At 56.8% G+C, this 44,333-nt stretch carries 38 protein-coding genes and 4 tRNA genes; 11 read left to right on the top strand and 31 right to left on the bottom strand.

Annotation, left to right across the window (positions count from 1 at the left end; all coding sequences use genetic code 11):
- Positions 1-356 precede the first annotated feature (356 nt).
- From QC816_RS13660 to QC816_RS13645, 4 genes are all read right to left on the bottom strand, one after another.
- Positions 357-2,162 carry an acyl-CoA dehydrogenase C-terminal domain-containing protein gene (locus QC816_RS13660; protein WP_268900775.1) on the bottom strand — a complete coding sequence of 602 codons (1,806 nt, stop codon included), beginning with the start codon at positions 2,160-2,162 and terminating at the stop codon, positions 357-359.
- 235 nt (positions 2,163-2,397) lie between these two features.
- On the bottom strand, positions 2,398-3,165 hold the full coding sequence (locus tag QC816_RS13655; protein WP_309782828.1) for an SDR family NAD(P)-dependent oxidoreductase: 768 nt from the start codon (positions 3,163-3,165) through the stop codon (positions 2,398-2,400).
- A gap of 27 nt (positions 3,166-3,192) precedes the next feature.
- Complete coding sequence (locus tag QC816_RS13650; protein ID WP_085917511.1) at positions 3,193-4,857, bottom strand: AMP-binding protein; 1,665 nt, start codon at positions 4,855-4,857, stop codon at positions 3,193-3,195.
- 156 nt (positions 4,858-5,013) lie between these two features.
- Complete coding sequence (locus QC816_RS13645; protein WP_309782826.1) at positions 5,014-5,613, bottom strand: TetR/AcrR family transcriptional regulator; 600 nt, start codon at positions 5,611-5,613, stop codon at positions 5,014-5,016.
- Positions 5,614-5,738: 125 nt separating this feature from the next.
- Here QC816_RS13645 and QC816_RS13640 point away from each other — a divergent pair, with 125 nt between their 5' ends.
- Positions 5,739-6,926, top strand: a complete 1,188-nt coding sequence (locus QC816_RS13640; protein WP_309782825.1) for an acetyl-CoA C-acyltransferase — start codon at positions 5,739-5,741, stop codon at positions 6,924-6,926.
- Between the two features lie 93 nt (positions 6,927-7,019).
- Here the strand turns inward: QC816_RS13640 and QC816_RS13635 are convergent, their stop codons facing one another.
- Together QC816_RS13635 and QC816_RS13630 are read right to left on the bottom strand one after the other, a co-directional pair.
- The gene (locus tag QC816_RS13635; RefSeq protein WP_309782823.1) at positions 7,020-8,717 is read right to left on the bottom strand and encodes a methyl-accepting chemotaxis protein; all 1,698 of its coding nucleotides are present in this window, start codon (positions 8,715-8,717) and stop codon (positions 7,020-7,022) included.
- A gap of 24 nt (positions 8,718-8,741) precedes the next feature.
- Positions 8,742-9,155 carry an arsenate reductase ArsC gene (locus QC816_RS13630; protein ID WP_309782821.1) on the bottom strand — a complete coding sequence of 138 codons (414 nt, stop codon included), beginning with the start codon at positions 9,153-9,155 and terminating at the stop codon, positions 8,742-8,744.
- Positions 9,156-9,310: 155 nt separating this feature from the next.
- On the opposite strand from QC816_RS13630, the gene arsH reads away from it, so the two are divergent.
- Positions 9,311-10,030, top strand: a complete 720-nt coding sequence (arsH, locus tag QC816_RS13625; protein ID WP_309782819.1) for an arsenical resistance protein ArsH — start codon at positions 9,311-9,313, stop codon at positions 10,028-10,030.
- A gap of 13 nt (positions 10,031-10,043) precedes the next feature.
- Complete coding sequence (gene arsB / locus QC816_RS13620; protein WP_309782817.1) at positions 10,044-11,114, top strand: ACR3 family arsenite efflux transporter; 1,071 nt, start codon at positions 10,044-10,046, stop codon at positions 11,112-11,114.
- Positions 11,115-11,137: 23 nt separating this feature from the next.
- Here the strand turns inward: arsB and arsJ are convergent, their stop codons facing one another.
- From arsJ to QC816_RS13540, 16 genes are all read right to left on the bottom strand, one after another.
- Positions 11,138-12,349, bottom strand: coding sequence for an organoarsenical effux MFS transporter ArsJ (gene arsJ / locus QC816_RS13615; RefSeq protein ID WP_085917529.1), 1,212 nt, complete (start codon positions 12,347-12,349; stop codon positions 11,138-11,140).
- A gap of 16 nt (positions 12,350-12,365) precedes the next feature.
- Positions 12,366-13,397: an ArsJ-associated glyceraldehyde-3-phosphate dehydrogenase gene (locus tag QC816_RS13610; RefSeq protein ID WP_309782815.1), complete on the bottom strand. Its 1,032-nt coding sequence runs from the start codon at positions 13,395-13,397 to the stop codon at positions 12,366-12,368.
- 132 nt (positions 13,398-13,529) lie between these two features.
- A complete protein-coding gene (pstB, locus tag QC816_RS13605) occupies positions 13,530-14,369 on the bottom strand; it encodes a phosphate ABC transporter ATP-binding protein PstB (protein WP_085917503.1) in 840 nt (279 codons plus the stop codon).
- A gap of 26 nt (positions 14,370-14,395) precedes the next feature.
- Entirely contained in the window at positions 14,396-15,562 is a 1,167-nt protein-coding gene (gene pstA, locus QC816_RS13600) for a phosphate ABC transporter permease PstA (protein ID WP_264826285.1), read from the bottom strand.
- 18 nt (positions 15,563-15,580) lie between these two features.
- Positions 15,581-16,831 (bottom strand): phosphate ABC transporter permease subunit PstC, encoded by a 1,251-nt coding sequence (pstC, locus tag QC816_RS13595; protein ID WP_199285089.1) that lies wholly within the window; start codon positions 16,829-16,831, stop codon positions 15,581-15,583.
- A 172-nt stretch (positions 16,832-17,003) separates the two neighbouring features.
- The gene (locus QC816_RS13590; RefSeq protein ID WP_264826286.1) at positions 17,004-18,014 is read right to left on the bottom strand and encodes a PstS family phosphate ABC transporter substrate-binding protein; all 1,011 of its coding nucleotides are present in this window, start codon (positions 18,012-18,014) and stop codon (positions 17,004-17,006) included.
- A 140-nt stretch (positions 18,015-18,154) separates the two neighbouring features.
- Positions 18,155-18,889, bottom strand: coding sequence for a TSUP family transporter (locus QC816_RS13585; protein WP_309782813.1), 735 nt, complete (start codon positions 18,887-18,889; stop codon positions 18,155-18,157).
- Positions 18,886-20,079, bottom strand: coding sequence for a multidrug effflux MFS transporter (locus QC816_RS13580; protein ID WP_085917498.1), 1,194 nt, complete (start codon positions 20,077-20,079; stop codon positions 18,886-18,888). Before QC816_RS13580 ends, QC816_RS13585 begins: the two co-directional genes overlap by 4 nt.
- 157 nt (positions 20,080-20,236) lie before the next feature.
- Positions 20,237-20,752, bottom strand: a complete 516-nt coding sequence (locus QC816_RS13575; protein WP_085917497.1) for an STAS domain-containing protein — start codon at positions 20,750-20,752, stop codon at positions 20,237-20,239.
- Complete coding sequence (locus QC816_RS13570) at positions 20,742-21,932, bottom strand: PP2C family protein-serine/threonine phosphatase (protein WP_085917496.1); 1,191 nt, start codon at positions 21,930-21,932, stop codon at positions 20,742-20,744. The genes QC816_RS13575 and QC816_RS13570 overlap by 11 nt, the downstream gene beginning before the upstream one ends.
- An 8-nt stretch (positions 21,933-21,940) precedes the next feature.
- On the bottom strand, positions 21,941-22,696 hold the full coding sequence (locus tag QC816_RS13565) for an MlaA family lipoprotein (RefSeq protein WP_199285429.1): 756 nt from the start codon (positions 22,694-22,696) through the stop codon (positions 21,941-21,943).
- 67 nt (positions 22,697-22,763) lie between these two features.
- On the bottom strand, positions 22,764-23,885 hold the full coding sequence (locus QC816_RS13560; RefSeq protein ID WP_264826290.1) for a beta-ketoacyl-ACP synthase III: 1,122 nt from the start codon (positions 23,883-23,885) through the stop codon (positions 22,764-22,766).
- A 96-nt stretch (positions 23,886-23,981) separates the two neighbouring features.
- Positions 23,982-27,893: an ATP-dependent RNA helicase HrpA gene (hrpA, locus tag QC816_RS13555; RefSeq protein WP_422823748.1), complete on the bottom strand. Its 3,912-nt coding sequence runs from the start codon at positions 27,891-27,893 to the stop codon at positions 23,982-23,984.
- Between the two features lie 196 nt (positions 27,894-28,089).
- A complete protein-coding gene (locus tag QC816_RS13550; RefSeq protein WP_085917493.1) occupies positions 28,090-29,769 on the bottom strand; it encodes an AMP-binding protein in 1,680 nt (559 codons plus the stop codon).
- 140 nt (positions 29,770-29,909) lie between these two features.
- Positions 29,910-30,695, bottom strand: a complete 786-nt coding sequence (locus QC816_RS13545) for a class II glutamine amidotransferase (protein WP_309782810.1) — start codon at positions 30,693-30,695, stop codon at positions 29,910-29,912.
- Positions 30,696-30,714: 19 nt separating this feature from the next.
- Positions 30,715-31,140, bottom strand: coding sequence for a hypothetical protein (locus tag QC816_RS13540; RefSeq protein WP_085917491.1), 426 nt, complete (start codon positions 31,138-31,140; stop codon positions 30,715-30,717).
- Positions 31,141-31,202: 62 nt separating this feature from the next.
- On the opposite strand from QC816_RS13540, the gene QC816_RS13535 reads away from it, so the two are divergent.
- Entirely contained in the window at positions 31,203-33,284 is a 2,082-nt protein-coding gene (locus tag QC816_RS13535; protein ID WP_309782806.1) for a S9 family peptidase, read from the top strand.
- Between the two features lie 26 nt (positions 33,285-33,310).
- On the opposite strand, the gene QC816_RS13530 is transcribed toward QC816_RS13535, so the two are convergent.
- The 8 genes from QC816_RS13530 to grxD all read right to left on the bottom strand — a co-directional run bounded on the left by QC816_RS13530 (position 33,311) and on the right by grxD (position 39,103).
- Positions 33,311-33,766, bottom strand: a complete 456-nt coding sequence (locus QC816_RS13530; protein ID WP_309782804.1) for a YcgN family cysteine cluster protein — start codon at positions 33,764-33,766, stop codon at positions 33,311-33,313.
- A 10-nt stretch (positions 33,767-33,776) separates the two neighbouring features.
- The gene (locus tag QC816_RS13525; RefSeq protein ID WP_264826295.1) at positions 33,777-34,370 is read right to left on the bottom strand and encodes an acyl carrier protein phosphodiesterase; all 594 of its coding nucleotides are present in this window, start codon (positions 34,368-34,370) and stop codon (positions 33,777-33,779) included.
- Positions 34,367-34,672: a YcgL domain-containing protein gene (locus QC816_RS13520; protein WP_264826296.1), complete on the bottom strand. Its 306-nt coding sequence runs from the start codon at positions 34,670-34,672 to the stop codon at positions 34,367-34,369. The genes QC816_RS13525 and QC816_RS13520 overlap by 4 nt, the downstream gene beginning before the upstream one ends.
- Complete coding sequence (rnd, locus tag QC816_RS13515) at positions 34,669-35,802, bottom strand: ribonuclease D (RefSeq protein ID WP_199285087.1); 1,134 nt, start codon at positions 35,800-35,802, stop codon at positions 34,669-34,671. The genes QC816_RS13520 and rnd overlap by 4 nt, the downstream gene beginning before the upstream one ends.
- Positions 35,803-35,851: 49 nt before the next feature.
- The gene (gene recR / locus QC816_RS13510; RefSeq protein ID WP_085917527.1) at positions 35,852-36,457 is read right to left on the bottom strand and encodes a recombination mediator RecR; all 606 of its coding nucleotides are present in this window, start codon (positions 36,455-36,457) and stop codon (positions 35,852-35,854) included.
- 3 nt (positions 36,458-36,460) lie between these two features.
- Entirely contained in the window at positions 36,461-36,787 is a 327-nt protein-coding gene (locus tag QC816_RS13505; protein ID WP_085917485.1) for a YbaB/EbfC family nucleoid-associated protein, read from the bottom strand.
- Positions 36,788-36,823: 36 nt separating this feature from the next.
- On the bottom strand, positions 36,824-38,644 hold the full coding sequence (dnaX, locus tag QC816_RS13500) for a DNA polymerase III subunit gamma/tau (protein WP_309782800.1): 1,821 nt from the start codon (positions 38,642-38,644) through the stop codon (positions 36,824-36,826).
- 108 nt (positions 38,645-38,752) lie between these two features.
- Complete coding sequence (gene grxD / locus QC816_RS13495) at positions 38,753-39,103, bottom strand: Grx4 family monothiol glutaredoxin (RefSeq protein ID WP_199285085.1); 351 nt, start codon at positions 39,101-39,103, stop codon at positions 38,753-38,755.
- A 222-nt stretch (positions 39,104-39,325) separates the two neighbouring features.
- Between grxD and argF the strand changes: the two genes are divergently transcribed.
- The gene (argF, locus tag QC816_RS13490) at positions 39,326-40,246 is read left to right on the top strand and encodes an ornithine carbamoyltransferase (protein ID WP_268900788.1); all 921 of its coding nucleotides are present in this window, start codon (positions 39,326-39,328) and stop codon (positions 40,244-40,246) included.
- A gap of 81 nt (positions 40,247-40,327) precedes the next feature.
- On the opposite strand, the gene QC816_RS13485 is transcribed toward argF, so the two are convergent.
- Positions 40,328-40,403: transfer RNA gene (locus QC816_RS13485), tRNA-Ala, on the bottom strand.
- 243 nt (positions 40,404-40,646) lie between these two features.
- Here QC816_RS13485 and uvrY point away from each other — a divergent pair.
- The 6 genes from uvrY (at position 40,647) to QC816_RS13455 (ending at position 44,237) form a co-directional block, all read left to right on the top strand.
- Positions 40,647-41,297, top strand: coding sequence for a UvrY/SirA/GacA family response regulator transcription factor (gene uvrY, locus QC816_RS13480; protein ID WP_085917481.1), 651 nt, complete (start codon positions 40,647-40,649; stop codon positions 41,295-41,297).
- A 47-nt stretch (positions 41,298-41,344) separates the two neighbouring features.
- A complete protein-coding gene (uvrC, locus tag QC816_RS13475; RefSeq protein WP_309782797.1) occupies positions 41,345-43,159 on the top strand; it encodes an excinuclease ABC subunit UvrC in 1,815 nt (604 codons plus the stop codon).
- A gap of 96 nt (positions 43,160-43,255) precedes the next feature.
- Positions 43,256-43,804: a CDP-diacylglycerol--glycerol-3-phosphate 3-phosphatidyltransferase gene (gene pgsA, locus QC816_RS13470; protein WP_085917479.1), complete on the top strand. Its 549-nt coding sequence runs from the start codon at positions 43,256-43,258 to the stop codon at positions 43,802-43,804.
- Between the two features lie 76 nt (positions 43,805-43,880).
- Positions 43,881-43,955: transfer RNA gene (locus QC816_RS13465), tRNA-Gly, on the top strand.
- A gap of 88 nt (positions 43,956-44,043) precedes the next feature.
- A tRNA-Cys gene (locus QC816_RS13460) sits at positions 44,044-44,117 on the top strand.
- Positions 44,118-44,150: 33 nt separating this feature from the next.
- A tRNA-Leu gene (locus tag QC816_RS13455) sits at positions 44,151-44,237 on the top strand.
- The last annotated feature ends 96 nt before the right edge of the window (positions 44,238-44,333 follow it).

Here is a 44,333-nt window from a genome sequence, read left to right as displayed (position 1 = left end):
CCTCAAAACCTGACGTGGCCGCTGCTAAGCGAGGAAGGCGTATTCTACGCACTTTCCAATGTTTGTCAACGGCTGTTTGGCAGAAGCGAAGAAAATGTTTAACTCAACTTCCCTTCCTGCTATTTGCCTAACCTACTGACAAACCGAGGTTTTTACACCTCATTCACCGCTGGCAACGCCTGGCGTCCCCGGCAGCGGATGCGTACTTTACGGCTTTGCTGACGAGTTGGCAAGAGGTATTAAAAATAAAAAAAGCGACAGGTCTGATTCAAAGAACCAGGCCTGCCGCAAACCACCGATCAGAACGCCTGACCAGAGAGTGCCCGTTCGCGGCCTACGGCCGCGCTAACCGTTAATCAGATTTCAAACCCCAGACCAAAGTCCTCACTGGACATTGCCATCAGGCTACCCGCACCCGACTGGATCATTTGCGCGTGCGCCTTGGTGCGCGGTAACAACCGCTGGTAATAGAAACGCGCAGTGTTCAACTTCGCGGCATAGAAAGCTTTGTCTTCGCCCGTCAGAGACAACGACGCCTGCTTGGCAGCTCGAGCAAACAGGTACGCGAGCGTGACATAGCCGGAATACATGAGGTAATCAACGCTTGCCGCCCCAACTTCTTCGCGGTCCTGCATGGCTTTCATGCCAACGCCCATGGTCAGCTCGCCCCATTCGGCATTCAGCTTGGAAAGCGGCTCGACAAACTCTTTGAGGTCGGCATTGTCGGCTTCTGCCTTGCAGAACTTGTGAATTTCCTTGGTAAACACCTTCAACGACTCACCCTGGCTCATGAGCACTTTACGGCCCAGCAGGTCGAGCGCCTGAATACCGGTCGTGCCTTCATAGAGGCGGGTAATTCGCGCATCACGGACCAGTTGCTCCATTCCCCACTCTTTGATGAAGCCATGACCACCGTAGATCTGTACGCCCTCATTAGTGCTTTCAAAACCGACTTCGGTCAGGAAGGCTTTAACAATAGGTGTTAGCAAGCCCAGCAGGGTTTCAGCATGATCCCGGTCTTCACCCGGCTCACCATGCTCCACCACATCGAGCATTTGTGCGGTATAAAGCACCAGCATACGGCCACCTTCAGCAAAGGCTTTTTGCGTTAGCAGCATGCGGCGCACATCGGGATGGACGATAATCGGGTCAGCAGGCTTTTCGGGAGCCTGTTTGCCGGACAAGCCACGCATCTGCAAACGGTCACGAGCATAGCTCAGTGAGTTCTGAAAACTCGCTTCAATCAGACCCAGCCCCTGAATCCCGACCCCAAGACGTGCCGCATTCATCATGGTGAACATGCACGCCAACCCCTTGTTGGGCGGTCCCACGAGGTAACCGGTTGCGCCATCGAAGTTCATCACGCAGGTGGCGTTACCATGAATACCCATCTTGTGCTCCAGCGAACCACAGGTGACGCCATTGCGTTCGCCGGGATTGCCTTCTGCATTCGGCAGAAATTTGGGGACAACAAACAGCGAAATGCCCTTGGAGCCTTCAGGCGCATCGGGCAGCTTTGCCAGCACCAAATGCACGATATTCTCGGCAAGGTTGTGCTCACCCGCCGAGATAAAAATCTTGGTGCCGGTAATCGCGTACGCATTGTCCGCAACGGGTACCGCACGCGTCTTGATCAAACCGAGATCAGTACCGCAATGCGGCTCGGTCAGGCACATGGTTCCTGTCCAAACACCCTCAACCAACTTGGTGAGATAGGTGGCTTTTTGCTCGTCGGTGCCATGGTGCCTTAGCGCATCGGCTGCGCCATGGGAAAGCCCTGGGTACATCCCCCACGCCAGGTTAGTTGCGCAAATCATTTCTGACAGCATCATCGCCAATGAAGGCGGCAGCCCCTGGCCACCTTGCTCGGGGTCTGCAGCCAGACTGGGCCACCCACCTTCTACATACTGCTGATAAGCCTCTTTAAAGCCTTTGGGTGCTTTAACTTCTCCGCCTTCCAGCAAGCAGCCTTCTGCATCGCCGCTTTGATTGATGGGCAGCAGTACGTCACGGGCAAAGCGCGCTCCCTCTTCCAGAATGGCGCTCACCACGTCAGGAGAAGCGTCCTCACCGTTGGGCAGAGAGGCATAATGGGCGGGATAGTCAAACATTTCGTCCATGACGAAACGCATGTCACGCAAGGGGGCCTGGTAACTGGGCATGGCACTTCTCCTAAACAGGGGGCTGAAAGCAACGAGCATCTTCAGAAAACGGCTTTCAAACGCATGTTTGAAAATTAGCGCGAGCCCGCCCAGTAGTCAAGCAGTCGTTTTAATTTAGCCGTCCAAATCGCTACCACTTTGGTCGCCCAACGGGTCAGTCATGCCTCAGAAAAAAATAAAGCCTGCCGACGAGAACACCAGCAGGCTATCTAATAGCGGATGAATAGGACATTTATTACTGCATTCGAATACCACCGTCCAGCCGGATCACTTCTCCGTTCAACATCGAGTTGGTAATAATCTGCTCTGCCAACTGGGCGAATTCTTCTGGCTTGCCCAACCGTTTAGGGAATGGAACGGCGGCGGCCAGCGCCTGGGCGGCTTCGTCAGGTATTTCACTCATCATGGGAGTTTCAAACACGCCGGGGGCAATGGCCATGACGCGAACGGCATGACGCGAAAGCTCCCTGGCAGCAGGCAGGCTCATACCCACAACACCCGCTTTGGAGGCACTGTATGCACACTGCCCCACCTGCCCATCAAATGCCGCTATGGACGCCGTATTGATGATTACCCCACGCTCGCCGGTCTCATTCGGCGTGTTTTTGGCCATTGCGGCCGCCGCCAGGCGCATGACATTGAAAGTACCGACGAGATTGATATTGATCGTTTTGGTATAGCTTTCCAGGTCAGCAGGATTGCCTTCGCGGTCAACCAGCTTGGCAACACTGACAACGCCTGCGCAGTGAATGACACCCGAAAGCCCGTGTTCGCCGCCCAATGCTACGGCGGTATCAACTGCCTGCTGCATCTGTTCTTGAGACGTGATATCCGCCAGGCATGCACGCGCGTCTTCCCCCAACTGCTCTGCATGGGACTTGACACTGTCGCTGAGGTCGCACAAGACGACGCGAGCACCAGCAGCCACGAGACGCTCTGCTGTCGCAGCCCCTAAGCCTGAAGCGGCGCCGGTGATTAAAAATGTATGACCCTTCACCTGCATAGTCGTGTTTCCCTGTCATGAAAGTCGTTATTGGCTCAAGTTGACGTCTTCTGCTGCTTGAGCGCGTAACTTGAAGCGCTGAATTTTGCCGCTTGGCGTCTTGGGGAGTTCGTCGACAAATTCGATGACCCGGGGAAATGCATGGGCCGACAAACGCTCGCGTACCTGCTGACGAATTTCATCCGCCAGGGCTTCGCTTGCCGCGTAGCCGTCACGCAACACAATGTACGACTTGATCACTTCGCCCCGAATATCATCCGGCTGACCAACCGCTGCCGACTCTGCCACAGCGGGGTGTGCCATAACGCTGTTTTCGACATCGGTCGGGCCCACACGGTACCCGGACGTCGTGATGATATCGTCATCACGGCCAGCAAACTGAAACGACCCATCCTCGTTGCGAATCACTACATCGCCAGTCAGGTAATACCCCTGCACAAAGGGATCTTTTTCCTGCCAGGTATAACCCTGAAAAAAGTGCGCGGGCGACTGTTCAATATCCACGGCCAGAACCCCCGGCTCGCCGGGCGGCAACTCATTGTACTCAGCATCCAGAATCGCCAGGCGGTACCCGGGCATGGGCACTCCCATGCCACCGACATGTTTGGGGTGATCAAGGGCATGGTGGTTGTTACACGTCATCCCGGTTTCGGTTTGTCCATAGTGGTCCATCACCGAACAGCCCAACGATGCCTCCACCCATGAAACCACTTCGGTATTCAAGGGCTCACCCGCTGAACTGGCGGCACGCAACTCAAGCGTTTGATGAGCGTCATCGAAAAGGCCTGATGCCTTCATTAGCCGATAGGCCGTTGGCGCTGCGGCAAAGTTGGTAATGCGGTGGCGCTTCATGAACTCAAGCGCTCCTTCGGCACTGAACCCTGCTTCGCAAAAGTGGGTCGTGACCCCCAGAAGCAACGGGCCTGCAATCGCATAGTAAAGCCCGTACGCCCAGCCGGGGTCCGCCATGTTCCAGAAGCGATCCTCCTCGCGAAGGTCAACCGCCAACTCCATGTAGAGAGCGAATGCCGTCATACCGGAAAGCGGCACGGCAACGCCCTTTGGCTTGCCCACCGTCCCCGAAGTAAACATCTGCAGGAAAGGCTTATCCGCTGACAGGCGGGGCGGCTCACCGCTCATTGACGTATGCGTCAACGCTGTTTGCCAATCATGGTCGTCAGAATGCTCTCGGGTCGGCCCACCGACTGCCAAGACGGGTGGGCATTGGCCCAGACCATCAAACTTGTACCGGTTTGCATGGTCGGTTATGACAAGCCTGGAGTCAGCCCGCCCCAACCGATAATCCACTGCATCGGGTCCAAAGGCAGTGAACAACGGTTGGTAAACCGCGCCAATACGCCAGGTCGCCACCACAGCTACCAAAAGCGCCAGCGAACGGGGGAGCATACACGCAATGCGGTCACCCTCGCCAAGTCCTTGAGCTTGAAACCAGCCCGCCAGCTTAGCGCTCTGCTGGTCGAGTTCCTTGTAGCTCAACGTGTGCGTCGCACCTTCCAGGTCCTCCTGCACCAGAGCCAACACCTCGCCCCTGCCGGCACGGACATGGCGCCCACAACATGCTTCGAAGGCGTTTAACTGACCGTCCTGATGATCATCAAGTTTGGCGATGACTTCTCCGATGGAAAACGAATCAAGGTAATCCGAATAATTGGGGCGTGATGTCGCTGTCATGATGGCTCTCTTGGGTATTGTTGGTAGTGAGCATCGGGTTACGCAGGCGTCGGCATTGTTTTTATCAGTTTACGTTAACGGAACCCTTTGAATAAAACTACGCTAAAAGCAAACACGAAGAAGCGCAAGCGAGTCGTGGCGTTTACTGGTTATACGTTAGTCGCGCAAAGCCAGAGAGTCACTCTGTTCATCCTGACGGGCCATGATCATTGCGACCAGTTCATCGGCCAGATCATCCGGTGTTCTAGGGCCATCCGGGTCGTACCAGCGCACCGTCCAGTTCAAAGCACCCAGTACAAAGCGTGAGACCAGGAAGCGATCCCCATGAATCAGCCCTGCTGCCAAGGCATCATCGATCACCGCCACCCACAGCGCTTCGTACGCATCACGCAGATGGCTCAGATGAGCGCTGGCATCAGGTGTTAACCGTCGCCACTCAAACAACGCCACCACGTGGGCATTGCGATCGGTAAACAGTGTTTCGAGGTGCGCTCGCGCCATTGCGCGAAGACGCATCTCGGGGTGATCTTCGCAGCTATCGAGCGCACGACGCGCAATCAACAGCGCATTGTGAGTGCCTTCTTCAATCACAGCCGCCAGGATTTCCTGCTTATCTTTAAAATGGTGGAACAAGCTACCGGACTTGATACCCATTTCCTGCGCCAGCATGCGCACCGTGGTACGGTCGAAGCCTTCCTGAACAAAGAGCTGAGCCGCGAGGCGTGTTAATTCCTTGCGACGAGGAGATGCATTCATTACATTCATGTCGTTCACACTAGCGCTTGCTTGGTTACCTCGGAGAAGACCACAGCACCGACAACGGGTCAACGCATAGCGCACCTCTCAGTGAGATAATCACAATATCCTTTATGGAGAACACCATGAGTAACGCTAAAGACATCGTGTTTCTGTCGGCAACACGCACCCCGATGGGCGGCATGATGGGTAGCCTGTCGAGCATGAGTGCTACCGAGCTGGGCGCGATTGCCATCCGTGCCGCCATTGAGCGCGCCAGTATCGACCCCACGACGATCGAAGAAGGCATTATGGGCTGTGTACTGCCGGCGGGCGTTAAACAGGGCCCGGCACGGCAAGCCATGCGCCAGGCAGGCATCCCCGATGCCAACGGCGCCACCACCATTAACAAGCTGTGTGGCTCGGGAATGAAAGCCACCATGCTGGCTCACGACCTGATCAAGGCAGGCAGTGGCAATGTCATCCTGGCTGGCGGCATGGAGTCCATGTCCAACGCTCCCCACGTTCTCACCAAGGCGCGCAGCGGTTATCGGTTAGGTCACGGGGAACTGAAAGATCACATGTTCCTGGATGGTCTGGAAGATGCCGAGACCGGCAAGTTGATGGGCGTCTTCGCGCAGGATGTCGCGTCTCAGCGTGGTTACACCCGCGAGCGGCTTGACGATTTCGCCATCGCCTCGCTCGAACGCGCCATGGCGGCCACCAATGCAGGGCATTTAGATGCCGAAATGGCCGCCGTCACCGTTACCTCGCGCCATGGCGAGGCTCTTGTTGAACATGACGAGCAGCCCTTTCAGGCCAAACTGGACAAAATCCGCCAACTGCGCCCCGCCTTTGCCAAGGAGGGCACCATTACTGCTGCCAACTCAAGCTCGATATCTGACGGCGCATCGGCACTTATCCTGGCCAGCCAGGCAGCGGCGGATCAGCACGGCCTTAAACCGATGGCGCGCATGCTGGGGCACACAACCCACTCACGCCACCCGAGTGAGTTCACGATCGCGCCCGTGGGCGCGATTGAAAAGTTGATGAAGAAACTGGATTGGAACGTTAGTGACGTTGACCTCTTTGAAATCAACGAAGCCTTTGCCGTGGTAACCCTGATGGCAATGGATGACTTGGGCCTCCCCCACGACAAGGTCAATGTCTTTGGTGGTGCCTGCGCCCAGGGTCACCCGATCGGCTCTACCGGCTCACGCATCATTGCGACATTAATCCACGCGCTGCGCACCAAAGGCGGCAAGCGTGGTATTGCAAGCCTGTGCATCGGCGGCGGCGAAGCCACGGCCGTCGCGGTTGAGTTGATGGAGTAGCCAACGATTTCCCGGGTAAAAACAATATTGACTCACGCCCTGGCAACCTTTCAGCCAGGGCGACTCGACTACTTAGCGAGGCCATGAGTATTGCTATGAAGCGGCCAGCCAACGAACATCAGGGCCCTTCTTGCCGGGGCGGGCTGTGGCACTACCATCTTGGCTAAGCTGCTCCCATTCGGGATACTCGATGCCCTCTTCATTGGTGCGGTCATGACCTTCGTCTGCGACCTCCCCATCGACACTGAACTGACCGGCATATTCCCGCATTTGCAATGCTTCGCGGGATAGCACCTCCGCGCTATGGGCAGCCTGATTGACCAGGCTCATGGTTCCCTGGGTAGTCGTGTCGATCTGCACGACGGCCTGATTGACCTCCTCTATACCCCGCCGCTGCTCCTCCGACGCATGGGCCATCTGGATCATCAAGGTATCCACATGACGAGCCGCCTGCATGATAGATCTGGTGTGTTCACCCGCCTGCTGCGAAAGCTCACTGCCTTGTTCCACACTATCCCGGGATGCCTCGATACGCTTCCGAATGTCGCTAGCGGCATTGGCGCTGCGCGTCGCCAACGCACGTACCTCGTTGGCGACGACCGCAAAACCACGGCCATGCTCACCGGCACGGGCCGCTTCCACCGAGGCATTAAGCGCGAGGATATTGGTCTGAAACGCAATACTTTCAATCATTCTGATAATGCTTTGAATTTCTTCGGAGTGACGATTGATCGCTTCCATTGTCATAATGAACTGAGAGATCACCTCATCACCCTGCTGCGCCTTGTGCGACACATCCGCAGTTGACTGACTGACATGCGACGCGCTCTCCGCGTTTTGATTCACCGTGGCGGTCAATTGCTCCAGACTCGCCGCCATCTGTTGCAAGGCGGACACCTGAGTATCTGTCTGCCTCGCCAAACGCTGGTTCTGTTCGGTCATTTCCTGGCTATTACTGTGCACCTGCTCGCTACTTACAGTCAGTCGATTCACCGTCGTACGCAGTGATTGCTGCATATAGGCAAGCTCACTGAACAGTTGACCAATCTCGTTATCTGCGTGCGACTCAACCGGAACAGAGAGATCACCTTTGGCGATGCGCTGGAAATGCTTAGTAATGGCTCTTAGAGGGCGAAGCACATTTTTAAAGACGCCCCACACGACCACTGACACGACCATCAGCGAGGCGACCAGCGCTGCGATCACCCCCCAAAAGAGTAGTGATGACACTTCCTCGAAACGTGCAAAAAGCGCATTACCGCGCTGCGCTGAGGCATCAAAGAATGCGTCGGCACTGTCAATAAAGCGCTGACTGCTTTCGTCCACTCGCGACTCCCCCGAGAAGAAACCCGTTATATCGCGATCTTGAAGCATCATCATCTGCAGACTGAGGTTATTGTTAACAAATGATTGAAAGTCAGATGCTAACTGATCGACGATCGCCTGCTGTTCTTGATCAAAATGACTTGCCTCGAAGCGGGTAAAATCCTCTGCTGCCGAGGCAAGCAGTTGCTCCGCCTCATCTATCAGGGGATCGGGGCGATCAAACGACGGCGTCCGAATCAGTTCCGCTGCCCGGTTCATTTGGATACGTGCGCGCAATAGCTGATTGTAAGCACTGTTGAGCTGGCTTATCTGTGTCATGTCGCGTTGATGCAACGAGGTAAATGCCTCACGACCAAAATGATTGGCGAACAACCCAAGCCCGCCAATCACGACTACCAGGCCGCTGAACATTACCAGCACCAACGTCCAGCTTGCTTTAACACTTAACGCATTGAGCCATTTCATCCCGCCCCTCCCTTTGACTGTGATTTACTCAGACGTATGCAGTGGCAGCCACAACTGCAAGCGAAGACGAATTTCCTGCAGCGCCTGCTGATAAGCATCTGGCTTGTTGATCAGTCTGGGATCACGGATATCCCAATAAAGAGTCTCTCCGGCCTTCCCCTGCCAATCGCGACAGGCCTGAAGATCCTTGTCACAAAGCACAATCACGTAGTCGAAGGCTTCGCTTTCAAACGCATCAAGCGACTTGCTGTGCAACCCTTCTGTGGAAAGTCCTTGCTTGTTAAGGGCATCGAGGGTCAGCGCATGAGGTTCATCCGGCTCGGTGCCCGCGCTGAACGCCTCGAATCGGTCACCGGCCATATGACGAAGCAGCACCTCACCCATCAATGAACGTGCAGAATTGGCGTTGCAAAGAAATAACACACGACGTTTGGACATAAATAAACAACCTCTTATCTAAAGATTGAACATCACATTACGCAGCAATCATGACGGCATTGTTGCAGCGATAACGATGCCGCTAGAAATATATGGAAAAACATATATCATGAAGACAGTGCGTTTCGACGTGAATCAAAAAGGAAGCCGCTCATATGACCACGCTGGACGATTTACCCAATCTGGACGCGAACCTCTTTGAAATACCCAACCTAGAGCGACTGGGTTTAACGGCAGGCAATACACAAGCACCGAAAATTCTGCTGCTTTATGGCTCCCTGCGTGAACGTTCGTTTAGCCGTTTAGCAACGGAAGAAGCCGCCCGCTTGCTCAACGCCATGGGCGCTGAAACAAGAATTTTTGACCCTAGAGAGTTGCCGTTGCCGGATACAGAAGATGCCAGCCACCCCAAGGTTGAAGAGCTGCGCCAATTGGCCCAATGGTCAGAAGGCATGGTGTGGTGTTCTCCCGAACGCCACGGCGCGATGACCGGAATCATGAAAGCGCAGATTGACTGGATACCGCTTGCGTTAGGTGGCGTGCGTCCAACCCAGGGCAAGACATTGGCGGTAATGCAGGTATGCGGCGGTTCCCAGTCATTCAACACCGTCAACCAACTGCGTATTTTGGGCCGCTGGATGCGCATGCTGACGATCCCCAACCAATCATCAGTGCCCAAAGCGTTTAAGGAATTCGACGATAACGACCGCATGAAAGCATCCCCTTTCTACGACCGCATCGTGGATGTCATGGAAGAACTGGTGAAGTTTACGCTACTTGTGCGGGACCGCAGCTCGCTGCTCACCGACCGTTATTCAGAGCGCAAGGAAAGCGCCGAAGAACTCTCCAAGCGGGTTAACCAGCGGGCCATTTGATCAGGAGCTTTTCATGTCATCCAAACAGGATACGTCATCCCCCTCCACGGCTGAGGGCATGGGGCTATTCGAGCGCTTTCTCTCGGTATGGGTCGCTCTTGCCATTGTGGCAGGCATCTTGCTCGGGCAGCTCGCCCCGGCGATACCGGAAGCGCTTTCACGCCTTGAGGTAGCCCAGGTCTCCATCCCTATCGCGGTACTCATCTGGGCCATGATTTTTCCCATGATGGCGCAAATTGACTTCAACTCCATCGCTGGGGTTCGCCGCCAACCCAAAGGGCTAACCATCACCACAGCTGTCAATTGGCTGATCAAGCCCTTCACCATGTTTGCCATTGCCTGGCTTTTTTTAATGGTGATCTTTCGGCCCTTTATCCCTGAAGCGCTTGCCAGCCAGTATCTCGCGGGGGCTATCCTACTTGGTGCCGCGCCGTGTACCGCCATGGTGTTTGTATGGAGCTATCTCACGCGAGGGGACGCGGCTTATACCCTGGTGCAGGTGGCTCTCAATGATCTGATCATGCTGTTCGCGTTTGCCCCCATCGTGGTCTTCCTGCTGGGGATCTCCAACATTCAGGTGCCCTGGGACACCGTCGCCCTGTCGGTCGTGTTGTATATCGTGATTCCCCTGGCAGCAGGCTACATCACGCGGCAAAGCTTGATTAAAAAACGCGGCGCCGAGTGGTACGACAATGTGTTCATGAAGCGCGTTGGCCCGATCACCCCGATTGGCTTGATCATTACCCTGGTGCTGCTGTTTGCCTTCCAGGGCGAGGTCATTCTGAATAATCCACTGCATATTGTGCTCATTGCCATTCCGCTGATTATTCAAACCTTTCTGATCTTTTTTATCGCCTACGGCTGGGCGAAAGCCTGGTGTGTTCCTCACAACATTGCCGCTCCCGGCGCGATGATTGGCGCGAGCAACTTTTTTGAACTCGCCGTCGCAGCCGCCATTGCGCTGTTTGGCATGCAGTCAGGCGCGGCACTGGCAACGGTCGTCGGCGTATTGGTCGAAGTGCCGCTGATGCTGGCACTGGTAAGCATCGCCAACAAGACGCGCCACCGCTTTAAAACGCCATAAAGCGAGAAAGAATGATATCAGCGCTAAGCTGGTTGCCTGGGCAACGCCAGCGCCATCACCGCGCTGGAAGCAACCAGCGCAGCGGCAACCCACAGGCAAGCACTCAGGCCGAAGGCCATATATAGCCAGCCCGATAGCAGTGTGCCCACTAATCGCCCCATGGCATTGGCCATATAGTAAAAACCGACGTCCATGGAAACACCGTCGGCGCGGGCATAATGCACAATCAGATAGCTGTGCCAGCTGGAATTGATCGCAAACAGAACGCCAAACGCCAGTAAGCCAACGACCAGCCAACCGACCTGCGCCAAGGGCAGCATCGCCAACACAATCGCCAGCACTGCCAGTGCCGCTGCCCAGCCTGCGGTAAGGGCGCGCGCATCGCCCTTGATCAACCGCGTGAGCTTGGGGGCCTGAGTCTGCACACCGCCATAGCCAATAACCCATATCGCCAGCAAACCGCCCACGGTCCAGTGGGTCCAACCGTGTTGGTCATATAAAAACACCGGCAGCGCCACCACGAACCAAACATCCCGCGAGGCGAACAGGCAAAACCGCGCCGCTGACAACACATTAATGGCACGTGATTTCGAGAAGACTTCTGAAAACCTGGGTTTTACCTTTTGCCGACCCAGGTCAGCCCTCAAGCGCCATAGCGATAACAGCAATACCACGCCCAGCATCACGGCCATGACCACCACGGCACCGCGAAAGCCAATCAGTGTCAGCAGCAGTCCGCCGACGAAAAAACCCAAGCCTTTCAGCGCATTCTTAGAGCCGGTCAACATGGCCACCCAGCGGTAGAGCGAGCTGTTGGCGTTGGCGCTCTCTTTAGGCACCAGCACTTTCACGGCACTTTTGGCGCTCATCTTGTTGAGGTCCTTGGCGATGCCCGACAGCGCCTGGGCGGCCATGACCCAGGCGACGGTCAGCAATCCGGCAGGCACCATCAGCATGGCCAGGGCAATTATCTGTAGCCCAAGTCCGACGTTCATGGTGCGGTTGAGACCCAGGCGAGCGCCCAGCCAACCACCGACCAGATTCGTCACTACGCCAAAGGCTTCATAGAACAGAAACAACATGGCGATGGCCAACGGCGAGTAGCCCAACTGGTGGAAGTGCATCACCACCAGCATGCGCAGCGCGCCATCGGTAATCGTGAAGGCCCAGTAATTGCCCGTTATCAGCATGTACTGGCGGACTTCAAACGGCAGTGCCTTTACACGTGCCCGCATTTTCAACAACGCCGATTCAGCCACGCTCCACCTGCTCGCCACCTACCTGCAGGGCCAGCTCGGCGGTACGGTTGGCATAGCCCCACTCGTTGTCATACCAGGCGTAGAGTTTCAACTGAGTGCCGTTGATCACCATGGTGGAGAGCGCATCGATAACCGAGCTGCGCGGATCGGTGCGGTAATCGATCGACACCAGCGGACGCTCTTCATAGCCTAAAATCCCCGCCAGCGAGCCATCGGCGGCGGCTTTGAGCGCCTGGTTGACCTCATCCACTGTGACCGAGCGCTCCAGCTCAAACACCATATCGGTCAGCGACGCATTGGCCAGCGGCACGCGCACGGCATGACCATTAAGCTTGCCTTCCAGCTCAGGAAAGATCGCAGTAATGGCTTTCGCCGAGCCGGTCGTGGTGGGAATCAGGCTCATGCCGCAAGCACGGGCACGGCGTAGATCCTTATGCGGGGCGTCGAGAATCGTCTGTGTATTAGTGATGTCGTGTACCGTGGTCATTGAGCCATGGCGAATACTGAAGCCTTCCTGAATAACCTTGACCACCGGTGCCAGGCAGTTGGTGGTACAACTGGCGGCAGTGACAATCTTGTGCTGAATGGGATCAAAGAGATGGTCGTTGACGCCAACAACCACGTTCAACGCGTCCTCATCTTTCAGAGGCGCACTTACCACCACCCGGGCAACGTCCTGATCAAGATACGGCTGAAGCTGAGCGGTGTTTTTCACCATGCCCGAACATTCGATGACCACCTCGCAACCGGACCAGTCGCTATCCACGATCTGCTTGTTGGCGCTGAATGGGATCGAATCGCCGTCGATCACAATGGCGTCCTGATCAGCGGCTATACCGGCACCCGGTGACCACTGCCCATGCACGGAGTCAAACTCAAGCAGGTGCGCGAAGGTCGCCGCATCACCACCAGGGTCGTTAATGTGAGCCAGCTCCACTTCACCCGCTTCTACCCGCGGCCACAAACTTCGCAGTGTCAGTCGACCAATACGGCCGAATCCGTTGATACCGATACGTAGTGCCATGGAAGCCTCCTAAGCTATTTGCCGCATATAAAGCTTAATGCTCATATACGAAAAATCATATATGAAGGGGTAAAAAAACACGTCCTTCGTCAGGCCCACCGTGCAACGGTGGGCCTGACTGGCGAGGGCTATTTAGCCATAACGTCCGGAAATGTAATCTTCGGTTTTTTTCTTGGCCGGGGTTGAGAACATCACTTTCGTGTCGTTGTACTCAATGATTTCCCCCAGATGGAAAAACGCCGTGTAGTCAGCCACCCGCGCCGCCTGCTGCATATTGTGCGTTACCGTCACAATGGTGAATTTCTCTTTCAGGCGGTCCATCAGATCCTCGATGGTCGCCGTGGAAATCGGATCAAGGGCCGATGTCGGCTCATCCATCAAGATGACGTCAGGTTGCACGGCAATTGCCCGGGCAATGCACAACCGCTGCTGCTGACCACCGGAGAGCGACGTACCCGGCTCCTGAAGCTTGTCTTTCACCTCTTCCCAGAGACCTGCATCACGCAACGCTTTTTCAACCAGTTCGTCCTGCTCGGCTTTACGGCTGACCATATCGTGCATACGTGGCGCATAGGCGACATTTTCAAAAATTGACTTGGGAAATGGATTGGGTTTCTGGAACACCATGCCCACGCGCCGACGCAGCGCCACTTCGTCCATTTTGGACTCGTTGACGTCGTGGCCGTCCATCTCCACCAGCCCTTCGGTGCGCACACTGGGAATAAGGTCATTCATTCGGTTCAGACAGCGCAGGAACGTGGACTTACCGCAGCCGGAAGGCCCTATCAACGCCGTCACATTTTTCTGGAACAGGTCGATATTGAGGTTTTTCAGCGCCTGGTTCTTGCCGTACCAGAGGTTCAGGTCGCGGATGCGGATACTCAGGTCATGGCACGCCTGTTCATTGCGCGTATAGGGCTGACCAACGCTCGGCGTATCTTGCTCAGTCATTACGGGTGCTTGGCTATTCATAGCGATATCCTTTTTAACGCGCTGGATTACCAGCGACGCTCAAATTTCTTGCGCAGTAACACGGCGAAAGCGTTGAGGGAAATGAGCACTGCCAGAAGAACCAGAATGCCGCCGGCGGTTTTTTCCACGAACGCTGGCTCCGGCTCACCGGCCCAGGTAAAGATCTGCGCGGGCATCACGGTAGCTGCCTCAGTAAAGGAGGCGCTCATATCTGGGATAAACGCTACCATCCCAACGATGATCAACGGGGCCGTCTCCCCCATGGCTTGCGCCAGACCAATAATCGAACCGGTCATGATACCCGGCATTGCCAGTGGCAATACGTGATCGCGCACCACCTGCCAACGCGAACAGCCCACGCCAAACGCCGCATGCCGAATCGAATCCGGTACGCTACGCAGCGCCGCACGCGTCGAGATAATGATCACCGGCAGGGTCATCAACGCCAGTGTCATACCACCGGCCAGCGGCGATGAGCGCGGCACACCAAAAAAGTTGATAAAAATCGCCAGGCCCAACAAACCAAACAGGATCGAGGGAATCGCCGCCAGGTTGTTGATATTGATTTCAATCGCCTGGGTAATCCGGTTATCCGGCGCGAACTCTTCCAGATACACCGCCGTCATCACGCCAATCGGAAAGGAGATCGCCAAGGTAACGATCATGGTCATGATGGTGCCTACGACGGCTGCCAATATACCGGCGCTCTCAGAGGATTTGGAGTCACCCTCTGTAAAGAAGGTGTGGTTAAATCCCAGCTCGACCTGCCCTGACTCAACCCGTTCATCAATGGCCGCACGTTCCTCTTCGCTCAGGCTATTACGATTGCCCTTGAGGTATTGGTCTACCTCACTGTTCGCCAACAGCCATTTTTGCTCGGACGTCCCTAAAAGGTCCTCGTTATTACGCATTTGCAGTGGGATGCTACGGATCTCGGTGCGGCTGACCAGGGGCACCAGGTCATCAGGAATTGCTTGCCGCGCATCGGAGGCCGCTTCCTCTGTATAGTTTATTTCCGTATTAACATACGCCTGTTGGAAGGCGGGTAAACCCTTATTGAGCATGTCGGCGAAAAACAGCAGCAAAAACAGACCTGCCAGACCGAGTGCGCCCATGGAGATCCACTTTAAGCGGCTCGACTTGCGGTGACGCCGCTTGAGCTGCTGGCTGATGTCATCAAAAGTTTGGCTCATCGAATCAGTTCCTCGGCGTTACAGGTTATTCACGCGATATTTTTCACGGAAGCGGCGGATCATCAGCACCGAGACCAGGTTAAGCGTCAGCGTGACGGCAAACAGCACCAGACCAAGCGCAAAGGCAGACAGGGTTTCAGCGCTTTCAAACTCCTGATCCCCGGTCAGTGCAGCCACGATGCGCACCGTCACGGTGGTCATGTCTTCCAATGGGTTGGCCGTCAAGTTGGGACGCATACCCGCCGCCATGACCACAATCATGGTTTCCCCCATTGCCCGTGAAACACCCAGAAGCGACGCTGAAATAATCCCCGGTAACGCTGCTGGTATCACCACGTCGCGAATGGTTTCGCCCTTGGTCATGCCCAGCGCGAGCGACCCCTGACGCATGGTATCGGGCACCGAATTGATCACGTCATCCGACAGCGATGAGATAAACGGAATGATCATGATGCCCATGACGATGCCCGGTGCCAGCGCGTTGTTATAAGAAGCTTCTAGGCCCAAAAAACCGGCAACATCGACGATGATGGGTGCTACAGTGATTGCCGCGAAGAAACCGTAAACCACGGTGGGAATACCTGCCAGAACCTCAAGCACAGGCTTGGCGATGGTACGAACCTTGCTGGGGGCATATTCGGACATGTAAACCGCCGAGAGCAAGCCAACCGGTACCGCCACCAGCATGGCGACGGCGGTAATCATGAAGGTACCGGCGAAAAGCGGCACCGAACCGAACTGGGCGCCACCGCCGTCGCCGCGACCGGCAGCCGCCAGGAAGCTGTCACCCGGGCTCCAGGTCGTGCCGGTGATGAACTCCCAGAAACTGTGCATCTGGAAAAAGCGAATGGCCTCGGAGATGATCGAGATCAGGATGCCAAAGGTCGTAAAAATCGAGATCAGGGCCGCTGACGCCAGTGCCAGTCGTATCACCTTTTCGATTGCCTGGCGGGCGTGAAAATCAGCACGCACTTGCGCCAACCCCACCACCAGACCGGCGGCAGATACCACCAGGCTTGCGGCAAGAAGATAGAAGGTGGGTATATCCGCCCCCAGCAGAAGCATGATAAAGGCGCCCACCGCCCCCACGACTATGGCGGGGCCTGCGGTGGAGAGCACGGCAAACCACGCATACTGGTCGGGTTGGGCAAACATCTTGCCTCCCCCGCTGCGAACCCGCGAGGCCTTGGTGCGACCTGCAAAAAAGGCCGCAAGTCCCAGCAGCAAGATCACGGTGCAAAAGAGTAAAACTAGCTGGTTGGTTTGCATCTAATCTCTCTCGCGTTACTGATGAAATCGATTTTGAAATATCTTGAGGTAAAAACATTACAGCAATATGACAGTCAACGAATCGAAAGCCGATCTCGCAACATCAATCGCAAAATAAAAGGCCGACAGCTTATGCTGCCGGCCGATGCCACATTCTCAATTAAACACTCTGTTATTGCAGGTCAGAGAGTTCCAACTGAGCGCGGTCTGCCACTTGCTGGCGCCATTCTTCACGCTCACTTTCCGGCAGCACGATCAAGCCGAGATCACGGAGGTAACCGTCGCCGCCAATCATCTGTTCTGACATGAACATGTCAACGTATTCGTACATGGGCGGCACTTCGTCAGCGTGCTGGTTCTTGACGTAGAACCACAGTGAACGGGCAACCGGATAGTCACCAGAACTGATGGCTTCGGGCTCCGGCTCAACACCGTTGATTGTTGCCGCATTCAGCGTGTTGGTGTTCTCTTCCAGGAAGGAATAGCCGAAGATACCGAAGGCACCGGTGTCTTCCTGGAGACGCTGAACGATCAGGTTATCGTTCTCACCGGCGTCGATGTAGACACCGTCAGAACGGATGTCAGTGTAGGCTTCTTCGTAGGCATCCATACCTTCGGAGGCGGTTTCCATCACCAGCTCTTCGAAAGCATCACGGGTACCGGACGTGGTGGGCGGTCCGTAGATGGAGATTTCGCGATCCGGCAGCGAAGCGTCGATTTCGCTCCAGTTGGTGTAGGGGTTTTCAACCAGTTGGCCATCCTGGGGCACCTGCGCGGCCACAGCCATGAAGATGTGTTCAAGGGTGAGTGGCACGACATCGTTTTCGTTAGACTGACCAAGCACGATACCATCCGAGCCGATCTTGGCTTCGGTAATATCGGTCACGCCGTTCTCTGCACAGCGCTCGAACTCAGACGGCTTCATGCGGCGCGATGCGTTGGTGATATCCGGGGTGCCATCGCCAACACCGTTACAAAACAGACGCAAACCGCCGCCTGAACCGGTAGACTCGATGACCGGCGTCGGGTAGTTGGTTGTCGCGCCAAATTCCTCGGTCACATAGCTGGCAAACGGATACACAGTGCTAGAGCCGACAATGTTTATTTGATCACGAGCCTGAGCAACACCTGCCACGCTCATTACAGCTGCCGCGAGCACGGTAGTTTTGAGAATACGGTTCATGCGAATTACTCCTGAAGCTGTTAGGGATATTGCCTTCGCAAGGCACACTTTGCATCGCTTCGATGACAGCTTCATGACAAGCAATGTCACAACATAATTTTTTTAAAATTTTTCATCACGGCTCGCAACGCCATCATTTATTACAACAAAAGCCCCACGGCTGCCAGGGTACATAGCGCAAGCGACGCCGCCTGAAGCCATTGCCGATCAATGCGATGCGCCACCCTGTCGGCGAGCGCATTCCCCAGCAGTACAGCGGGCAATAACGTTGCCGCCACGCCCAAATGCCATAAACCCACCTGCCCTGCCAACGCCAGTGTAGCGAGCGTCAGCATCGAGGTGATGATAAAGAAAGCCGCGAGGTTGCCGCGCAGTCGGTCTGGGGCAAATCCATGCATTAGCAGGACCATTGGCGGCCCGCCGATGGCAGCGACAGTGCCAAAAATCCCCGAGAATACCCCCGCACCAAATAACGACACGCGATTGACCGGCACCCGCACGCGGCATATCGTGACAAATACCGCAAACAGAACGATGGCAGCAATCAACTTTTCCAATACCACCATTGGCGCTGCGATAAGCAGCCAAAGCCCCAACGCATTGCCCGGCAAGCGTCCCACCAGTGCCATGGCCAGTGCCCCCAGGCGTACCTCGTGCAGGTAGTGGCGTACCATTATTAGCGACACGGTGAACCCGAAAAGCACCAACACCACGGGTACCAGGCGCGGCTCTATCATCAACAACAGCGGCGCCCCAATAACCGCCAAGCCAAAACCAGTGGCGCGTTGTACAAAGGCGCCTAACGCGAGGGTCAGCGCACACCCCGTCCAGGTGTTCGGCGACATATCCAACCACGTCACAACGTCCTCGATCATCCCGAGCGCACATCCGTTGCCGCTGGCGTCAGCAAGCGCACACCGACGTTGCCCAACAGGGCAGCCGCCAGCATGGTCAGAACCATCGGCCATAGGTGTTCGACTTCAAAGAGACCCACCATGGCGCCTGCCAGGGCACCACAGCTAAATTGAATACCACCTAACAAGGCAGTGGCGGTGGCACTGATGTGGCCGAAATGATCCAGCAACGAGGAAATGGCATTGGGTGTAATAAGGCCAATCATGCCGGTAAATAGCATTACCAGCGGTACGACAACGGCCAATGAAGCAATATTGAGCGCTGTGGCAGCCACCAAGCCCATTGCAGCGACCAGTTGAACCGCCAGCCCCAAGCGTAAATTTTGCTGGGGTGTGCGTTTACGCAATAGATAGATATTGACTCGGTTCGAACCGGCGATCATGACCACGTTGACGCCAAACACGAACGGATACACCCCCGGGCTCAACGAAAAATAGTCCAGATATAGAAACGGCGACGCTGTCACAAAGGCAAACAGGCCAGCGAACGAGGCGGCAACGGCGCAGATATACCCCATCCCCTCGCGATGGCGCAGCACACTGGCATAGTTGCGAATCACCTGGCGCGGCGAGGCTGCAGGCAACGACATATCCCGGGTTTCGGGCAGCCTTGTTCCCAACAGCCAGAGAAGAAACCCCGCATACACAGCGAGAAACACAAAGATCAGCCACCAGTCCGCCATGTGCAGCAGCAGGCTGCCGACCGCCGGGGCTACCAGAGGCGCGAGCATCATGATCATGGCCATGGTCGACATCACTCTGGCGGCTTCACGACCACTGAAACAGTCGCGCACAATCGCCGCCGAGTTGACGACGCAGGCCCCGCCACCCAAGGCCTGTACAAACCGCCAAACAAGCAGAGAGGTAAGGGTGTCGGCGGTCATAATCATCAAGCTTGCGCACAGAAACACGACCAGGCCGCTCATCAGCACCGGCTTACGACCTAGCCGGTCAGACATGGGCCCGAAACACAGTTGCCCCAGCGCAAAGCCGAACAGGAAGACGCTAATCGAAAGCTCGGTACGATGAATACTCGCATTGATGGTATCGGCAATGGCCGCCATTGCCGGTAAATAGGCATCAATGGCAAAGGGAGCCAGCGCCGTGTTGGCGGCTACCAGAATAGCGACGCGCCGGGGATTGAGTTCCATGTCTCTCCTTAGGGTGGCCGCAGTCACCCTTGCAGCATAAAGGTAGGCCGCTAATTATATGCCTTTTAGGCTGCATTGTCGGCCATGATCACTCGAAGGCCGTCAAGGAGATGATAATTGAGGGGGAAAAAGGGTCTGAGGCCAGCGTGCGGACTCGTCAGTGGTGGGGCGTCTCTTGGGATTCGAGCATTTCCACCAACGGCTGAAACTGTTCGCGGTTGTGCTCGTTCATGCGCATAAGAATACGGTGAGCTTCCAGAATCCTCTCACGCAGGCCTTCCTCATCTGCCGGGACTTCAGGCAATTCTTCTAACGCACTATTCAAGCCAGCCGTAGGCTGAAGGGGGGCTTCCATCAAGGTGAAAAAACGCGCAAACCCCATGACATCAAGCATTTGGCGAACGTCCTGATTATCCACGATGATCGTCGGGGGCTGTTCCAGGCGCCCTTTCACCGCCATGGACACCTTGGCAAGAAAACCAAGCGCCGTGGAGTCAACGTTTGTCGCTTCACGCAGATCGATCATTACAGCGCTCAACCCTGGCGTCTCAGCCAAGCGCTGAGCCTGAGTATCCAGGGTGGCACACAGTGTCAAGCGTACATCGCCACACAATTTTAAAACAAAAACACCAGAGTCGAACGCCGCTTTTATGCGACCTTCTTCAGTCAGCATGACCAAATCCGCTCACCATCATGATTGTCAGGTCGTCGGGCAAAGCATCACGATCAGGGCTGTCCTCATCACCAGCACGCTGTTTGCTTAATAGCGCGTTGTTGTTGGTCAGTCGATCACAAAGCTGTTCAAGCGTGGTACTCACGCTTACGAGTTGCTCAAGCTCCCTGAGCCGCGTGTCGAGCGAATCACCCGGCAAGCACTCCAATACGCCATCCGAGCACAGCCATAGCCGAAAATCCTCCGGCAGTTCACAACTGAGAACGGGGTAATCTACATCAGGAAACAGCCCTACCGGCATCCCTTCACCTGGCAACCGCGTCAGTTGATCACCCGAAACCAATAGGGGCATCGGCAGCTGTGCTCCGAGCGAATAGTGAAGAGTATGCGCCTCATGGTCAATAACGCCAACAAATAATGTGGCGTGCTTACCAATATCAGTACCCTGTAACTCTCGATTCATCGCCGCCAGCCATTGACTGGGCAGTTTGTCTGGCTCAATACCATCCCACTCCCCTAGCCAGCGATTGCAGAGATACTTTAACAATACCGTGACAAATGCCGAGGACGCCCCATGACCTGATACATCAGCAAAGTAAAAGGCACTGTAGCGCGAATTGTAGCGCTGGTAGTCGAGAAAATCCCCGGACAAATAAAGCGATGGCGCGAACCAGTAGTCATAATAAACACCGTTGATGACCTTGGGGCGCGGCGGTAGCAGGCGACGTTGAATATGCCCCCCGCTCTGCTGGTCCATACGCAGCAATGCCAGATGGGTTTCCAGACTTTCGTTCAGCTCGGCCAATCGCTCGTGATCCCTGGCACGGGCTTTTTCAAGCACGTCCAGTTCGATCGCCTTGCGGATCATGCGCCGAAGGAGTTCAGCGTGTCTCAATGGGTGGACAATGTAGTCGACCAGCCCAACGTCCACCGCTTTGATCAAGTCGGCATCCTGGCGCGAGTCGCTCACTACCAGCGTGGGCAGTTGATGGGTCAACTGCGACCACTGCTGACGGGGAACCGCCCGGGCATGGGCCACAATCAGAGCGGTTTCGTCCGGTAGATGCGCAATATTGTCCGCTGCATATACCCACATACCATCGCAGGTAATCGCCTCGGCAAGCGCATCGCGCTCTGAACCGGGTTCATCGATCACCGCAATCAGCTGCTTATGCGCCATGGCAAGCCTCAGTCGGCGAAGTCGGCATCATCAAATTCAAAGTCATCGGCAGAAAACGGATCATCCCCGAGTTCGCCATCGCTAATTTCAAATTGACGACGCTGGAGGTAGGCGTCCCGAATAAACCGGTAGCGATCGCCCTGGATCAATTCTTCCTGATCCAACAGACCGGCTCGTGTATCAACGATATTCAGTGCCGTCAGGCCCGCTCGCACCGCGTCATCATCAACGTAAGTGACCGGGTAGGCTGCCATATCGGCAGGCAATCCGGATGTGTCACGCAGCGTGCTGGGCCCGAGCAGCGGCAGCACCAGATAGCGGGAGTCTTCCCACCCCCATGTCGCCAGGGTTTGGCCAAAGTCTTCTTCATCAGCTTCAATGGGCATCAGTGACGCAATATCGAATAGCCCACCCAGCCCCATGGTCGAGTTGACCAAAAAGCGCGAGGTCGAGCGCCCGGCGTTGGCTGGCTTGCCCTGTAAAAGGCTATTGAGCGTCGTGCGAATCTCACCCAAGTTGCTGAAAAAATTACCTACCCCCTGCTGTAACGGATCGGGGGTGATCGTGCGGTATCCCGTGGCAACCGGCTTCAGCGCATAGCGATCAAGCACATCATTGAAGACAAACACTTTACGGTTAAAGCCTTCCCAGGGGTCATCCGGACTAGACGCTTGCGAGGTTTCCGAACCGGTTGAGCCGGTGCTGGCACAACCACCAAGCGCTATCGTCGAGGCCAAGGCGACCCCCCATAGACATCGCTGCATCAAATGAAATGTCCCTACCCTAGGCATACTGCGTTCCTCTGTTTTGCATTTTGTATCTGCAAGCGACTCATTGGCGCCTGACAACCACACTGCCCGCACTATACCCCGCACCGAAAGAGCAGATAACACCAATGTCACCCGTCTCCAACGATTCACGGTGTAAATGAAACGCAATGATCGACCCTGCTGAGCTGGTATTCGCATAGCGGTCAAGAATGATCGGCGCCTGTTCCTCACTGGGGTCATAACCGAGCACTTTGCGCGCAATCATATCGTTCATGTGGCGGTTTGCCTGATGCAGCCAGAGGCGCTTCAAATCGCTTCCCTGTAACTCCAGCGATGCCAGATGCTGCGCGATCATTGACGCCACCATGGGGCATACCTCGCGGAAAACGCGGCGCCCTTCCTGAACGAACAGTTTATCTTCCGCCAGCGGATCACTATCGGTGACGCGATTCAAAAATCCGGCATTATTACGGATGGCATTGGAATATGCCGTCGCCAACCGGGTCCCCAGAATCTCGTAGGCTTCGTCGGCGGACGCACACGCAGCGTCTTCCAGCACCATCGCGGTACAGGCATCACCAAAAATAAAGTGGCTGTCGCGGTCAGTAAAATTGAGGTGTGCGGAGCATATTTCAGGATTCACGATCAACGCACGCTTCACGCTACCCGATGCAATGGCGTTCGCGGCGGTTTCAATCGCGAAGGTTGCCGAACTGCAGGCCACATTCATATCGAAACCATAGCCACCCGCGCCAAGCGCGTGCTGAAGTTCAACCGCCACAGCTGGGTAAGCGCGCTCCAGGTTGGAGCAGGCAACAATCACAAGCTCAATATCGCTAGCATCCACCTGGGCACTGGCTAATGCCTCACGGGCAGCACTAAGCGCCATGTCACATTGGATAGAAGGCTCGTCGTTTTGCCGCTGGGGCAGTTTGGGACGCATACGCGCCGGGTCAAGAATACCGCCGGCATCCAATACGTAGCGACTTTTGATGCCCGACGCTTTTTCAATGAACTCACTACTTGAATGAGCGAGCGGTTCCCGTTCCCCCTGCTCAATGGCTTCTGCATGGCGAGTATTTTCCTGATCCACCCAGGCGTTGAATGCGGCAACCAACGACGCATTATCAATGGCGTGTTCCGGTGTATAAAGCCCCGTACCGGTTATCACCACATGTGTCATGTACATCTCCTTTTCACGGCTGCTTGCGCCAGGTAGCTTAAACCGCCGCCAATATCATCACTGTGTGCGTTTCACACACATTTTTCCAGCCCGCGTCTAAACGCTAATTATCTCTTGCCAACGTTTTTCCAGTCGCTTCACCGAAACGGGCATTCGTGTTCCTAACTGCTGGGCAAACAACGATACGCGAAGTTCCTGCAACCACCAGCCAAACTCGACGAGTGATGGATCCTCCACGCGCCCACGGCGCTCGTTTTCGCGACGTGCATCGAATTTTTCCTCCATCGCCTGAACGTCCTGCATCAGCATTTGATCGCGCCCCCGTTCGCGGGCTGCTTTTTCAAGCCGAATCAATGCTGCCTCAGTGTAGCGCGGGTACTCTGAGAGCCACTCCCCTGCCTGGGTGATAAAGCCAGGGTAAACAAGACGCTGCATTTGTGCTTTCACATCACTATAGACAAGTGCCAGTGCGAAGTTCAGCTTGCCTTTTAACACCTTGCTGACCGCCAAGTGGCCTTTCAGAGCCGCTTCCACCTGGCCCAGCAATTGCTCGGCGTGAGGCACCAGGTCGCCCTTGACCGCTGCCAGGCGTTCGTTCAGCTCGGCTGCCGAGCGCGGCATAGGCGATTGCGCCACCGTCTGGGTAAACACCGCTACTAACACATCGTCGATCAGGGCCTGCTTGCTGCCCACGTTGGTGAACAGCAACGCGCATTTTTCCAGCGCAGGCAGCGCCTTGATCATCTTGACCTGGGCAGGGGATTGCTGCATCGCCAAACGCGCCACGCCCATTTGGTGGGCCGCCTGGGCTTTTGCCGCATGGTCAAAAAGCATTACCTTAAACGTATCGGCCTCGTTAACCAATGCTGGGTAAGCTTCCACTCGAATACCCGCCTGAGTGGTCACGCGGGAATCTGGCAGGGGCTCCTCAGGTAACCCTGATAAATCCGGTGCCTCGCTTACCTGCTCGGACAGTGCCTGAGCGCCGGCCTTCGCCGCTGCTTCAAACTCCGCTTCCAGCGACCGCACCGAGCGGCCCTGCCCCAGCGTCTTGCCATCATGATCCACCACCCGGATATTCATCATCAGGTGAGCCGGCAAGGTATCAAAACGCCAATCGTCCGGGTGTACACGCGTCCCAGTGCGCTGGCGAATGAACTCGCCCAGCGCCTCGGTCAAGGGCCGCTCATCCGGCACCAGTGTTTCCAGCGCTGCATCAACCCAGTCGGGAATGGGGACCACCTGACGGCGAATGCTCTTGGGCAGGGCTTTCATCAAGGCAATGCATTTTTCGCGCAGCAAGCCTGGCACCAGCCACTCCAGGGCATGCTCCGGCAGTTGTGGCAGCATCGCTGCGGGGACGGTCAGCGTGACGCCATCGTCCTCCGCGTCGGGATCAAAATGATAGCTCAACGGATAGGCAACCCCCGAAAGGGTCAGATGATCAGGGTACTGCGCCTGGGTAACGTCTTCGGCGTCGCGGGCCTTGAGCGCTTCCATATCGAACTTGAGCAGCGACGGATCCTGCTTTTCGGCCTGCTTGCGCCAGTGCTCAAAGCCTTTGCCGTTAACGATGTCGCTGGGAAGCCGCTCGTCGTAAAACGCAAACAAGGTGTCTTCGTCGACCAGTATGTCACGACGACGGGCACGATCTTCCAGTGATTCAACTTCTTCAATCAGCGCCCGGTTGTGAGCAAAAAACTCGCCTTTGGTGTGAAACTCACCTTCTACCAGCCCACGACGAATGAACAGCTCCCGCGACTCGACCGGGGCAATCGGGCCGTAATGCACACGGCGCCGCGTCACGATGGGCAAACCAAACAGGGTCACCTGCTCGAACGCGACGACCTGGGCACGCTTCATTTCCCAGTGGGGCTCGCTGTAGCTGCGCTTGACCAGATGTGACGCCAGTGGCTCGATCCATTGGGGGTCAATCTTTGCCACGGTACGCGCAAACAGCTTGGAGGTTTCCACCAGCTCGAAGGCCATCAACCATTTAGGCGTTTTTTTGGCCAACCCTGAGCCTGGATGAATCATGAACTTGCGGTTACGCGCACCTAAATACTCGCGATTTTCCAGCAGCGTACCCAGGTTGGACAGTAACCCGGTCAGCAGGGCCTTGTGCAGCGAGCCGGAGGTTTTACGCCGTGCCTGGCGGGCCTGCTCTTCGCTTTCATCCGCCGGGGCAGGCGTCGGTGCCGGCACGTCGATATCCATATCACGCAGCAGTTGACGCAACTGACGGAAGGTATCGTGCCATTCGCGCACGCGCAGGTAATTGATGTAGTGGTCCCGGCACCAGCGGCGCAACTGATTGCCTGATAGCGCCTCGCGGGCATTGTCGATGCCATGCCACAGGTTCAACAGCGCCACGAAATCCGAGTCCGGATCGTGCCAGCGCTGGTGGGCCTGATCGGCGGCCTGGCGTTTGTCGGCCGGACGGTCGCGAGGGTCCTGAATCGCCAATGCAGAGACCACGACCAACACATCGCGCAGGCTGCCCTGCTCTTTACCCGCCAGCACCATACGCGCCAGCCGGGGGTCTATCGGCAACCGTGCGAGCTTGCGACCCAGCGCCGTGAGCCGCTGACGCTCGTCGACAGCCCCAAGCTCAAAGAGCAGCCGGAAGCCGTCTTTGACAAAGCGACTATCGGGCGGGTCGACAAACGGAAAGTCCTCAATATCGCCCAGCTTGAGGGCCAGCATGGATAAAATCACCGAGGCAAGATTGGTGCGCTGGATCTCGGGGTCGGTAAACGCCGGGCGGGCCAGGAAATCGTCCTCATCGTATAGACGGATACACACGCCTTCGGCAATCCGCCCGCAGCGACCCATGCGCTGGTTGGCGCTTGCCTGGCTCACCGGTTCGACCGGCAAGCGCTGGATTTTCGACCGGTAGCTATAACGACTGATACGCACCAACCCTGGGTCGATCACATAGCGGATACCCGGGACGGTCAGCGAGGTTTCGGCGACGTTGGTCGCCAGCACGATCCGTCGACCCCGGTGGGGCGCAAACACCCGGTTCTGCTCGGCGTTGGAAAGCCGCGCGTACAGCGGCAGAACCTCACAGTCACGCAAATCAGCCCGGCGCAGGGTGTCAGCCGTTTCACGAATTTCCCGCTCGCCGGGCAGGAACACCAGCACATCGCGGGGGCCATGTTGCCAGCCCTTTTCACGTTCCAACCCCTCGATTTCCTCGACCGCGTGGAGAATGCCCTCTTGCAGCGTGCGGTCCTCTTCGTCCTCGCCGTCGCGCACCAAGGGCCGGTAATGCACCTCCACCGGATAGGCCCGACCGGAGACTTCGACCGTCGGCGCAGGGCGCTGCGCATTGCCAAAATGGGCGGCAAATCGCGCTACATCAATGGTAGCCGAGGTGATAATAATCGACAGATCCGGGCGTTTGGGCAGCAGACGTTTCAGATAGCCCAGCAGGAAATCGATGTTGAGGCTGCGTTCGTGGGCCTCATCGATAATGATGGTGTCGTAGCGCAGTAGCAGCGGATCGTGCTGGGTTTCCGCCAGCAGAATCCCGTCGGTCATCAGCTTGACCAGGGTGTTCTCGTTACTCTGATCGGTAAACCGGACCTGATACCCCACCTGCTCGCCAAGCGGCACCGCCAATTCCTCGGCAAGCCGGGTGGCCACACTGCGTGCGGCAAGCCGACGCGGCTGAGTGTGGCCTATCAGGCCACGCCGGCCACGCCCTAGCTCCAGGCACATTTTGGGTAACTGGGTGGTTTTACCCGACCCGGTTTCCCCCGCGACGACGACCACCTGATGGTCGCGAAGCGCCGCGAGAATATCCTCACGGCGTTCAACCACCGGCAATTCGGGCGGATAGTTCCAGTCAAACGACTGGTTATCTCGCTGACGAAGCACCTGCTGCGCACGCGCCATCTCGGGTTCCAGCTCGTTCAGCCCCCGGTCGATCGGCTTACCCTCCTGCAGGCGACGCGACAAACCGGCCAACCGCCGCTCGAAACGCTGGGCATCGCGTCGCATCGTGTTGTTCACGGCGGACTTAAGCGTCTTGAGGCGTTGTGCATCAGAGGTCGTTGCGAGCGGCGTGTCGTTGGTCACGATATATCCAGGTCCTATGGGCACTTAAAGGGTGGCACTTATAAAAAAGTCTGCCCGCTCAACTGAGCGGGCAGATCATTGTAACGCGTTCGCCAGGCAAGCGCATAAGTCGCGCTGCCTATGACGAAGCAGCTTTTTGGCTATCTTCATCGCGTAGCTGACGGCGCAGTACTTTACCCACATTGGTTTTGGGCAACTCATCGCGAAACTCGATGTACTTGGGCACTTTGTAGCCGGTAAGCTCACTCTTGCACCAACGACGCAGCGTTTCGGCATCCAGCTCGGGGTTTTTGCTGACTACAAACAGCTTGATCGCCTCACCGGCCACCTCATCGGCAACCCCAACCGCGGCTGACTCTACGATATCGGGATGCCCGGCGACCACGTCTTCCACCTCGTTAGGGTAAACATTAAACCCGGATACCAGGATCATGTCTTTCTTGCGATCCACGATACGGATGTAGCCATCCTCCTGAAGCACGGCAATATCACCGGTGTAGAACCAACCCTCATCGTCAATAGAGTTACGGGTTTCCTCTTCGCGTTGCCAATAACCCTTCATGACCTGTGGCCCCTGGACACACAGCTCGCCTGGCTCACCCAGCGGCTGATCCTGACCGTCGGCATTCACCACTTTGACCGCAGTGCCTGCCACCGGTTTGCCGATGGTGCCCAGTTGGATGGCATCCGAAGGATTGAAGCTGACAATCGGCGAGGTCTCGGTCAGTCCATAGCCTTCCGAGATCGGGCATCCGGTGACCTCCTCCCAACGCTTCGCCGAAGCTTTCGTCAGGGCCATGCCCCCGGAAATGGTCAAATGCAGGTTGGAAAAATCAAGCTGCTTGAAATCATCCCGGTTGCACAACGCATTGAACAGCGTATTGAGACCAATGAAGGCAGTAAACGGCATACCTTTCAAGGTCTTGATAAAACCATCAAGGTCACGAGGATTGGTAATCAGCACCGAGTGGTTACCAGTTTCCATTAAAAACAGGCAGTTAACAGTAAACGTATAGATGTGGTAGACGGGCAAGGGGGCAATCACCAGCTCGTTGCCGTCGGTCAGATTGCCACCGATGGCTTCTCGAGCCTGCAGCATATTGGCGACGAGGTTACGGTGGGTCAGCATCGCCCCTTTGGGCATGCCGGTGGTTCCGCCAGTGTATTGCAGTGCGGCCAGATCTTCCTGCTCGCGAGTGATCTCGCGGTGACTCAAGGCCTGCCCTTTATTCAATGCGTCGCGAAATGTCACCGCCTGGGGCAACGAATAGCGAGGGACCATTTTCTTGACGTACTTGACCACGCTGTTGATCAGCAACCGCTTGGGGAAGTCGTGCAGGTCGGCAAGCTCGGTCACCACCACATGCTTGATCTCGGTTTTATCGAGAACACGTTCAAGCTTGTCCGCCATGTTGGCCAGAATCACGATCGCCTTGGCGTTGGCATCCTTGAACTGGTGGGCCATTTCGCGCTCGGTATAGAGCGGATTAGTGTTCACTACTACCAGGCCCGCGCGCAGCGCGCCAAATACCGCAACGGGGAACTGCAGCACGTTGGGTAATTGAATGGCGATTCGGTCACCCGGCACCAGGTCGGTTTCATGCTGTAACCAGGCAGCAAAATTGGCCGACAGTCTGTCAAGGTCAGCGAAGCTGAGCGTTTTTCCCATGCAGCTGAACGCCGACTTGTCCTTGAAACGTTCAACCGCCGAGTGGAAAACGTCGGTAACCGCACCGTACCGCTCTAAACCCTCAAGCGCGGGGCCACGCAGAATAGGGGCATCAGCTTGTTCGCTCATGGGCAATCTCCAGTTTCCATGTCGATGTCGTCACCGACCTTGTTGTTGTCGAGTCGCGAAAACGCAACGATATACGACTGGCCTACCACTGTAAAACGATCGATTGAAACTTACGTTTCAACTTTAGCCCTAACCTCGCATCAGGCCTGGCTCGAATAACGCGCCTGAATGCATCCATCACGCCATACCAGTAGCTCCCCTGGTTGCATGCGGCACCACTGTTCATTGTGGGTCAAGGGTTCGGTCGCAATCACCGACACGATATCGTTGGGCGTGGTATGTTCGGCAAAATTGACCGTTAGTTCGGCGTCGGACAGTTCAGCCTCGCCAAAGGGCGCAGCACGGGTAATATGAGCAAGCTTAGTTGAACAGTAGGTATAGAGGTACGTTCCGTCAGAGAGGAGCAGATTAAAAACACCCAGCGTTCGCAGCCGCTCGCATAAACCATGGAGCCTTTGCCAAAGTGGCGCCTGCTCGCCTGGCGGGGTTGGAAAGGCACGCCTTAACTCGCTCATCAGCCAGCAGAAAGCATGCTCGCTGTCCGTACTGCCCACCGGGGTGTAAAAGCCCAGCGGCAAAGGCTCCCAGTCGTTCAATTGACCATTATGGGCATAGCACCAGGGCCGCACCCACATTTCACGGGTAAAAGGATGGGTATTGGCCAAGGTGACCTCACCGACGTTGGCCTGACGGATATGACTGATCACGACATTGGATTTGATCGGGTAATCGCAGATCAGTCGTGCGATGGGCGAGTCTACCGACGGATGGGGGTCGCGAAACTCCCGGTAGCCCCCTTCTTCATAGAAGGCAATGCCCCACCCGTCGCGGTGTGGCCCTGTTCCCCCACCCCGGTGCAGAAACCCCGCGAAGCTGAAACAGATATCGGTGGGCACATTGGCGCTCATTCCCAGCAGCTCACACATCGACGCGCTCCTGTGTGGCTTAGCCGATGACCGGTTCACGGCGGCGCGTTTCTTCGGGGTCGCTGGGCTCTTTTTCCTCGACAGCAGGCTCATCCACGAACTTGTTACGCCCGCGCCACCACAACGCGACCCCCACAACACCACCGATTGCCATGCCAAGCAGTAAGCACAGCAGGCCATTACGCAGGGCGCCACCATTGCTCTCTAAAAATCCCACAGCGGCGACCATGGCGGAAGGCGCCCACCCCGTGTAAAACTCACCCTCTTCAACCAGGGGTAGCCGGAATGGCGCAGGCGCCCACATCGCGCCGCCAATGCACCATGTCAGCAACAGGCGTGGCAGCCTGGGCAAAAAGGCGAACGCAAAATAAACGGCCACGAACACGACCAGCGACAGACCGTAATAACTTAACCACAACAGTGACATTGAATCAGCAAACAGCATAATACTCCTCATGAGGGTGCATTCACCCACCGTAGATTTCCCGTTATGGTACCTATCAATTTATGAAAGCACAGCCAGCTTTGAACAACGACCACCCGGTCAGCGCCTATTTTCGCGCGGATGACCCACAATGGCACTGGCTAGAGCAACGTGACTGCGCTGATGTCAGCCGCTTTTTAACCGCGGCAAACCAACAGCATGCCGAATGGTTCAAACCGCTGGAACCGCTTGCCGATGCGCTTTATGAAAGCCACCTGCGCCGGCGGGAACTCGCAGTTACCAGTCTTCAGACAACACTCGACCACTTTACGTTCTGGAGCGAGACAGCGGCCGACGAGGAATACCCCCGCTGGTGGCGTCACCCTAACGGCCAGCCCGATGCCCCAGACTGCATTCTAGCAGTGCCCGACCTTGCCGCCGGGCAGCCATTCTACGAAATGGGCGACATGGCGCTGTCACCTGATGAAGCATGGCTGGCCTGGACCGACGACACTCAGGGGGACGAGCGTTTTACCCTGTGGCTGAAACGTCTGCCTGACGGCCAACCGGTCCAGTTGCTCAGCGACATCGGCCCCGGCATCTGCTGGGCAGAAGACCAGACCGCTGGCAATGCATCGCTATTGTTTACCCGCTTCGACGACACTCAACGTCCGGACAGCATTTGGTGCCTGCCGATCAGCCTTGACCAGACACCGCACTCACAGACAGCGACGTTATTGCTGCGCGAGGACGACCCCGAATTTTGGCTGGGCATGGGCAAAACCCGTTCGCGGGAGTGGCTGGTGCTTGAAAGCGCCTCCAAGGACACCAGTGAAGTCCATCTGGTGCCAGCCCGAACGCCAACCCATCCCCCACGCTGCCTCCAGCCTCGCCAACCAGGCGTTGAGTATACGATAGACCATCGTCCCGGCGTGTTTTATCGACTGCATAACCAGGCCAGCACCCACTTCCAACTGGATGTTTTGCCCGTCGATGAACTGGATAGCGACCTGCCTGCTTGGCAGCCCCTCGTCCCGGCGCGGGAAGATGCGACCCTGGAGGGGGTTGATGCTTTCGCCTGGGGGCTGATACTGGCTGAACGCGATCATGATCAAGCACAGGTGAGACTGCGTCGTCTGGACATTAATCCACACCAGCAGATCACCCGGGACGACTACCTCGCCCAACCCGAGTTGCTTTGCTCACAGTTGCTTGAGGACGCGCCCCACTTTGACACCCAAGAGCTGCGCCTAAGGGAGGAATCGTTTACCCGTCCGCCGAGCTGGTATGCCCTGGACCTGATCACCGGGGAGCGCACGCTGCTCAAACGCGTGCCGGTATATGGCAGCCTGGCACCCGAGCAGCTCGTCAGTCAGCGGGTATGGGCGGCCAGTGCCGACGGCCAGCGTGTGCCCGTCTCGGTTGTCACTCGCCGCGACCTGGCCAACCAGCCGCTGCCCACTCTGCTATATGGCTATGGCGCATACGGTGAACCGCTTGACCCATGGTTTTCCATTGCCCGCCTGGAACTGCTCGAACGGGGTGTCGCCTTTGCCGTGGCCCACGTGCGCGGAGGCGGCGAACGCGGCGAACCCTGGTATTTGGACGGCAAAATGGCCCACAAGGAACACAGCTTTGACGATTTTCTAGCCGCCCGCGATGCACTGGTGGCACAAGGCTTGAGCGATCCCCAGCGAGTTGTCGCCTGTGGCGCAAGCGCGGGCGGCCTGCTTGTCGGCACCTGCCTCAACCGAGCCCCTGAGTCGTTTTGCGCCGGTGTCCTCGAGGTGCCGTTTCTGGACGTGCTGCGCACCATGCAGAATCCGGCACTGCCGCTGACCACCGCCGAATACAGCGAATGGGGCAATCCGGCCGACCCGCAGGTGGCCGAGCGCATCCGCCATTATTCGCCCATCGATAATGTGACGGCACAGCGCTACCCGGCGCTTTGGCTCGAAGGCAGCTGGTTTGATACCCGGGTTAGCTACTGGGAGCCGGCCAAATTCTATGCGCGCGTCAGTCAACTCCAGCAAGGCGACGCCCCGGTATTGCTACACACTGACATGAGCAGCGGTCACGGTGGCGCCTCCGGTCGTTTCAAGGGGTGGCGGGACGCCGCTCGCCAGGATGCCTTTATCCTCTGGGCACTGGGTTTGATAGATTAAGACACAGCGATGCCAAGGAAGGCATGTTACATGGGTAATACGGCGATGATGTGGGATTCCAAGTGGTTTTCGGGAACATCATCTTGCGAAACCGCATAGCTTCTCACGCTCACCCCTTTGCGATGGACTCGCTCGGCATCGTTGCTGAGTAACGGATGCCAGCCAGCCAGCTTTCGCCCTTCGGCGACGCGCCGGTAGCCACAGGTTGACGGCAACCAGGTGAATTCTTTCACCAGTTCGGGGGTTAGCTGAGTGCAGTCGGGGACGAAGTCAAAACGATTTTCGTAATCGCTGCATTGGCAACTGTGGGTATCCAGCAGCCGACAGGCCACATTGAGCACGGCCAGCTCCTGGCTCTCCTCATCGTGCAGCTTCAACAGACAGCACTGCCCGCAGCCGTCACAGAGTGCCTCCCACTCGGGCGTGGTCAATTCTTCCAGCGTATAACGCTCCCAAAAGCGCTCACGTAACGCGCCTGTCATTGGATCACCTTCACTTGCTACTCGTATGCGTTGGGAAACGACGCTCGGTACCTAGCGCATCAAAAAGCGCGGGCCAGAGTTCATCAAAATCGCTCTTCAATCGAGCGTAATCCTCGTGCAGCCATGGGACAAGCTCCGCCAGCCGATTGGGTCCCGAAAGCCGCCTGCCAACGCCGGCAATGGCCTGGCAAGTAAAATCAAAATCGGCATAGCGGCGCAGCCAGTCGTGGGAGATCAAGGGCTCCACCATGGGGGCCAGACGGTCAGGCGCGGAACGCTCATTCAGCAGTCGATAGCACCGCTCGATCAGTACCGGCTGCGAGGCGTCGGCATGGGACTCAAGGGAGAGAAAGTGGTCCCAGACAATATCCAATGCAATGCCCATAAAGCGTCGCTGAGCGGGAGGCGACCGACGTAACGCCGCCTTGACGCATGGATGCCCATCCACCCAGGCATCCACACGGCGGTGGTGACGGATCCCCAGTGCCGTATCATCAGGCCAGACGGCCAGATCGCGACCTTTTACGCCATCCGCAATCAGGTTGCCGTAGAGAAAGTCATCACTGCCGTCGCGGGCAAGCCAGGCGTGGGCCAGAAAATTCATTCGTCTGACGGGTTGCCGGAACGCTGCTGGGCCAAGTGCTCGGTCAACAAGTTCGTTTCATTGCCAGGCGGCATCTGCAGATAAAAACCTTGGGAATCAATCGCCTCGATGATGTCTGCAGCACTGGCACGCGCCAGCTTTTTATCAGCGGTCAAGATCATGGTGAGCAACGCCTGGGGTTTGCCAAACGACGTCAGTAGCGGTTCGGGGACATGCGTGAGTCCCTGACGCTTATCAACGTAAAGATACATCTCCTCTTTACGCGAGCTTTTGAAAATCTCACACAACAGTTTATCGCTCACTCAGCTTGCGCCTCCAACGCCTTCGTCAGATCATCATTCAGCCGCTCACCTCGCCAACCGGTGGGAAGGGTTAACGGTGTCCCCGCCAGCGATTGCATGACCAACGCCTCGAGATCACGGCGGCGCAGCAAAACCTCAGGCGCAAGTCCCAGTTCATCAGCGTGGCCTTTAACCACTTTCTTTAACGCCTTGAACCGATGCTTGAAAGCTGGCTGCATCGGATCCGGCCAGGGCGTGGGCAATACTTCGCTGGGCGTATGCTGGGCCTGCTTGACGAATCCCAGCAGAGCATCACCCTCCTTCTTGACCAGCGGTGGTGTCATACCTTCAACACGGGCCAGTTCATAGCGATTGGCGGGCATCGCCTCGGCGATGGCCATCAAGTGTTTATCGCTTATCAACCAGTTGCGCGGTATGTCGCGACGACGGGTCTCGCCTTCCCGCCAGGTGGTCATCAACTGATACGCTTTCAGCTGAGGGGCGGTAAGTCGCCATAGCTGGCGTTGCCGGGTGTACCACTGTGTGTCGTTGTCATCACTGCGGCCTGCCTGGTCGATCAGTTGGCGGCAGTCGCTCTCCAGCCAGGCAAACCGGTCAAGGTGCTCAAGCTGCTCACGCTGTTTTGCCCATACATCGAGCAGGTAAATAACGTCCAGAGCGGCATATTCACACTGCGCGGAGGACAATGGTCGTTCCAGCCAGTTGGAGCGGGTTTCTTCCTTGGGCAGGGTTCTACCCACCCAGGCCTCAACCAGCTTCTGGTATCCCATGCTGGGATTTTCACCCAGAAACCCCTGTGCCACCTGGGTATCGATCAACGGGCTTGGCAAGACACCTGCCCAGATTTGAAACACTTCCAGGTCTTCACTGCAGGCATGCAGCAGCTTGATTGCTTGGTTCTGCAGCAATGCTCGAAAGGCATCGGTACAAGGCGTTGCCAGCGGATCGATCAGAAACGCATGCTCACCCGCACTGAACTGGATTAGCGCCGGGATGGGAAAAAACGTTTTCTCGCGGAAAAACTCCGTATCCAACGCAATGACAGGGGCATCGGCCACCTGCTGGCAGGCGTCATCAAGGGCCTGCGGCGAGGCAATCCAGCTGATGTCAGCGGGTTGAAATGAGGACAAAAGTCTATTCCCTGTTCACACAACCGCCTGAGCGCTTGCTTAAGATAAGTTATTCACTACTGAACGGCTGACGGCCGTTGAACGCTCGGCTAAGCGTGCCGCCGTCTACGTACTCCAGCTCACCGCCCATGGGGACACCGTAGGCGAGCCGCGATAGCGTCACACCATGATTCGCCAGCAAGGCAGCAATGTAGTGTGCGGTGGCTTCGCCCTCCACCGTGGGGTTGGTGGCAAGCACCACTTCGCTGATTTGACCTTCCGCGACACGAGCTTCAAGCACATCCAGACCGATGGCATCAGGTCCAATACCATCCAGCGGCGACAGGTGGCCGTGAAGGACGAAATAGCGACCCTGAAAACCACCGGCTTCTTCAATCGCCAATTGATCGGCAGGTGATTCCACCACGCATAGCAGGTGATCATGACGTCGCGGGCTTTCACACAACGCGCAAATATCGGCTTCTGTCAGCGTTCGACAACGCCGACAGTAGCCAACTTCGTCAATCGCCTGCTGGATGGTGGACGCCAGTTTCTGGCCGCCGGGGCGGTCCCTTTCCAGCAGGTGCATGGCCATTCGCTGTGCTGTTTTGGGCCCCACGCCCGGCAAGACGCGAAAAGCCTCCATCAGTTGCTCGACTAGCGGAGAAAACCGCATCATTTAAAATGGCATTTTGAAGCCGGGGGGCAGGTCGAGCCCGGCAGTGGCTTCTTCCATTTTGGCTTTCGAACTGACCTCGACTTTGCGCACTGCATCGTTGACGGCAGCGGCCAGAAGATCTTCCAGCAGTTCTTTGTCTTCCTGCATGACGCTCTGGTCGATATCGACCGAAATCACGTCATGACGGCCATTCATGGTCACCTTGACCATGCCGGCCCCGGCTTCGCCCAATACTTCTGCCTCGGCCACTTCTTCCTGGGCACGCTGCATTTTTTCCTGCATCTCTTGGGCTTGTTTCATCAAGTTGCCCATGCCGCCTTTCATCATGGTAAGACTCTCCAATCATCAGTGGATCGCACAGCGTTAGCGCGACGCTTCAACAGGTTTGACACTGGTTTCGACAAGCTGTGCGCCGAAAGCCTGAATTAACTCTACTACATGGGGGTCGCGCTGCAATACATCAACCGCCTGAGCGTGACGCTCAGCCTGACAACGCACTTCGCGTTGCCGAGGGGTTTCCAGAGCCTCGGCAAGGGCTTCCACATGAAACACCACTCGGCGCTTTACTCCCAGCTCAGCCAGCGCCTTCTCGATGCGCGTCTGGTGAACCTCGGCTTGCATCGCCGACTGGCTAGGCGCTAACCGCAGCGTCAAGGTGTGCCCGTCGTCATTGACCAACTGACAATGGGCGGCCAGGTTACGGGTCAGACCACCCAGCCCAAGGGCATCGAACTGCTCAAGCCATTGCGCATGATCCCAGTACTCGCCCGTGGGCTTGGAAGCACTGACTTGCGTAGACGGCTCTGGCTCTGGCTCTGGCTCTGGCTCTGGCTCTGGCTCTGGCTCTGGCTCTGGCTCTGGCTCTGGCTCTGAGGTCAGCGTTGGCTCATCTTGAGAGGCGTCAAGCGCCCAAGGGGGCGCTACTGACGCCTCTTCATCGTTGACCGACGCCGGAGCCGGAGGCGGCGAATCCTCTGGCTTTGCTTCTGACCGCTCCCCGGCAGGCGCCTCTTCAGGCGCTTCGGGCTGGACTGGCGCTTCAGGCTGAAGCGGCAGTTTGGTAGTCGGCGGTTTGGGCACCCCCTGTGGGCGGAATGCCAGCATTCTCAGCAGCGTCATTTCCAGCGCACTGCGCAAATCGGGGGCGTGTTGCATATCGCCACGCCCCTGAATACCAATTTGATAATACAGCTGAATATCCTCGGCGCTGAAACGCGATGCCAATTGCAGGATGACGTCCCGGTCGCCGTGGCTGTTATCCACCGCATCGGGCACCATCTGCGCCACGGCCAAGCGGTGCAACACGCCGGTAACATCATCCAGCACTGCGGCAAAATCAGGGCTTTGCTCAGCCAGCTGGCCGACTTCCGCCAGCAAGCGGGCGACGTCAACCTCTGCCAAGGCTTCTATCAGCGCAATCACATGGCGGTGGTCCAGGGTGCCCAGCATCGCCGCCACATCCGCGTGCCTGACGGCACCCTGACCAAAGGCAATCGCCTGATCAGTCAGACTCATGGCATCGCGCATGGAGCCATCAGCCGCTTTACCCAACAGCCAAAGCGCACTCTCGTCAAAGGCGACGCCTTCACTGTTCAGTATATGCGTCAGGTGCGTCACCACGCGTTCCGGCGGCATGTGCTTGAGCGTGAATTGCAGGCAGCGCGAGAGCACAGTCGCGGGAAGCTTTTGCGGATCGGTGGTCGCCAGCAGGAACTTGACGTGAGGGGGAGGCTCTTCAAGGGTTTTCAGCAGCGCGTTGAAACTGCTTGTCGAGAGCATATGCACCTCATCAATGAGGTACACCTTATAGCGCCCTTGGGTCGGGGCGTATTGAACGTTGTCGAGCAGTTCACGGGTGTCTTCGACCTTGGTGCGCGAGGCGGCATCCACCTCGATCAAGTCGACAAAACGCCCTTCATCGATGGCCTGGCAGCTATCGCACTGCCCACAGGGGGTTGAGGTAACCCCTTCATCGCCGCGACCATTGGCGGTGCAATTCAGGCATTTGGCCAGTATTCGTGCCAGCGTGGTCTTGCCCACGCCCCTCGTACCGGTAAAAAGGTACGCATGGTGCAGGCGGCCCTGGTCAAGGGCATTGACCAAGGCACGCTGCACATGGGCCTGGCCCACAAGCTCGTGAAAAGTACGCGGCCGCCATTTACGGGCCAGAACCTGATAGCTCATTGAGCATGACATCCTTGGGCGGTGTGGCTTCAGAGCCAAGATAAAACGTTATTCTAGCGACTGCGCCACGACCCGCCAACCGTCTACCCAACGGGCCAGGCAAACCCGTTAGGCATTGTCACCGCTTTCATTGGCAGCGGCGCGCTGCCCTGCTTCTTTAACCAGCGTTTCCAGCTCGCCGTTCTGATGCATCTCGATCACGATATCGCAGCCACCGACCAGCTCACCTTCAACCCACAGCTGCGGGAATGTCGGCCAGTTGGCAATTTTCGGCAGCTCGGCACGAATATCCGGGTTATCCAGCACGTTGACGAACGCAAAGCGCTCGCCACAGCTCATCAGTGCCTGCACGGTTTGGGCTGAGAAGCCACATTGCGGCAGCTGAGGCGTGCCTTTCATGTAAATCAGGATCGGGTTTTCACTGATTTGACGCTGAATATTGTCGGCCGTGGTGCTCATACAGTCTCCTATAGAGATGGGCCTCGATGGTCGATTCGACGGCGCACCGCCGGGTAGCCTCAAGGCGATTGATGGATAATGCAGCATGCTTGAGGCATGGCACTTTAATACCCGAGCATACTACTCAACCTTATGCGGTGCCTGCCATTCTACGCGTGCCAACCACGTTGCGCATCCCCCAGGGCATCGCTAGGATAGGGTTTTTGCGCGGAGACTACCTTCATGGCGACACGCCATTTTCTGACGTTACTGGACTTAACGCCCGACGAACTGAACTATTTGATTCAGCGTGCCATCACGGTCAAGAGCAACCTGAAGGCGCAAGGGCCACGCTACACGCCGTTGCCTAACCGCACGCTGGCGATGATCTTCGAGAAATCATCGACTCGTACACGCGTTTCGTTCGAGACGGCCATGGCGCAATTCGGCGGCCACGCCCTGTTTCTCTCTCCCCGTGATACGCAGTTGGGACGCGGCGAACCCATTGAGGACACCGCCCGCGTGCTTGCTGAAATGGTCGATGCCGTAATGATTCGCACCTTTTCTCACGCTGGCCTGGAAACCTACGCCAACGCCAGCAGCGTACCGGTCATCAACGCGCTGAGCGATGACTACCACCCCTGCCAGCTGCTCGCCGATGTCATGACCTGGACCGAGCTTCGCGGCAGTGTCAAGGGACGGACGGCGGTATGGGTTGGTGATGGTAATAACATGTGCCACTCCTGGATCAACGCCGCGCGCCAGTTCGACTTTCACCTGCGTATTTGCTGCCCCAAGGGGTACGAACCACGAGCCGACATCATGGCAGCTGCTGGCGATCAGGTGACGCTCCTGCACGACCCGCAAGCCGCCGCCGACGGCGCCGACCTGATCACCACGGATGTCTGGGCCTCCATGGGGCAAGAAGAAGAACAGGCCAAGCGCGAAGCGGATTTCGCAGGCTTCCAGGTCACCGAGGCGTTACTTGATAAAGCCAAGCCTGACGCACTGTTTTTGCACTGCCTGCCCGCTCATCGTGGCGAGGAAATCAGCCACACGCTACTTGATGACCCACGCGCCGTGGTTTGGCAGGAAGCGGGTAATCGTCTCCATGCTCAGAAGGCGCTGATCGAGTTCTTGCTACTTGGCAAGGTGAGTTCTTAGCGGCTCGGTTATTGTCATCCTGCGACAGGCCCAAAAAAAACGCCCCATCGGTGAGCCGATAGGGCGTTTTTAGGATATTCATGGTGGAGCCTAGCGGGATCGAACCGCTGACCTCAACACTGCCAGTGTTGCGCTCTCCCAGCTGAGCTAAGGCCCCACAAGCTGTCATTGCAGCAGCGAGGCGCATACTACGATGCCAATTGCCGTTGGTCAAGGTTTTACGCATTTCACCGCTTACTAATTCTCCTTTACTAACAGCTGTGGCACTCTATAGGACATAACAGGGTCACATCGTATAGTTAGCCTGCTTTTTAACGACTAATGGGCGCAAGCGACAACGACCCAGCTTCTGGAATCCACCGCATGCAAAATGTGACCCTTCAATGCAGGAGCTTGTCCTTTGATCAACGTTTTAATTGCCGATGATCACCATCTGGTGAGAACAAGTATCGCCCACCTACTGAACGACGAAACCGATATTCGTATCGTCGGTGAGGCCGATGACGGTGAAAGCGCCGTTTCCAAATGCCGTCAGTTGAGACCCGACATTGTACTGATGGACATCCGCATGCCGGGCATAGGTGGGCTGGAAGCCACTCGCCGCATCCATCGTGGCATGGCAGACATCAAGGTATTGATTCTTACCGGCTACTTAGAGGATAACGTCGCCCGACGCATGCTCGAAGCAGGGGCCGCCGGGTTCTTGAGCAAGGGCACCAACGCCACTGAAATGGTGAACGCCATTCGTGACGTTTTTCATGGGCGACGTTATATCAGCCAAGAGATTGCCCAGCGCCTGGCCATGTTACACTTCCATACTGAAGACAGCCCATTCGCCCACCTGTCGCACCGCGAACTGCAAATAGCGCTGATGATTGTTAACTGCCAGCGGGTTCAGGATATTTCTGACCGCCTGCACCTTAGCCCCAAGACAGTCAACACCTACCGCTATCGACTGTTTGAAAAGCTTCAGGTGGCCACCGACGTGGAACTGACCCACCTTGCGCTACGCCACAATTTGGTCGAGGGGTTTGATCAGGCAGAAAGTTGATCTCCTCGTTGACCAGCGGGCGGCGATAAAGACAGCAACGCTTGACTATGACCTTTGATGCAAAACAGTTTTTAAGCACGGTAAGCACGTCTCCCGGCGTTTACCGCATGCTCGATACAGAGGGCAACACCCTTTATGTCGGCAAGGCGAAGCGACTGAAAGCTCGCTTGGCAAGCTACTTCCGTGGCCAACTCAACGCTAAAACCCAAGCCATGGTGGGGCGCATTGCGGATGTCCAGGTCACCGTCACACGTAGCGAAACAGAAGCCCTGCTGCTCGAACAGACGCTGATCAAGGAACTGCGGCCTCCCTACAACATCCTGCTGCGCGATGATAAGTCATATCCTTTCGTGTTCGTCAGTGACCGCCATCCCTACCCTGCGCTTGAATACAAGCGGGCGCGCCAACGGCGTGGTGATGGACGCTATCTCGGGCCTTACCCCAGCAGTGGCGCCGTCCGGGAAAGCCTTGCCCTGATGCAAAAGATCTTCCGCATTCGTAACTGCGAAGACAGTGTCTTCGCACACCGGTCACGTCCATGCCTGCAGTATCAGATCCAGCGCTGCAGCGCCCCCTGCGTGGACTACATTTCGGCCGAAGATTACCAGCGCGACGTTGAACACGCGGTGATGTGCCTGGAAGGCAAAAGCGAACATGTCACCCAGGAGTTGACCGCCTCAATGGAGGCGGCAAGCCAGGCACTGGATTTTGAAGAAGCCGCACGCTTTCGTGACCAGATACAGCAATTGCGTCAGCTCCAGCAGCGCCAGTTTGTCGATACCGAAAGCGGCAATGCCGATATTTTCGCCCTGGCCCAGCGCCCGGGGGCACTGGGTATCTCGGTGCTGAGCGTGCGCGATGGCCGTTTGCTCGGCGCCCGCCATCACATGCCCAAAAACGATCTCGACCTGTCACCGGAGCTGCTGTTGACCGAGGTGGTCAGCCAGTACTACCTGGGACAGCCGCATAATATTCCCAGCGAGGTGATCACCAGCCATCCGCTTGAAGATGCCCAGTTATTGTCTGATGCACTCTCCCAGCACGCCGGAAAGCGCATCCGGGTTACCAGTCAGGTACGCGGCCACCGTGCCCAATGGCAGCACCTGGCCATGACCAACGCCGAGCAGCAACTGGCCTCCCAGCTCGCTAACCAGAGCCAACTGAGCGAGCGTTTCAGCGCCCTGCAACAAGCACTTGGGCTTGAGGAAACTCCCCAGCGATTGGAATGCTTCGATATCAGCCACAGTCATGGTGAAGCCACCGTGGCTTCGTGCGTGGTGTTTGATCAGCAAGGGCCTCGCAAGGGCGATTATCGCCATTTCCGCATTGAGGGCGTGGCGGCGGGTGATGACTATGCGGCCATGCAGCAGGCGCTAACACGGCGGCTCAAACGGATGAAAAACGGCGAAGCCATAGCGCCGGATATTTTAATTGTCGACGGTGGCAAGGGACAGTTGAACATGGCCCGCGAGGTGTTGAGCACGCTGGACATCAGCTCGATCACCTTGCTGGGTGTAGCGAAAGGCACCACGCGAAAAGCCGGCCTTGAAAGCGTGTTTCTCGACACGCCAGACCATCCATTACCCCTCGACCCCGCTTCTCCAGCGCTGCACCTTATCCAACATATTCGCGACGAATCACACCGCTTTGCCATTGCAGGCCACCGTGCCCAACGCGACAAGGCAAGACGCACGTCGACACTGCAGGACATCCCCAAGGTCGGCCCCAAACGGCGACGAGAACTGCTGCGTTTTTTTGGTGGTTTGCAAGGTGTGCAAAAAGCCAGTCGCGCCGAACTCGCCCGCGTTCCAGGTATCAGCGAAGCCCTGGCCGAGAGCATTTATCTCGCACTCCACGGATAAAACCCATCGTGGACATGGATGCCATAGGCCAAGGCAGATAGAATAGCGCCATACACCTTTGTTTCCATGACTCCACGGCAAGGATCGCACTCCGCGATGAATATACCCAACATACTCACGCTCGCAAGAATCGCGTTTATTCCCCTGCTGGTGGTGCTGTTTTACCTGCCTTTCAGTTGGAGCATGCCCATCGCCGCCGGGATGTTCGCCCTGGCGTCCGTCACCGACTGGCTTGACGGCTACCTGGCGCGTCGCTGGGATCAGTCCACGCCTTTCGGGGCATTTCTTGACCCTGTCGCCGATAAGCTGATGGTCGCCGTCGCCCTGGCACTGCTGATCGAGCGCTTTGATACGGCGCTACTTACGCTCCCTGCCCTGGTGATCATCGGGCGCGAAATTGTCATTTCAGCACTACGCGAATGGATGGCGGAAATGGGCAAGCGTGGCATGGTCGCCGTATCCTGGGTCGGCAAGCTTAAAACCACACTGCAGATGGTCGCCATACTGGTGCTGCTTGCCTTCCCTCCTGCGCATCCGCTGGCGCAAATCGGCGTGGTCATTCTTTACGCCGCGGCCATGTTAACGCTGTGGTCGATGATCCAGTACTTAAAATCCGCCTGGCCTCATCTCAGTCGCTCAATGTAGATATTCGCGCAACCTGATAGCGGAAATGTTTGATTGACAAGCTAAACGCGTTGCGTATAATTCGCCCTCGAGTCGAGCGGGAATAGCTCAGCGGTAGAGCATCGCCTTGCCAAGGCGAGGGTCGGGAGTTCGAATCTCCTTTCCCGCTCCAACTTGGATTGTGTGGAAAAGCAAGTGAGGGTCGTGAGCTGGAACGCCAGCCCGGTCGAATCACCTTTCCCGCTCCAACGACTCACCGAGGCTGGATGGCAGAGTGGTTATGCAGCGGACTGCAACTCCGTGTACGCCGGTTCGATTCCGACTCCAGCCTCCATCTTTCCGGTGCACCGATTCCCATCGCTGCGCTGCCCGGATGGCGAAATTGGTAGACGCAAGAGACTTAAAATCTCTCGGGGGCAACCCCGTGCCGGTTCAAGTCCGGCTCCGGGCACCATTCCTGAAATCCCCCCGATGTTATCGCCTGATCTGGCTTTTTTGATTTAGCTGCTGTTAACCGCGCCGAATAATCCAGTGCCTGCGTTATCGCCAT

It is taken from the genome of Vreelandella janggokensis (assembly GCF_031451615.1).
GTDB lineage: Bacteria > Pseudomonadota > Gammaproteobacteria > Pseudomonadales > Halomonadaceae > Vreelandella > Vreelandella janggokensis.
The sequence above is the reverse complement of the archived record's forward strand: the minus strand, read 5'-3'. Positions and strand labels throughout refer to the sequence as shown.

Bases quoted from the DNA above. Each gene is read 5' to 3' on its own strand.
- QC816_RS13640 (WP_309782825.1), top strand. From the start codon at position 5,739: ATGAGTAACGCTAAAGACATCGTGTTTCTGTCGGCAACACGCACCCCG.
- QC816_RS13610 (WP_309782815.1), bottom strand. From the start codon at position 13,397: ATGGCACTACGTATCGGTATCAACGGATTCGGCCGTATTGGTCGACTG.
- hrpA (WP_422823748.1), bottom strand. From the start codon at position 27,893: ATGCGACGCGATGCCCAGCGTTTCGAGCGGCGGTTGGCCGGTTTGTCG.
- QC816_RS13550 (WP_085917493.1), bottom strand. From the start codon at position 29,769: ATGAGCGAACAAGCTGATGCCCCTATTCTGCGTGGCCCCGCGCTTGAG.
- QC816_RS13585 (WP_309782813.1), bottom strand. From the start codon at position 18,889: ATGATCGAGGACGTTGTGACGTGGTTGGATATGTCGCCGAACACCTGG.
- QC816_RS13565 (WP_199285429.1), bottom strand. From the start codon at position 22,696: ATGCAGCGATGTCTATGGGGGGTCGCCTTGGCCTCGACGATAGCGCTT.
- dnaX (WP_309782800.1), bottom strand. From the start codon at position 38,644: ATGAGCTATCAGGTTCTGGCCCGTAAATGGCGGCCGCGTACTTTTCAC.
- QC816_RS13505 (WP_085917485.1), bottom strand. From the start codon at position 36,787: ATGATGAAAGGCGGCATGGGCAACTTGATGAAACAAGCCCAAGAGATG.
- QC816_RS13575 (WP_085917497.1), bottom strand. From the start codon at position 20,752: ATGCTGACTGAAGAAGGTCGCATAAAAGCGGCGTTCGACTCTGGTGTT.
- argF (WP_268900788.1), top strand. From the start codon at position 39,326: ATGGCGACACGCCATTTTCTGACGTTACTGGACTTAACGCCCGACGAA.
- QC816_RS13560 (WP_264826290.1), bottom strand. From the start codon at position 23,885: ATGACACATGTGGTGATAACCGGTACGGGGCTTTATACACCGGAACAC.
- arsJ (WP_085917529.1), bottom strand. From the start codon at position 12,349: ATGCGGGCACGTGTAAAGGCACTGCCGTTTGAAGTCCGCCAGTACATG.
- grxD (WP_199285085.1), bottom strand. From the start codon at position 39,103: ATGAGCACCACGGCCGACAATATTCAGCGTCAAATCAGTGAAAACCCG.
- uvrC (WP_309782797.1), top strand. From the start codon at position 41,345: ATGACCTTTGATGCAAAACAGTTTTTAAGCACGGTAAGCACGTCTCCC.
- QC816_RS13570 (WP_085917496.1), bottom strand. From the start codon at position 21,932: ATGGCGCATAAGCAGCTGATTGCGGTGATCGATGAACCCGGTTCAGAG.
- pstA (WP_264826285.1), bottom strand. From the start codon at position 15,562: ATGAGCCAAACTTTTGATGACATCAGCCAGCAGCTCAAGCGGCGTCAC.
- QC816_RS13635 (WP_309782823.1), bottom strand. From the start codon at position 8,717: ATGAAATGGCTCAATGCGTTAAGTGTTAAAGCAAGCTGGACGTTGGTG.
- QC816_RS13590 (WP_264826286.1), bottom strand. From the start codon at position 18,014: ATGAACCGTATTCTCAAAACTACCGTGCTCGCGGCAGCTGTAATGAGC.
- QC816_RS13660 (WP_268900775.1), bottom strand. From the start codon at position 2,162: ATGCCCAGTTACCAGGCCCCCTTGCGTGACATGCGTTTCGTCATGGAC.
- recR (WP_085917527.1), bottom strand. From the start codon at position 36,457: ATGCGGTTTTCTCCGCTAGTCGAGCAACTGATGGAGGCTTTTCGCGTC.
- QC816_RS13580 (WP_085917498.1), bottom strand. From the start codon at position 20,079: ATGGAACTCAATCCCCGGCGCGTCGCTATTCTGGTAGCCGCCAACACG.
- arsH (WP_309782819.1), top strand. From the start codon at position 9,311: ATGACCACGCTGGACGATTTACCCAATCTGGACGCGAACCTCTTTGAA.
- arsB (WP_309782817.1), top strand. From the start codon at position 10,044: ATGTCATCCAAACAGGATACGTCATCCCCCTCCACGGCTGAGGGCATG.
- QC816_RS13655 (WP_309782828.1), bottom strand. From the start codon at position 3,165: ATGCAGGTGAAGGGTCATACATTTTTAATCACCGGCGCCGCTTCAGGC.
- QC816_RS13645 (WP_309782826.1), bottom strand. From the start codon at position 5,613: ATGAATGCATCTCCTCGTCGCAAGGAATTAACACGCCTCGCGGCTCAG.
- QC816_RS13630 (WP_309782821.1), bottom strand. From the start codon at position 9,155: ATGTCCAAACGTCGTGTGTTATTTCTTTGCAACGCCAATTCTGCACGT.
- pgsA (WP_085917479.1), top strand. From the start codon at position 43,256: ATGAATATACCCAACATACTCACGCTCGCAAGAATCGCGTTTATTCCC.
- QC816_RS13535 (WP_309782806.1), top strand. From the start codon at position 31,203: ATGAAAGCACAGCCAGCTTTGAACAACGACCACCCGGTCAGCGCCTAT.
- QC816_RS13545 (WP_309782810.1), bottom strand. From the start codon at position 30,695: ATGTGTGAGCTGCTGGGAATGAGCGCCAATGTGCCCACCGATATCTGT.
- QC816_RS13540 (WP_085917491.1), bottom strand. From the start codon at position 31,140: ATGCTGTTTGCTGATTCAATGTCACTGTTGTGGTTAAGTTATTACGGT.
- QC816_RS13525 (WP_264826295.1), bottom strand. From the start codon at position 34,370: ATGAATTTTCTGGCCCACGCCTGGCTTGCCCGCGACGGCAGTGATGAC.
- QC816_RS13530 (WP_309782804.1), bottom strand. From the start codon at position 33,766: ATGACAGGCGCGTTACGTGAGCGCTTTTGGGAGCGTTATACGCTGGAA.
- pstC (WP_199285089.1), bottom strand. From the start codon at position 16,831: ATGCAAACCAACCAGCTAGTTTTACTCTTTTGCACCGTGATCTTGCTG.
- pstB (WP_085917503.1), bottom strand. From the start codon at position 14,369: ATGAATAGCCAAGCACCCGTAATGACTGAGCAAGATACGCCGAGCGTT.
- QC816_RS13650 (WP_085917511.1), bottom strand. From the start codon at position 4,857: ATGACAGCGACATCACGCCCCAATTATTCGGATTACCTTGATTCGTTT.